General features: G+C 47.3%; 47 protein-coding genes (2 of these 47 cut by a window edge). 11 read left to right on the forward strand and 36 right to left on the reverse strand.

Features of this window, described 5'->3' with window-relative positions:
- The 6 genes from ABXR35_RS16775 to ABXR35_RS16800 form a co-directional block, all read right to left on the reverse strand.
- Positions 1-418: the beginning of a type II secretion system F family protein gene (locus ABXR35_RS16775; RefSeq protein WP_367063016.1), read on the reverse strand. It extends 524 nt beyond the left edge of the window; 418 of the gene's 942 nt are visible here — the first part of the coding sequence; the start codon lies at positions 416-418; the stop codon falls past the left edge of the window.
- A complete protein-coding gene (locus ABXR35_RS16780) occupies positions 408-1,754 on the reverse strand; it encodes a TadA family conjugal transfer-associated ATPase (protein ID WP_367063018.1) in 1,347 nt (448 codons plus the stop codon). Before ABXR35_RS16780 ends, ABXR35_RS16775 begins: the two co-directional genes overlap by 11 nt.
- Positions 1,720-2,937: a CpaE/TadZ family protein gene (locus ABXR35_RS16785; protein ID WP_367063019.1), complete on the reverse strand. Its 1,218-nt coding sequence runs from the start codon at positions 2,935-2,937 to the stop codon at positions 1,720-1,722. The genes ABXR35_RS16780 and ABXR35_RS16785 overlap by 35 nt, the downstream gene beginning before the upstream one ends.
- A gap of 36 nt (positions 2,938-2,973) precedes the next feature.
- Positions 2,974-3,795: a Flp pilus assembly protein CpaB gene (gene cpaB, locus ABXR35_RS16790; protein ID WP_367063021.1), complete on the reverse strand. Its 822-nt coding sequence runs from the start codon at positions 3,793-3,795 to the stop codon at positions 2,974-2,976.
- Positions 3,788-4,255: a prepilin peptidase gene (locus tag ABXR35_RS16795; RefSeq protein WP_367063023.1), complete on the reverse strand. Its 468-nt coding sequence runs from the start codon at positions 4,253-4,255 to the stop codon at positions 3,788-3,790. Before ABXR35_RS16795 ends, cpaB begins: the two co-directional genes overlap by 8 nt.
- Positions 4,256-4,934: 679 nt before the next feature.
- Entirely contained in the window at positions 4,935-5,921 is a 987-nt protein-coding gene (locus ABXR35_RS16800) for a DMT family transporter (RefSeq protein WP_367063503.1), read from the reverse strand.
- A gap of 282 nt (positions 5,922-6,203) precedes the next feature.
- On the opposite strand from ABXR35_RS16800, the gene ABXR35_RS16805 reads away from it, so the two are divergent.
- Both ABXR35_RS16805 and ABXR35_RS16810 read left to right on the forward strand, forming a co-directional pair.
- Positions 6,204-7,082, forward strand: a complete 879-nt coding sequence (locus ABXR35_RS16805) for a LysR family transcriptional regulator (protein ID WP_367063025.1) — start codon at positions 6,204-6,206, stop codon at positions 7,080-7,082.
- Positions 7,083-7,253: 171 nt separating this feature from the next.
- The gene (locus ABXR35_RS16810; protein ID WP_367063027.1) at positions 7,254-9,518 is read left to right on the forward strand and encodes a glycoside hydrolase family 88/105 protein; all 2,265 of its coding nucleotides are present in this window, start codon (positions 7,254-7,256) and stop codon (positions 9,516-9,518) included.
- A gap of 159 nt (positions 9,519-9,677) precedes the next feature.
- Here ABXR35_RS16810 and clpB read toward each other — a convergent pair whose 3' ends face one another.
- The 4 genes from clpB to ABXR35_RS16830 all read right to left on the reverse strand — a co-directional run bounded on the left by clpB (position 9,678) and on the right by ABXR35_RS16830 (position 15,331).
- Complete coding sequence (gene clpB, locus ABXR35_RS16815) at positions 9,678-12,317, reverse strand: ATP-dependent chaperone ClpB (protein WP_367063029.1); 2,640 nt, start codon at positions 12,315-12,317, stop codon at positions 9,678-9,680.
- 240 nt (positions 12,318-12,557) lie between these two features.
- The gene (locus tag ABXR35_RS16820; protein WP_436669384.1) at positions 12,558-13,523 is read right to left on the reverse strand and encodes a DnaJ C-terminal domain-containing protein; all 966 of its coding nucleotides are present in this window, start codon (positions 13,521-13,523) and stop codon (positions 12,558-12,560) included.
- Between the two features lie 274 nt (positions 13,524-13,797).
- Positions 13,798-14,247 (reverse strand): Hsp20/alpha crystallin family protein, encoded by a 450-nt coding sequence (locus ABXR35_RS16825; protein ID WP_367063031.1) that lies wholly within the window; start codon positions 14,245-14,247, stop codon positions 13,798-13,800.
- 193 nt (positions 14,248-14,440) lie between these two features.
- Positions 14,441-15,331, reverse strand: a complete 891-nt coding sequence (locus tag ABXR35_RS16830; protein WP_367063033.1) for a helix-turn-helix domain-containing protein — start codon at positions 15,329-15,331, stop codon at positions 14,441-14,443.
- Between the two features lie 118 nt (positions 15,332-15,449).
- Here ABXR35_RS16830 and ABXR35_RS16835 point away from each other — a divergent pair, with 118 nt between their 5' ends.
- A complete protein-coding gene (locus ABXR35_RS16835) occupies positions 15,450-16,361 on the forward strand; it encodes an EamA family transporter (RefSeq protein WP_367063035.1) in 912 nt (303 codons plus the stop codon).
- 101 nt (positions 16,362-16,462) lie between these two features.
- Here the strand turns inward: ABXR35_RS16835 and ABXR35_RS16840 are convergent, their stop codons facing one another.
- A complete protein-coding gene (locus ABXR35_RS16840) occupies positions 16,463-17,419 on the reverse strand; it encodes an acetylxylan esterase (protein ID WP_367063037.1) in 957 nt (318 codons plus the stop codon).
- A 92-nt stretch (positions 17,420-17,511) separates the two neighbouring features.
- Positions 17,512-17,727, reverse strand: coding sequence for a hypothetical protein (locus ABXR35_RS16845; protein ID WP_367063039.1), 216 nt, complete (start codon positions 17,725-17,727; stop codon positions 17,512-17,514).
- A 385-nt stretch (positions 17,728-18,112) separates the two neighbouring features.
- Here ABXR35_RS16845 and ABXR35_RS16850 point away from each other — a divergent pair, with 385 nt between their 5' ends.
- Positions 18,113-19,312 carry a DUF418 domain-containing protein gene (locus tag ABXR35_RS16850; protein WP_367063041.1) on the forward strand — a complete coding sequence of 400 codons (1,200 nt, stop codon included), beginning with the start codon at positions 18,113-18,115 and terminating at the stop codon, positions 19,310-19,312.
- 170 nt (positions 19,313-19,482) lie between these two features.
- Here the strand turns inward: ABXR35_RS16850 and ABXR35_RS16855 are convergent, their stop codons facing one another.
- Together ABXR35_RS16855 and ABXR35_RS16860 are read right to left on the reverse strand one after the other, a co-directional pair.
- Complete coding sequence (locus tag ABXR35_RS16855) at positions 19,483-19,929, reverse strand: GNAT family N-acetyltransferase (protein ID WP_367063043.1); 447 nt, start codon at positions 19,927-19,929, stop codon at positions 19,483-19,485.
- Positions 19,930-20,195: 266 nt separating this feature from the next.
- The gene (locus tag ABXR35_RS16860) at positions 20,196-21,011 is read right to left on the reverse strand and encodes a GNAT family N-acetyltransferase (RefSeq protein WP_367063045.1); all 816 of its coding nucleotides are present in this window, start codon (positions 21,009-21,011) and stop codon (positions 20,196-20,198) included.
- 310 nt (positions 21,012-21,321) lie between these two features.
- Between ABXR35_RS16860 and ABXR35_RS16865 the strand changes: the two genes are divergently transcribed.
- The 3 genes from ABXR35_RS16865 to ABXR35_RS16875 all read left to right on the forward strand — a co-directional run bounded on the left by ABXR35_RS16865 (position 21,322) and on the right by ABXR35_RS16875 (position 25,578).
- Positions 21,322-22,524 (forward strand): cytochrome P450, encoded by a 1,203-nt coding sequence (locus ABXR35_RS16865; protein WP_367063047.1) that lies wholly within the window; start codon positions 21,322-21,324, stop codon positions 22,522-22,524.
- A gap of 750 nt (positions 22,525-23,274) precedes the next feature.
- On the forward strand, positions 23,275-24,249 hold the full coding sequence (locus ABXR35_RS16870) for a nuclear transport factor 2 family protein (protein ID WP_367063049.1): 975 nt from the start codon (positions 23,275-23,277) through the stop codon (positions 24,247-24,249).
- Positions 24,250-24,618: 369 nt separating this feature from the next.
- On the forward strand, positions 24,619-25,578 hold the full coding sequence (locus tag ABXR35_RS16875) for an AEC family transporter (protein ID WP_367063051.1): 960 nt from the start codon (positions 24,619-24,621) through the stop codon (positions 25,576-25,578).
- Positions 25,579-25,869: 291 nt separating this feature from the next.
- On the opposite strand, the gene ABXR35_RS16880 is transcribed toward ABXR35_RS16875, so the two are convergent.
- Genes ABXR35_RS16880 through ABXR35_RS16890 form a run of 3 tightly spaced genes read right to left on the reverse strand, consistent with a single transcriptional unit; the run spans position 25,870 to position 27,335 of the window.
- Positions 25,870-26,490, reverse strand: coding sequence for an NUDIX hydrolase (locus ABXR35_RS16880; protein WP_367063053.1), 621 nt, complete (start codon positions 26,488-26,490; stop codon positions 25,870-25,872).
- A gap of 33 nt (positions 26,491-26,523) precedes the next feature.
- Positions 26,524-27,123: a histidine phosphatase family protein gene (locus ABXR35_RS16885; RefSeq protein ID WP_367063055.1), complete on the reverse strand. Its 600-nt coding sequence runs from the start codon at positions 27,121-27,123 to the stop codon at positions 26,524-26,526.
- 44 nt (positions 27,124-27,167) lie between these two features.
- On the reverse strand, positions 27,168-27,335 hold the full coding sequence (locus tag ABXR35_RS16890) for a hypothetical protein (RefSeq protein ID WP_367063057.1): 168 nt from the start codon (positions 27,333-27,335) through the stop codon (positions 27,168-27,170).
- A gap of 174 nt (positions 27,336-27,509) precedes the next feature.
- On the opposite strand from ABXR35_RS16890, the gene asd reads away from it, so the two are divergent.
- A complete protein-coding gene (gene asd / locus ABXR35_RS16895; protein WP_367063059.1) occupies positions 27,510-28,349 on the forward strand; it encodes an archaetidylserine decarboxylase in 840 nt (279 codons plus the stop codon).
- 502 nt (positions 28,350-28,851) lie between these two features.
- Here asd and ABXR35_RS16900 read toward each other — a convergent pair.
- Positions 28,852-29,637 (reverse strand): helix-turn-helix domain-containing protein, encoded by a 786-nt coding sequence (locus ABXR35_RS16900; protein ID WP_367063061.1) that lies wholly within the window; start codon positions 29,635-29,637, stop codon positions 28,852-28,854.
- 194 nt (positions 29,638-29,831) lie between these two features.
- The gene (locus ABXR35_RS16905) at positions 29,832-31,550 is read right to left on the reverse strand and encodes an aminotransferase-like domain-containing protein (RefSeq protein ID WP_367063063.1); all 1,719 of its coding nucleotides are present in this window, start codon (positions 31,548-31,550) and stop codon (positions 29,832-29,834) included.
- A gap of 333 nt (positions 31,551-31,883) precedes the next feature.
- Here ABXR35_RS16905 and ABXR35_RS16910 point away from each other — a divergent pair, with 333 nt between their 5' ends.
- From ABXR35_RS16910 to ABXR35_RS16920, 3 genes are all read left to right on the forward strand, one after another.
- Positions 31,884-32,516: a pyridoxamine 5'-phosphate oxidase family protein gene (locus tag ABXR35_RS16910; protein ID WP_367063065.1), complete on the forward strand. Its 633-nt coding sequence runs from the start codon at positions 31,884-31,886 to the stop codon at positions 32,514-32,516.
- 187 nt (positions 32,517-32,703) lie between these two features.
- Positions 32,704-34,002, forward strand: a complete 1,299-nt coding sequence (locus tag ABXR35_RS16915; protein ID WP_367063067.1) for an aminotransferase class I/II-fold pyridoxal phosphate-dependent enzyme — start codon at positions 32,704-32,706, stop codon at positions 34,000-34,002.
- Positions 34,003-34,365: 363 nt separating this feature from the next.
- A complete protein-coding gene (locus tag ABXR35_RS16920) occupies positions 34,366-37,350 on the forward strand; it encodes an S-layer homology domain-containing protein (RefSeq protein ID WP_367063069.1) in 2,985 nt (994 codons plus the stop codon).
- 213 nt (positions 37,351-37,563) lie between these two features.
- Here ABXR35_RS16920 and ABXR35_RS16925 read toward each other — a convergent pair whose 3' ends face one another.
- From ABXR35_RS16925 to ABXR35_RS17005, 17 genes are all read right to left on the reverse strand, one after another.
- Positions 37,564-38,268 (reverse strand): ABC transporter ATP-binding protein, encoded by a 705-nt coding sequence (locus tag ABXR35_RS16925; RefSeq protein WP_367063071.1) that lies wholly within the window; start codon positions 38,266-38,268, stop codon positions 37,564-37,566.
- The gene (locus ABXR35_RS16930) at positions 38,265-39,053 is read right to left on the reverse strand and encodes an ABC transporter ATP-binding protein (protein ID WP_367063073.1); all 789 of its coding nucleotides are present in this window, start codon (positions 39,051-39,053) and stop codon (positions 38,265-38,267) included. Before ABXR35_RS16930 ends, ABXR35_RS16925 begins: the two co-directional genes overlap by 4 nt.
- 102 nt (positions 39,054-39,155) lie before the next feature.
- Positions 39,156-39,428 carry a hypothetical protein gene (locus tag ABXR35_RS16935; RefSeq protein WP_367063075.1) on the reverse strand — a complete coding sequence of 91 codons (273 nt, stop codon included), beginning with the start codon at positions 39,426-39,428 and terminating at the stop codon, positions 39,156-39,158.
- Positions 39,364-40,662 (reverse strand): branched-chain amino acid ABC transporter permease, encoded by a 1,299-nt coding sequence (locus tag ABXR35_RS16940; RefSeq protein WP_367063077.1) that lies wholly within the window; start codon positions 40,660-40,662, stop codon positions 39,364-39,366. Before ABXR35_RS16940 ends, ABXR35_RS16935 begins: the two co-directional genes overlap by 65 nt.
- Positions 40,663-40,671: 9 nt before the next feature.
- Positions 40,672-41,658, reverse strand: a complete 987-nt coding sequence (locus ABXR35_RS16945) for a branched-chain amino acid ABC transporter permease (protein WP_367063079.1) — start codon at positions 41,656-41,658, stop codon at positions 40,672-40,674.
- Positions 41,659-41,748: 90 nt separating this feature from the next.
- Positions 41,749-42,954 carry a branched-chain amino acid ABC transporter substrate-binding protein gene (locus ABXR35_RS16950; protein WP_367063081.1) on the reverse strand — a complete coding sequence of 402 codons (1,206 nt, stop codon included), beginning with the start codon at positions 42,952-42,954 and terminating at the stop codon, positions 41,749-41,751.
- Between the two features lie 489 nt (positions 42,955-43,443).
- Positions 43,444-45,066, reverse strand: a complete 1,623-nt coding sequence (locus ABXR35_RS16955) for a response regulator transcription factor (RefSeq protein WP_367063083.1) — start codon at positions 45,064-45,066, stop codon at positions 43,444-43,446.
- Entirely contained in the window at positions 45,044-46,939 is a 1,896-nt protein-coding gene (locus ABXR35_RS16960; RefSeq protein ID WP_367063085.1) for a sensor histidine kinase, read from the reverse strand. Before ABXR35_RS16960 ends, ABXR35_RS16955 begins: the two co-directional genes overlap by 23 nt.
- Entirely contained in the window at positions 46,923-47,753 is an 831-nt protein-coding gene (locus ABXR35_RS16965) for a carbohydrate ABC transporter permease (protein ID WP_367063087.1), read from the reverse strand. Before ABXR35_RS16965 ends, ABXR35_RS16960 begins: the two co-directional genes overlap by 17 nt.
- 17 nt (positions 47,754-47,770) lie before the next feature.
- Entirely contained in the window at positions 47,771-48,646 is an 876-nt protein-coding gene (locus ABXR35_RS16970; RefSeq protein ID WP_367063089.1) for a carbohydrate ABC transporter permease, read from the reverse strand.
- A gap of 12 nt (positions 48,647-48,658) precedes the next feature.
- Complete coding sequence (locus ABXR35_RS16975) at positions 48,659-49,960, reverse strand: extracellular solute-binding protein (RefSeq protein ID WP_367063091.1); 1,302 nt, start codon at positions 49,958-49,960, stop codon at positions 48,659-48,661.
- Between the two features lie 702 nt (positions 49,961-50,662).
- Entirely contained in the window at positions 50,663-51,679 is a 1,017-nt protein-coding gene (locus ABXR35_RS16980; RefSeq protein WP_367063093.1) for a glycoside hydrolase family 130 protein, read from the reverse strand.
- Positions 51,680-52,120: 441 nt separating this feature from the next.
- Positions 52,121-53,257: an alanine dehydrogenase gene (gene ald, locus ABXR35_RS16985; protein ID WP_367063095.1), complete on the reverse strand. Its 1,137-nt coding sequence runs from the start codon at positions 53,255-53,257 to the stop codon at positions 52,121-52,123.
- A 364-nt stretch (positions 53,258-53,621) separates the two neighbouring features.
- On the reverse strand, positions 53,622-54,845 hold the full coding sequence (locus ABXR35_RS16990) for a PucR family transcriptional regulator (RefSeq protein ID WP_367063097.1): 1,224 nt from the start codon (positions 54,843-54,845) through the stop codon (positions 53,622-53,624).
- A gap of 165 nt (positions 54,846-55,010) precedes the next feature.
- A complete protein-coding gene (locus ABXR35_RS16995) occupies positions 55,011-56,273 on the reverse strand; it encodes an ABC transporter permease (RefSeq protein ID WP_367063099.1) in 1,263 nt (420 codons plus the stop codon).
- Positions 56,230-56,994, reverse strand: coding sequence for an ABC transporter ATP-binding protein (locus tag ABXR35_RS17000; protein ID WP_367063101.1), 765 nt, complete (start codon positions 56,992-56,994; stop codon positions 56,230-56,232). Before ABXR35_RS17000 ends, ABXR35_RS16995 begins: the two co-directional genes overlap by 44 nt.
- A gap of 11 nt (positions 56,995-57,005) precedes the next feature.
- Positions 57,006-57,671, reverse strand: partial view of a DEAD/DEAH box helicase gene (locus ABXR35_RS17005; RefSeq protein WP_367063103.1) — the final stretch only. It continues 783 nt past the right edge of the window; only the last 666 of its 1,449 coding nucleotides appear in the window; the start codon falls outside the window, past its right edge; it ends in the stop codon at positions 57,006-57,008.

The following is a 57,671-nucleotide window of genomic DNA, read 5'->3' on the forward strand; positions in this document are numbered from 1 at the left end:
CAATCTGGGCAGCAAATTTGCGCCGTCTGGATTTCAGCCATTGCGAAGATCCAATCGTAACTACAAAATAGGCAACGATCATATCCATCGGAAACCGCATCCCTAGTAGCACATTCAGCAAGTAGGTAATGACAAATAGCAATACACATTGAATTAGCACATAGTTAAAACCGGTAATGCTTAGATCGGCTCCGGTTAGCTTTTGCTCCCAATCTTTCCCGTAATCGGATCGATTGAATCTTCCCGCCCAACGAAGGTATATATTTTTTCGACTTTTCACTTCTTCTGTATGCAGTTCTGCAAGACGTTTATTCAGTAGTTTGCTTTTTCTGCGTACAGCAGATATTTCAAGTACCGCAAACGTAATTACCACTACAGTCAAAAACAGTAGAATCAAAAACCAGGTTTCAACTGTCATACCGAATCTCCTCCTCGGCAGGTTCAAAAAACGCTGCACCAAGGTCATAACCGAATGTAGTTAGCTTATCCGCACAACGTGGAACGTAGCCAGTTGTGACAAAGCTGCCTCGTATCCGTCCACTCGCTTCGGTTGAAATACGCTGAAAGCGGAAAATATCCTTGAGCTGAATGATCCCATTCTCACTAATCGCCTCGGCAATGGAGACAACTTTGCGTGTACCATCCGATAAACGCAGCGTCTGAACAACCAGCTGAATCGCAGACGAGATGAATGGTCGTACCACTTCGGCAGTCATGGAGGAATTGTTCATCAAGATCATCGCTTCCAAACGGGACATCGCATCCTGTGGACTATTGGCGTGGATCGTCGTTAATGATCCTTCATGACCCGTATTCATTGCTTGAAGCATATCCATCGCTTCGCCACCACGAACCTCACCGACGATGATGCGATCTGGTCGCATCCGCAAAGCATTTTTGACCAGTTGCCGAATCGTAATTTCACCAGCACCTTCCATATTGGCGGGACGCGCTTCCAGCGAAACGACATTTTTACGATTCAAGCGAAGCTCTGCCATATCCTCAATTGTAATGACACGTTCTCCAATCGGAATCGAAGCCGATACAACGTTCAGCAACGTCGTTTTACCACTACCTGTACCACCGGAGATAATAACGTTCATTTTGGCACCGACCATCGCTTCGATGAATTGCGACATTTTGGGAGTAAGCGTTTTGAATGACATAAGATGGTTGATGGTATACGGGTCTTTTTTAAATTTACGAATCGTGATGACAGGTCCATGCAGTGCAATTGGTGGAATAGCGGCATTGACACGACTGCCATCTTCCAAACGACCATCTACAAGCGGCGAGCTTTCATCAATACGGCGACCGATTGGCGCAACGATGCGATCAATAATATTGCGGATATGGTCGTCATTTTTGAAACTAATATCAGATAGCGTAATCTGACCTTTGCGCTCAATATAGATTTCATTTGGTCCGTTCACCATGATCTCGGTAATATCATCATCTTGTAACAATGGCTCCAACGGTCCAAAGCCAACAGAATCATCCAGTATCATATCCAGTAATCGAGTTTTGTCCATCTGGGTAATGATTACTTTTTCTTGATCCATCATCTCGGTAATCAGTTTCTCAATCGCCCGGCGTTTCTGATAATTGGGCAATTTAATTAACTGATCCAGATTGGTTTCTTTTAGCAAACGATTCTTGTAATGATTGAACAGATAATCGATATAATCCAGCGGTTTCTGTTCTTCGATTGCCTGTTCATCAAGCCTGCTGCTCAACTCTCGGAAGATCGACATGACGCTCTCCTCCTTCCTGTCCACTCAATGCAGCCTGCAATTGAATAAATTCTTTAACCAGCCCTTTTAGACTTTTCAGTTTCTCCTGACGTTCCATAATTAAAGGCATGCCTAGATTGGCACTCGTTTGCAATTTGCCTTTTACATCTTCTGTTATTGAACCAAGAACTGGCAAATTGATAATCTTCTCTACATCTTCTCGAGTGACATCAGAGCGACGACTGTATTTGTTAATAATCAAAGCAATCTGACTGGTATCGATCAAATGGTATCGATCCAAAATATTCAAAATACTTTTCAAACTGAGGATAGAGGACCGATCCAGATTCAATACGTAAACGAGTTGATCGGTCTGGCTGATGGCACTAATGGACACCTCATTCAACTCTCGCGGCAGATCAAGAATGATATAGTCAAAATTTTGCCGACAAACATTGAATAGCAACTCAATATCTTCTCCTGTAAAATTCTCCGCTTCCTGTGGATGTGCAGGAGACATAAGCAGATGAAGATTGGACGATTCCAGCTTGTATAATACGCTGCTAAGCTGGTTGAATGTTAATTCGTGCATGACCGATTTCAAATCGCCTAGATTGCGTTCGTATTCAATATCCAGATAATGCTGGATACCGCCAAATTGCAAGTTCAGATCAATTAGCAATACACGGGCATCTTTATTTTGCAAAGCCATCGCCTGCGCTGTATTGACACTGACTGTTGTCGTTCCTGCCCCACCTTTACTGCTATAGACCGAAATGATTTTACCGCCGCTTCTACCATGCTGCAGGAGGGGACGATGATCACTGCCGCGCAAAGCAATCTGTGAAGCCTTTTCCAGCATAGATTCCAGTTGTTCCAGTTCATCTGGAATGCGAAGCACATCCGTAACTCCGGCACGGTACATTTCACGAATACGTTCAAAATCCCCACTACGACTAAGGAAAATAACGGGCGCACCTGCATTTACTTTTTTCAATTGCATCACAATTGGCGTTAATTCGATCTGTTCTTCCGGTTCAGCAAATACTATAATTCGTGGCTCTTTCGGATGAATCTGCATATACGCTTCACGTGGTTTCTCAATCACTTCACCGAGCTGCATATTGTAAAAATGAATATTTTGAATGAGCTGCTGGGTCAGGCGCTCATTGCTTGAGATAATGGAAACTTTTACTGTAGACAAATGAGAACCCCCTCTGATGTTGAATATCTTGTTCTATTATTTGTTATTTTGCTGTTTGTCTGTAGTAGATTGACTAGATGTATTGTTGCTTTCTTTTTTCGACTCAGACTTCGCCTTTGCTGCTGAATCAGAATGATTGTTGGTAGTGGAAGTTGCTTTTTCACTAGCTTTATCGCTTTGATTGGATGAAGTATTGGTGGATGAGTTTTCATTTCCATCGCCTACATCCTTACTACTACCGCTTTTTAGCAAGCGTACTTCTTTCGCATAATTCAATGCCCAGATTACAGATTTGGAATCGCTAAGTTTGACAAGTACACCGATAGCTGTAATGTCACTCCCTGTTTTTTGTACACTATTTACAGTGACATCTTTAAGTAAAATTTTAGTTGTTCGTTTGTCTCCAGCCTGCCCTTTATCTCCTGCCTGCTGTGAATCGTAAGAGTACAGAATATCGACCTTATCGTATGCATCAATCTGTTCATCGAATACAGCCATTGGTGCTCTCATCATCACTTGACGATAATCACCTTTGACAAAGGTATTGTTTCGCAATACGGAAGTGGTAATGACAGAACCTTTGGTGATTGGCACAACCGATATTTTATTGGCAAGTTGCTGCTGATTGATAATCAATGAATCCATCATATATTTGCGTGGAATCTCTTGATCCGTCAGTAGTGAGGAATTGATGACTGTACCTGCTGGAATATCTTCAGCCGCTACCTGAACCGTAACAAATTCACCCAAGCTAGCTTTTGTTTCTCGCATATAGGTAGAAAACAAAATGACAGCTACAGCTCCGAGTACGATTGCCAGTAGCATAAATACAAATGCGCGTTTTTTGGATTCAAACATGAGCTTCGGCCACCTTCTGTAATAATGCTATAAGTAAAATTGTGCTCATTCCTATAAATGGTGCTAAAGGTAATTCTGCCGGAATTTTTAATTTGTCCGGAGCTACTCTCTTCAAAATAAGTAGCGGCCATGCCAGCAGTGCTGCCAGTGGAAAGGTAAACAGAAATGCCCAGATTCCTACTGACCATCCGAGGTATGCACCGATCATGGCAAACAACTTAATATCTCCACCACCAAGTTTTCCTTTGCTTATTATCGCTAACAACAAGGAAATACCCCCGAGACCGATTATTCCAGCAATAGGTTCCCACCATACCAGATCACCTCTCATCCAGTGCCATGACATAAAAATCAAAATTCCGGGTAATGTAATGATGTCTGGGATCATACGTTTTTTACAATCGGTAACGATACATATGATTAACAAAAGAAAAAAAACAATTTGAAAGGCATGATCCATCTCTGTCTCCCATGAAGTTGAAATTGTATTTCTGATTCCTGAATAAGTTTTACATGTTTTATTGTGTCCGAATTGTTACACGGGGTAAATAGAGCCATCTTCCCAGTATAAGGAAAATATAGATACTAACTTATAGTAAAATGCCGTTTTTGCTCTTTTTTTTACCAATAAAAGGTTACAAAGCTGTCTCTTTTGGGTAGGTTCAAGTAATTTCGACAAAAATATAGTTAGATTTCTATTTTGCTAAGTCTAAGGTTTGAATTCAGAAAGGTTCTAGGAACCTAGGAAAAATGAATTAATTTTATGCATTTTTATTATTTATTTTAAATAACGAAAATAATTTCATTATGCATGATATGAAATTATATACTTATAAAATTTGTAAAATTTGAGACAATAGGCTCTATTTTATTACACGAATATGTAAATGTATTCCTCTAATATGAAAATAAAGTATACCAACAACACAAAATCTACTACGTTTTGTGGTAATAGTGTGCAAACATAAATAAAAGGAAGTCTGCCTTATGCTCATCTAAGCAAAAAACAGACTTCCTTTTTATTACGCCTTGTATTCATTTATGATCAAACATACAACATCCATTCATCCTATCACGCACAATACTTCTCACCTACCACACCAAACCACTCAACTACATCAACCGTAGAGTGATCACGTTCACCCTTGCTTACACTCTGAACGTACACTCAGCACATCCGATGCTCGCGACTGACTCGCATCTTCCAAAATAGCCTTGGCTCGCTGCTTCCGGTTCACCAGTCCAATCCCAATCGCGATCAGTACTAAACCAGCGAACAGCGTCATCGTTACCATCTCGCCCAGCAGGAAAATACTAAATACATTCGCTAGCACTGGAATCGCGAACGTATACGATCCAACGGTACTCGCTTCCCCACTGTTCAGCAGCTTGAAGTACACGAGCCAGCCGCCAGCGATCACGAATACTGAGATGAACAGCAGAATGCCGGTAAACTGCGGTGTCCAGTGAATATCTTGCCAGTTCTCCGTACCGGCTCCCAGCGCCATCAATACAACGCCGCCAATAAGCAATTGCATCGTTAATGCCCATAATGAGTCGATGCGTGCGCTCTGTTTCTTCATATAAATGGTGCCGATTGCCCAGCACAGTGCCGAAGCAATCGCCATCATAATACCAAATGGCGACAATTCGCCCCCCAGACCGCCAGAGCTGATCACCGCTACACCAGCGAAGCCGCACAGCAGACCTATCGCTTTCATCATATACATACGCTCACCGAGCCACATCCATGAGAATAATCCCAACAATACCGGCTGTAAGAACACAATGGTCGAGAACAATCCGGCTGGCAAATAGCCGATACCAATCGTCTGCAATCCATAGTATCCGACAATATTAAAAATCGCCAGCACGGTGTATATGTGCCAATTGCGTTTCCATTGCAATGTCGAGCGATTGCGTAATGCCAGTGCCAGCAGTAGCACGCCGCCAATCAATGTACGCAGGCCAGAGAACAAGAGCGGCGGCACATCCGGTAGCGCCAGCTTGGTCAGCGGCCAGTTGATTCCCCAGATGGTAACGAGGAACAGTACGAGCAGTAGCGTTGTTTTAGGAGATAGCCCCTTGCTCTCTTGCTCTTGATTCGTTGCATTCAGCTTTTCCATTTTGCGTAATTCGCTACTCTGCCCGATCATCTGGCGCTTACGTTTTCCTTTCCATGACAAGCCAGTAGTCGTACCTCCATTGGACTGGCGTTGTATAGAATCTACTGAATGACCATGCCTAGAGGATGACGGATGATTGCCTGTATCTGTTGAATATTCGTTCATACCCTTTCTCTCCTATCCATATGTTCAAATGTACGTATCTCTTTCTATATTTATGTTAACTTTTTTGTTATGATAAATAAAATGAATCTTTTTCATGAAGGAGATAACGATTTTGTTATGACCATTACACAGATTATGATTTTTGTACGTGTAGCAGAAACGTTAAATTTTACACAGGCTGCACAGGAGCTGCATATGACACAGCCAGCAGTCAGTCATGCTATTGCCAGTATTGAAAATGAACTGGATGTACAGCTGCTGCTGCGTGACCGCAAAAAGGGCGTGCTGCTTACCGATGTCGGACAACGCGTTGTACGTGAATTCCGCTCGATTTTGCAAAGCATGAATCGGGTGGAGCAGCAGGTCGCTGCGGAAAAAGGTCTGGAAGTCGGTACGATCACGGTCGGCGCTTTTCCGTCGGCGTCGGCGTATTTTCTGCCACCGATTATCCACGAGATTCAGCAAAATTATCCCAAGCTCATCTTTGATCTGCATGAAGGCTCTACCAATGAAGTAAAGGAATGGGTGCATAGTCGCCGTTTGGATGCGGGCATTATTCTATTACCTGATCCGCTGGTCGATGCCATTCCGCTGCACTCTGACCATATGGTTCTGTTACTGCCAGACAACCATCCCCTGCAAAAGCAGCCGCAGATTACCATCCGGCATCTGCACGAGCAGGATATGATCCTATGCAAAGGTGGTCATGAGGTGGCGATTATGGAAGCATTTGACCAAGAGAAAAGCCAACTCAAAATCCGCTTTACCACTCACAATGTCAGTACGCTCGTGCATATGGTACGGCAAGGATTGGGCATCGGCATCGTATCCGATCTAGCACTGTCAATGTTCCCACATGAGCTGGTCGTCAAGCCCGTATATCCTGTTATTCAGCGGCAAATTGGTATTGCCGTACCTTCGCTAGAGCAAGCTTCACTGGCAACACGGCTGTTTATCAAGACGGCGCAGGAGTTGTTTGCAACCGAACCGGTATAACACCGGACGGATTGCATATTTTTTGTAAGCGTTAACAAAAATACATAGCATCTGTATGTTATGTCGTTTATACTGAAGATATATATACAACAGTTGAACAACAGTTTGGCAAAAGATGCTCTACGATGTGTTTTGTCTGTCATTTATCCGTGAAGGGGATGTCGATGCTGCATGACCACGTATTTTGATGAACCGCAGAGTATGTATTACCGTTTTGGAGAGGATCAGTCGCAGGTGCTAAAGGTGCTGGCGGAGCGATATATCGGTGCTAACGCACAGGCGGACTTTGTATATCGTGCCTTTCAGCGAGAGGGCATATTGCAAACGTCTGCTGGCTTGTATGATCTGAATCTGGGACAGCGATTCCCAGAGGCTCGTAAAGGGCAGTTGGTATATGCCGCTGGACTGGTCTGGGGTGATGAGGAACGTAATCTGGATGTGCTGCTGCGCTGCTATGGACCTGTGCGCTTTTTCTTTAACGGAGCGCTGCATTACCGTTCCAACGTTATGGAGGAGCTAGAGCCAGATGCTACGGTGAAGACGTCGATTGACATCAAGCCAGGCTGGAATACGCTGCTGTTGGAAATGAAATATACACCTGCTGGCTTTGGCTGCCAATTCGGATCGGATGAAGGCAAGGTACGAATTCTGAATGTGGTATCCCCTTTTGCGGAACGTGCAGGGCAGGCTGGCTGGGCGTACTCGGAACCGTTTCCCCCAGATCGCAACATACAACCGGAATCATTGGATCTGTTCGGTCAAGAGCAGGATAACGGTCTGCAATGGTTGCCGCGTCAGACGTGGAATGAGCAGGAGCAGACACTGCCTCCGCTAGAACGCATGTATGGTCGGACGGTGAATCAGAGTGTCTATGCGTGGACACGCATTCATCATACCGATCCGCAAAGTCATTCGGTTCGTCTGCACGGTCAAGCAAGCGGTCCCTTACACATCTGGCTACAACAGCAAGAAGCGGTGAAATTGGAACAGGCGGGAAGCTTCGATGTGACCGTTCCGATTCATTTTGGCTTGAACGATCTGCTGGTATGCAGTACCTGCAGCAATGCAGAAGCACCGTGGCAATTCACGATACATGTAGATGGCAAAGAACAGACCCTACAGCCAGAATTACCGTGGCGTATCCGCGGAACAGGTGAGGAAAATTGGTTGTATGCCGGACCGTTTGCTCATGGAGCGGAACCTGCACCGGAATGGATGAACCGGATGGATCGACTGTATGATTGCGATGGCAGCTCCGTTTCGCAGCATACATATTGGCGGCTGGATCGTCCGGGGACATGGATTCGACCATATTATGAAAATGCCATGCTCAGCAACAAATGGACGGTTGGACAGGTGACCAATTACGGACGCTGGGACTACCCGCTCGGTGTTACCATTTATGGATTGCTGCGAGCAGGGAACTACTTGAATCGTCCAGATATTGTCCGTTATGCTGCCGAGCATGTGCAATCCTGTACTGTAATGTACGAGTATTCGCTGTGGGATCGGGAGCAGTATGGCTTCCCTGCAATCAATCAGCAGCTCGTCATGCTGAAAATGCTGGATAATTGCGGCTCATTCGGCTCCGCGATGCTGCAAGCGTATGCTGCTTGCGAAGAGCCTACCTTTTTGCCTATTGCGGATCGGATTGCTGACTTTATGCTCACCCGATTGGAGCGGCAACCGGATGGTGCCTTTTACCGGAAATGTATTGGCGAATATGCTGCGAATACGATGTGGGCGGATGATCTGTATATGAGTACACCGTTTCTCGTTCGGTATGCCAAATTGACGGGTCGCACGGAAGCACTGGATGAGGCAGCACGCCAGTTTCTATTGTTCCGTAAATACCTGTATATGCCGGAGCAGCAGATCATGTCGCATGTGTATGATTTTAAATACAATCAGGCGACTCAGGTTCCATGGGGGCGCGGCAATGGCTGGACACTGTTCTCCTTGTCGGAAGTATTGGAAGCGTTACCAGAGCAGCATGCACAACGTGACGAATTGATCGCATTTTTCAATGATCTGTGTGCGGGGTATGCTGCATTGCAGGCAGATAGCGGACTATGGCATCAAGTACTAAACGAGCCAGATACGTATGAAGAAGCATCGTGTACAGCGATGTTTGCCTATGGCTTCGCACGCGGAGTTCGCTTTGGCTGGCTACGTGATCCGGGTATGTATACAGCCGCCGCTCAACAGGCATGGAATGGGCTGACCCGTTACGCCATCGACCGTCAAGGTAATGTGCATGGTGTATGCAGCGGCTCCCGATATGCCTTTACACCGGAATATTATGATCGTGATCTGCGTACGGTGACCAATGATAATCATGGCATTGGTATTATGATGCTGGCTGGAACAGAAGTCGCGCGGATGAAGCAGCATCTGGGACAGACGATTGGCGTATCGGATGGCATTTTGTCGTAGGGCTATTGTTCATTCTGGAAGCATCTGCAACAAATGACTTTGCATATCAAAAGCCGGATACAATGGCGGGTTTGTTTCCCGTTTGTATCCGGCTTTTCTTATCACATGTTCTCATTATAATAGATGCTGCTATTCTACGCTGTATGCAATGCTTCTATCTTATAGTGACGTGCCTACTGGATGCGCCGAAGACGCCGCAGCAATCTGTACACGCAATTGCCCATCCTGCACGGTCACATCTACTGTGGAACCCGGTAATGCTTCCCCAGCAATCAATGCACGGGCGACCTTCGTTTCCAATGCACGCTGGATAAACCGCTTCAACGGACGCGCACCGTATGCGGGGTCAAAGCCTTCGTCTGCAATCAGACTCGCTGCTTCCTCGCTAATCTGCAAGCCAATCTGACGATCATGCAGACGCTGACGCAGCCCTTCCGCCAGCTTGAGCACAATCTGACGAATCTCGCTGCGGTTCAGTGGCTTGAAGATCACAATATCATCCACCCGATTCAGAAACTCTGGTCGAAAATGACTATTCAACTCACGCAGTACCGTTTGCCGTACCGATTCAGGTATATCCCCGTCACGCTCCATCGCATTCAGCAGATGCACGGAGCCAATATTGGATGTCATGATCACAATCGTATTTTTAAAATCGACATTGCGTCCCTGCGAATCGGTCAATCGACCATCATCCAGTAATTGCAGCAGCAGGTTGAATACGTCAGGATGTGCCTTCTCCACTTCATCTAGCAAAATGACCGAATAGGGCTGACGGCGTACCGCTTCGGTCAATTGACCGCCTTCCTCATACCCAACATAGCCCGGAGGCGCGCCGACGAGACGGGAAACGCTATGCTTCTCCATATACTCAGACATATCGATACGGATCATATTCTCCTCACGATCAAACAGGGATGCAGCAATCGCTTTGGCAAGCTCGGTTTTGCCGACACCGGTTGGACCGAGAAACAGGAAGGAACCGATCGGACGATTCGGGTCCTTGATGCCAGCTCGCGAACGGATCACGGCATCGGCAACGAGTTGGACCGCTTCCTCTTGACCGACTACTCGCTCATGCAGCACCTCTTCCAAACGCAGCAGCTTCTCGCGCTCGCCCTCGACTAGACGACTAACAGGCACTCCTGTCCAGCGGGATACGATGTCGGCAATCTCTTCTTCAGTCACCGCCTCACGCAGCAATCGTCCTTCCTGCTCAGTTTGCGCCGCTTCTTCTGCCTGCTTCAATTGGCGCTCCAGATCAGGGATGATGCCGTAGCTCAGCTCGGCGGATTTGTTCAGATCGTATTCTTCCTGCGCCTTTTCTAGATCAAGCCGCGCCTGCTCCAATTGCTTTTTGATGATATTGATATGGTCGATTACTTCTTTTTCCTTATCCCAACGCGCCTTCATCTCTAGCTGCTTTTCCTTGAGATTCGCCAATTCACGCTGCAAATGCTCCAGACGGGATAGACTCAGCTCGTCGGTTTCTTTTTTCAAAGCGGCTTCCTCGATCTCCATCTTCATGATGCGGCGAGTGACTTCGTCCATCTCGGACGGCATCGAATCAATCTCAGTCCGAATCATCGCGCATGCCTCGTCGATCAGATCAATCGCTTTGTCCGGCAGAAAACGATCGGAAATATATCGGTCTGACAGCACGCCCGCCGCTACAATGGCGTTATCATGAATTTTGACTCCATGATGTACTTCAAATCGCTCCTTCAAGCCACGCAAAATGGAGATGGTATCCTCCACATTCGGCTCGCTCACAAGCACCTGCTGGAAACGACGCTCCAATGCAGGGTCTTTTTCAATATAGGTGCGGTATTCATCCAGCGTAGTGGCACCGATACAATGCAGCTCACCGCGCGCTAACATCGGCTTTAGCATATTGCCCGCATCCATCGCGCCCTCGGTTTTCCCTGCGCCGACAATCGTATGCAGTTCGTCGATAAACAGAATAATTTGCCCGTTACTCTGCTTGATCTCACGCAATACTGCTTGTAATCGTTCCTCAAATTCACCGCGATACTTCGCACCCGCGACGAGTGCGCTCATATCCAGCGAGAAGATCATTTTGTCCTTCAAGCCCTCCGGCACATCCTTGCGCACAATGCGATGCGCCAAGCCCTCCACGATTGCCGTCTTACCAACACCCGGTTCGCCGATCAATACAGGATTGTTTTTCGTTTTGCGCGATAGGATGCGAATGACACGACGGATCTCGTCATCACGACCAATCACTGGATCGACTTTACCCGCGCGTACATCGGCAACTAGATCGCGCCCATATTTTTCTAGCACTTCATAGGTAGCTTCTGGGTCCTTACTCGTAATACGCTGATGCCCACGAATGTCCGCGAGTGCTGAGAGTACAGCGTCGCGCTTCAATCCATGCTGGCGCAGCAGCTGGTACACATCCCGATTCCCTGCATCGTCCACTTCCAGTAGTGCCAGAAAGGCATGCTCTACCGCCACATACTCATCCTTCATCTCTACTGCTTCCTGCTCCGCTTGGTTCAATACAGCTAGCAGCCCTGCCGACGCATAACGGCTCACCGCTGATGATCCGCTAATGCTCGCTTTGCGGCGTAGCTGTTCATCGTTTTGCTGACTGATTACGTTAGGGGAGACATTCAGCTTATGCAGCAGCCGGGGGAGTAATCCCTCTTCTTGTTCCAGTAGCGCTTTGAGCAAATGGGCAGTGCCAATCTCCTGATGCCCCATACTAGTCGCTAGCGATTGCGCCATAGCTACCGCCTGCTGTAGCTTGTTGGTCAATTTGTTGTAGTCCATATCGATTCGCGTCCTTTCTGCTTACTCTGTATTCGTAGTCGTTTTGTTACGGTATAAAAAATCGAAAAAATGCTGTATGGTACATTCGGCAACATGTCCGATTCACACATACAGCAGGGAGATTGTTTGTATATAGCTACGTGATGATATAGCTAGGATATAAGGAAAACAGGTCGGTTATGCTCTGAATGCTCCATGTATGCAATCCAACACTGCTTCATCCCAAAGCATAACGTACTGTTAACGATTGCGCTTCATCTTTGCCCGGTAGCGGCTGGTACGGGATAATTCCTCGTATAGCTCGCGTTCACGTACACTCAGATCAGTCGGAACCACAATCTCAACACTGAGCATTAGATCGCCGTATCCGCTATCGTCGTCTTTTAGCCCTTTACCGGGAATGCGCAGCTTGCGCCCGGACTGGATACCGGCGGGAACCTTGACCCGTACACGCGATGTGTCCGGTAGCTGTACCTGCGCTTCTGAGCCTAAGACGGCTTCCCAAGGTGCAATTTGCAGAGTTGCAAGCAAGTGACTGCCATCCAGTTCAAAGGTGGAATGTGGGAGAATATGCAGCGTAATCAGCAGCTCAGTATCCGTTTGAATACCGTTCACGCCAGTTCCACGAACGCGAATGGTTCGGTCATTTTGAATACGTTCAGGGATTTTGACATGTATTTTGGAACCGCCGAGCTGTACCGGTAGTTGATCCCCACGGTATGCCTGCTCTAGCGTAATATTCATCGTGGCACGCGTTGTACGCTGCTGCGCACCGTTATTCCAGTATTCGCTGCCCAATCCGCTTGCCGCTTCACCAAATATATCGTAGCCATTCATCCGCTCACCGAAAAACATATCAAACAAATCCTCATCAACAAATCCTCGTCCAGCATTCGTCTGCTGCTCGCGCCATGCACCGGCACCACTGCCGCTACCTGTGGAACGCTGACCCGCTGAACTGCCAGCACCGCCTTCATAAGCACGACGCGCTGACTGGTACTTCAGCTTCTCGTCGTATTGTTGCCGACTCTTCTCATTGCCGATGACCTCATAGGCTTCAGTGATTTCCTTAAACTTGGATTCTGCCTGCTCATCCTTATTTACATCAGGATGCCATTGCTTGGCGAGTTTTTGATAGGCTTTTTTGACCTCCTGCTTGGAGGCGGTGGATGACACGCCGAGAATATCGTAGTAACTGCGGGACATATTCTCCCTCCTTTCCACAACGTTAACATACAGGTATAACGTAATAAACGGTGAAAAGGTGCATTATAGCCGTAAATATCTACAATGCACCTTTGCCCGATTCAGTCTGGATCGACTGATTATATGAAGTCTCCGGCTGTGCCGGTTGGTCATTATTATAATTTTGCTAAAACCCACGCGTAATTATGATCATTTTACCTACTTTTAAGCCATTTTGCCAGTTGCCTAAACAGTTGATGTTATACATAGGTTGATACAATACACAATCCGCTAATTATTCACCCGACTGAATTTCAATCGTTTTGCCCTGCGGACGCGGACGTTTTGGAATATGCAGCTTGAGCAATCCATCTTTTAGCGAGGCTTGAATCTGCTCTTCGGCAATATCCTGTACATGGAAACGACGTACATACTCACCATATCGACGCTCCATACGTACAACCTTGCCCTGCTCGTTCTCTTCGTTGTCCACCTGTTCATGACGTACAGCCTTAATTGTTAAATACGGTGCAGTATAGTCGATTTGAATATCTTCCTTTTGAAAACCAGGTAGCTCTGCTTCAACAAGATAAGCATCGTCCTGTTCACGAATATCGGTTTTGAAGGAAACGGTTGACGATTGGAACGGCGCCCAAAATTCATCCTGAAACACATCTTGGAAGGACTTCATCAGATGTCCAAATGCATCCTCACGACGTTTACCAAATGGAACCAGATCAAACATAAAGCATCCTCCTCTGTGAATATAATGAAAATGATGTGCAGTCAGAAAAGGCATGATGCTCATTTGACCTTCACTGACCTTACATCTTCATTATAGCTATGGGTTGTAGCACAGACAAAATGCGTATAGGTTCATTTACGATGATGAACGTTTATTTTCTATATTGTTTTGCATCCGTTTTTTGTTTTGCTCATTATTTGACCTTTTCTGACCTTTTTTTATAGCTTAGTGGAGTCATGTGCATCACACTGCGGAAACGCTCGATAAAATAACTTGTGCTGTTGAAGCCTACCTGATACGCCGCCTCTGTTACACTGCGTTCGCCCTGCAACAGCATTAGACTCTGCTGAATCCGATAATCCGCCACATAATTAAGCGGTGTTGTTTTTAAAAAGCGACGAAAATATCGGCAGCATTCCGAGCGGCTTAACGCTCCTGCCGTAGCAATCTCGTCCAGTGTCACTCTGTCAGCATAATGCAGATGAATCCATTCCAGCATCTGCTTCATACGCTGGCTTTTGACCATGTCTGCTGCATGGTATTCCGGCTGGAAGCCGTGGCTGATTAGGCTTTTCCAGATGGATGCTAGCTGTACCGCCAGTTCCATTTCAAAAAAGGCAGGTCGTTTCTGTAGCGATTGCCGGATCAAACGGATGGCTTGCGCAATATCATGCCCCCACGCCTGCTGAGGATCGATAAGCGTAAACGGCAAATTGGTTGCCTGAATATACGGCTGCACACAGCTTGCATATAATTCCTGTGTTGTTACAAACTGCGGAGCAACATCCAAGCAGATATAGGTACATTCATATCCCTGCACCGCTTCCGCCATATGCAGACATCCACTGTTGATAAACAATACCTCTCCTTCGCGTATATGCACCTGTTGATCCTGTACTTGAAATAATGCTTGCCCCTGCGTAATCAGCACAAACTGCAATTCATCATGCCAGTGCAAAGGAATATAGCCCTGCGCATGCTGACGAATATTCGTTTCATAGCAAGCAAGTGGCAATGTCGTCGTTCGATGCAGCGTCAACTCGCGCTGATTGCTTGTATCAATAGCAAAGCTGGTTGCACACATGTAACCTCACCTCAATCTGGTGTTATTTTTAGATGATATATCGGTATTTTTGCATCGTTCCTTTTATTATCCTAATCATATCATTGTATTTTATATGGAGAAATAAGGAGAAATGGGTATGGGATTATCATCTAGAAGTAAGGGATTATGGCTTGTAATTATCGGAGCGACTTGCTGGGGCATCGGCGGTACGGTTGCCAAAAAGCTGTTCGCTCAATTTGCCGTTGATGTCAATTGGCTCGTTAGTACGCGCTTGCTCGTAGCAGGTATCCTGCTGCTGGCGCTTCAATATATACTGAGCGGTCGTTCTGCCGTCTTCTCTGTTTGGACCAATAGATCCACAGCTAGACAGTTAATTCTATTCGGTTTGGCAGGTATGCTGGCTGTGCAATATACCTATATGGCATCAATTCAGCATGGTAATGCCGCAGTTGCAACTCTATTGCAATATTTATCGCCTGTAATGATCATTGTATACCTGCTGCTTCGTCGGCAAATGGCGTTCACTCCCCGTGATGGCATTATGGTATTCTTGGCACTGCTGGGCTGCTTCCTGCTGCTTACCAATGGTTCGCTAGCAGGTTTGACCGTACCAGCACCCGCGATCATCTGGGGCATATTGTCCAGTGTAGCTGCTGCTTTTTATACCTTATATGCTGCGTCGCTCGTCCGGCAGTACGATTCACTGACGATTGTAGGCTGGGCGATGGTGATTGGGGGCTGTGGCTTGAGCCTAATTCATCCGCCGTGGCAGACCGACTTTGCTCATATGTCATCGGTAATTTGGCTGTATATGGCATTTATTATCGTGTTCGGTACGATGATTGCCTTCTGGTTTTATGTAAAAAGTTTGCAATACTTACCTGCACGCGAAGTCAGTCTACTCGGCAGTCTGGAGCCGCTAGCAGCAGTGCTTACTACCGTGTTCTGGCTACATACACCCTTTGGATGGTTTCAATGGCTCGGTACTGCCTGCATTATCGGATTGATTTTGCTGCTGACCTTGAATCGTCAATCGACGGCAGCGTGATCATAACATGACAATATAGAAATACAAAAAACCGCGCAATCGATTCACGATTGCGCGGTTTGTATTACCTTATGCGTTGGAATTGAATACTCTACATCATATTATCCAAAATGCTGCTGCAGAAACTCCATCGTACGTCGCGTATGATGCGGTCCAACATAATGACCGTCAAACGGATACACTGCAATGTCCTTCGGTGCGCGGATACGATTATATGCTGCAAAGATCGTTTCCGGCAAACATACCATATCCTTCAGCCCACAGGATACAAGCAATGGAATCTTCACTCGGTCGCCCAGATTAAGCATATCGAAGTAGCTAAGCGTTTGCAGCACCTGACCAAGATGCTCTGGGTAACGACTGACAAACTGTGCCGCTTCCTTCAACGAGCTTTCCGAATTCAAAATGCCAAAATCCATATGACACATATTCGGAATATTAGCGACCGCAACTGCCGGAATATCACTTAGCGCCGCCGTAATCAGCGATAGTCCACCGCCTTGACTCGCGCCATACACGGCAATACGCGAAGCATCCACATCATGACGTGCGGCTGCCCATTCCACAGCTTTTAGCGCATCAATCGTAATTGCCAGATAATAAAACTGCTCCTTATCTAGAATCCCTTGTGTCAGCCAGCCTGTACTCATACCGAACTCCGATGGCATACGATTACCCGTCTCGCCACCTTGTCCGCGCACATCAATGGCAAATACGGCATAGCCCATTGCCGCCCACTGCGCATATTCCTCCGGGTATCCTTTACTGCCGGTGTACCCGTGATACATCACAATACACGGCAACGCTTCCTGCTCTTGACCAGCCGGACGGACAAACCAGCCCGACAATGGCGTATCGTCAAATCCTTCATATGTCACCTTGAATGCTTGTACCGCTTTCATCGGTGTCGGTTGTTCTTCCACATGATCATTCAGCGGCTTATCACGAAACTTCTCCAACGTCCGACTCCAAAATTCATCCAAATCGGCTGGCGCGGTCAACATTGGGGAATATTGTTCCAAATCACGTATTCTGCGTGCAATCGCATGGCTTATCATCAGGTCAGGACTCCTTTATCATCAATTCAAATGAAATGGCAGGTACGTCGTCTGGTTCATCTGCTGGCTGTCCTGTGTGATGAGCGCACCACCTATTTGTTCAGCTTGACGATCCAGCCGGTAATCATCCGAAAACAAAAACTAAAAATCGCCGACGGAATCAGCGCAATGACCAGCGTAAGCACTACACTACCAAAGCCTACGGTATCTGGGTTGTTGCGAAACTCCAGTACGACTAGCAAAATCGCCATAATGACATACCAGCCGATAAAATCGGACAGTCTAAAATTGGACTTGATCCAGTTCATGGTTCTCCCTCTTTACTCCAGAATAAGCCTGCACCACCGCAGCATGCCGGAGCGAAGGCTCAATATCCCCATGCTATCAATAAACGTGTTGGATGACAAGCCAGTATTGTAGGATAGACAACATTGTTGAATATAAGAAGGATTCTCTCCGCCATTGAGCACAGACTGGATGTAAATGGAAAATAAATGCAACGTAGCTCGCGTTTCTGTCGTAGTATCCCGTAGCTACACATAGCAGCCTTTTTTGTCATACTGAAGGTTCATCTACATAACGTCCGGCTAATTCTCCTTTCTATCTGAACGTAAGGAAGACAACCCTGTTCAAACTAGAAACAAAAATCACAGCTACATATCACCTACAACAACGATAAGATGGAGGTTTATCATGAACACATCTGGAACACGTTTACAGTTAGTGGATGCGATGCGCGGCTTTTCACTGCTCGGTATTATTATGGCGAATATGCTGATTTTTCAATATGGCAGTTGGGGACTAATGGATCTACAGGCTGTTTCTCTTACGACTCTGGATTATGTCGTTAATGGACTGTTGGAGGTATTTGTTGTCGGCAGCTTTATGCCGATTTTTGCGCTATTATTTGGCTTTGGCATTGTGAAAATGAAGGAGAGTTTGGAACGAAGACAATTGTCACCATATACGCATCTGAGCAGACGCTTTTTGCTGTTGATGCTAATTGGAATGGCGCACGCCTTTTTTATCTGGGAGGGCGATATTTTAACGTATTACGGGCTGTTTGGGTTTGGATTGCTGCTGTATCTTCGTTGTCGTCCAGCTACATTGCTAGTATGGACATCCATCGGATTTGGAGTATTGCTGCTTATGGGATTGGCGAGCGTACTAGTATCCGATTCCGGCAGCAGTATGGCAGAGGAACAGTACGCATTGAATATGCTGTCTGTGTATAGTCAGGGCAGTTATCTGGATATTCTGCTGCATCGTAATACCGTGACACCACTTGGATCGTCTCCGTTTAGCTTTTTGCTGATGTTTTTACTGATTGCTCTATCATCTATGCTGTATATTCCCCTGTTCTGGCTAGGAATGTATATGGCGAAAAAAGGTGTATTTGAGCAAGCGAGCACCAAACGCTTCTTTTATCTGCGCGGCATGCTAATTTTGCTCCCGCTTGGTTTGGCGATCAAAACACTACCATGGTTCATGCCGGTGCTGGAATGGGAAACGCTGGCGCTTTTGATTGGCGGTCCCGTACTCGCGCTGGGGTATGTGTTTGCTTTTGCGTGGTTATATGTCAAAGTGAGCGAACATCGCTGGATGAGTCACTTTGCCGCTGTAGGTAAGCTGTCGCTAAGCAACTATTTGCTACAAAGCATAATCGCTACCACCCTATTTTACGGCTACGGCTTCGGTTGGTTCGGGCAGCTTGGAGTGGCAGCAGGTGCTTGTGTAGCATTAGGGATCTATGCGCTGCAATGGCTGCTAAGCCCGTTGTATTTGCGCCACTACTCCTACGGTCCGGTGGAAAAGCTACTGCGTATGTGGACGAATCTATCCCGTAATGGTCAGCCAAAAGCTGCAACCAATGAAGTTCATCCCGCCTCATAACCATGCACGTTCTTATGGGTAGATTCTACTTACCCTTGTTCGTTGCAAATGATACCGACGGCTGGGTTGCTTATTGTACCAATATAATATGCAAAAAAGCTGCTTTTTCTTATCCCAGAAAAGCAGCTTTTTTGTCATCCCTATCATATTTAATTGCTCAATCTTCAAATTTACTGCAATGGCTTTACAAACCCTGTCGATCCTCCTGTATAACCCATATGACGATAAAAATCATGCGCACCTGTTCGCTCTTCGCGATTGCCGCTATTCAGCGTAATTGCCCGCGCACCCATCGTACCTGCCCAGCCCTCTGCTGCCTGAAGCAGAGCACGACCGATGCCACCACCACGAACCTTTTCATCTACTACCAACGCTCCAACACGGACATGCGTACCATCCCGTTCAAAACGCATCTGATGAATCAAGCCAATCATACCGACCACTTCGCCATCTGCTTCCGCGACATACGCCTGATAATCCTGATGCTCCTGCAATGCCGTAAACCGTCTGCGCAAATCGTCCTCCGACACCGGATAACCGAGTTGATCCATCAATATCGTCAATACCGGAATATCCTCCTGATGTGCTTCACGAATCACAAGCGTTTGCTGTTCCATAATGATGTACTCCTCTACAATATATTGGGTCAGGCGGATAGCTGCTATTTCATTCTCTTTTCAATGTGGGGGTGGCTTGCTTGTATTGCTCCATGTTGGGATAGCCTTCTGTAAGGCGCATAAGGATAGCGGGATTTATGCGTGTTGGCTAACCGATTGGTTTTCCCCATCACTTGTATGTATGGTATTGCAGCATCCTATATGGCAATATAGCACAACAATCATTCCCGTTTCTATGGCAGCAAAATAACGCTTTTATCAGATTGTTAGGTATTCTCTACTCTGTACCAATACCGATACGCATGCTGGAAGCCAAGCTGCTCATACAGTCTGCAAGCAGGTTTGTTATCCGCAACCACCTGCAAATACGCATATTGCGCCCCCATCTGCTTGCCCCAGTTGAGCAATTCATTCACAGCATAACGCGCCAGCCCCTGACGACGAAATGTCTCACCCGTCATCACATCATATATACCCACAAAATCCTCATCGCATACAGCAAGCGCACAAGCTGCGGGTTGGTCTTCTACATAAACGATGATTCCCCTATACGGACATTGACTGGCTTGCAGCAATTGCGGGATCATCTGCTGCGCTTGCTCCGACATTTCACCAATAACATCTGCCAGCTTGACCCATTCTGTTATTGAAGCAACATCCAGATCGGCATAGTGATGAGAAATAGTAAGTTGGTTAGCACCATCATATGGAAAATTTGGTATGCTCGCATGTTCAACAGAGTAGTCGGGTGTATTGCTATTCAGCGAAAGCCATTGCACAAGCGACAGATCGCGTTTGTCATAATGCTTTTGCTCCAATATCCGGTCAAATGATGCAGATGCTGTATCTTCGGTTAGTTTAAAAATCGTTGGCAGCTGCTTTGCACGATAATAGGCTTCACATTGCATAATGCTATTTGCCATATCTACAATACCCCCATCATAATCCAGTACACTGACTGAATTAGAGCGTTTGGTATAGCCTTGTGCCGTCCGAAGCGCCAGCCCTTGCAAAGTATAGGTATGCAGCGTCGCCCATGTGCGCAAACTGCTTTGCTCCAGTCTTCTATTGAAGTCATTCATACTCTGGTCCCCTTTCTACCTTTCAATATAAAATGAATGTCGCATAGAATAAATATTCATATTAATGAATAAAAATAATTATAAATATACTCAAATATCATACTCGTCGCAACCGTTTTGTTTCAGAACGAATATGCAAAGAACCCAACGCAAAGTTTGAAATAATCGTTGTAAAAGTTACAAAATTTGTATAAAGAAAGGTAAAAGGGTATAATAGAGACAGATTATATGTAAAAAAATATATATAAAATGATTATGTATGTACAAGGACATCGATTCGCCATTTCAACATCTTTGAAGGAGGATATGTATGAGTCAGACAAAAACCAAGTACGCCAACTATATCCCGATGCGAGAATTGAACACAACGGAGAACCAATTGTATCCATTTCATGCGTATAATGAATTAATGGAGCAAACCCCTGTCCGCTATGATGAGAATCGGAAATGCTGGGATGTATTCCGGTACGAAGATGTACAGTATGTACTCAAAAACCCAAAATTATTCTCATCTCAGCGCAATCGTAGCAATCAAAGCCTGTTGTATATGGACCCGCCGAAGCATAAACAGCTTCGCGATCTGGTCAATCAGGCATTTACACCGAAACGAATTGAGCAGCTAGCTCCGCATATCCAAAATATCGCGGACGATCTACTGGCTCCCCATCTGACAAAAGGTCATATCAATCTGGTTCATGAGCTGGCTACACCGTTACCTGTAATCGTCATTGCTGAACTAATTGGTGTACCTACAACAGATCGAGATGCCTTCAAGCACTGGTCCGATCTGCTTGTCAAAGGTGCGCGTGACGACAGCGAAGAAGCGTTTCAGGAATTGATGGACGAAAAAACACGTGCGCACGATGAACTAGAGCAGTATTTTGGCGAAATTGTTAATCAGCGTCGTGAGCACCTGAAAAACGATCTGATCTCTCTGCTCATTCAGGCAGATATTGAAGGAGAACAATTAAGCGATCTGGAAATTATCCGATTCTGCATCCTGCTGCTATCAGCTGGTAATGAAACGACGACCAATCTGATTACCAATGCGGTTCGTATTTTGTCTGAGCAACCTGAGCTGCAACAGCAATTGCGCGAGAATCCCGAATGGATTCCGATGGCTGTGGAAGAAACGCTGCGGTATTATCCACCAATCGTGGCAATTGGTCGGGTGGCGCATGAGGATGTAGAGCTGCAAGGTCAGCATATTCAGGCAGGACAGCAGGTCATCTCTTGGGTCGGTGCAGCCAACCGCGATGAACGCAAATTCTCACAGGCAGAAGCATTTATCCCCAATCGCAAACCGAATCAACATATGGGCTTTGGTTTTGGTATCCATTTTTGCCTCGGCGCTCCACTCGCCCGTTTAGAAGGTCGAGTCGTGTTACAAACCCTGCTGCGTCATATGGAACATATCCAGTTAGCAAATGATGCTCAGCTGAAGCCGATCCAGAGTGCTTTTGTGTTCGGTGTGCAGGAGTATCCAATCACATTTAACCCGCTCAATCCGTGAGCTGGTGAGCTGGTGAGCTGGTGAGCTGGTGAGCTGGTGAGCTGGTGAGCTGGTGAGCTGGTGAGCTGGTGAGCTGGTGAGCTGGTGAGCTGGTGAGCTGGTTAATTATGCTGCATGATAAGAAAGAATAAAGAATATTTTTGGTATAGGTTGATGGTATTGTGAAAAAGCCGTTTTGCTCTTTTGAGCAGAACGGCTTTTATTTATACGTATATCCTTTGGGGTAGGTCATAGATGGCAGCTAGTAATGCCGTTCTTGCTATGTATTTATATTACGATCGTTATTCTTAATCTACTCATTATCTCATATTCACTATTCACCATTCGTTCTTCGTTCTTCGTTCTTCGTTCTTCGTTCTTCGTTCTTAACTAGTCCCACATATATTTGCCGTTCACCCAGACTCTATACATCTCAATCTGCTTATTCCCGTAGCACTTCGAATTTTACTGATCTTACTCTTCATCACTATGAATATAACTATAAATTGGACGCAATACTATTTTAAAGATTTGATGAAAATGCAGGACTATTCGCTTATTTTTAGCCGAATATACTGATTTTTAGCCATTCTGCATTACACTCATCCTCACTTGTATCCTATTATCAAAGGGTAAACACTTGCTTACACATGCTTTCATCCAGTGCTTACAAGGTCCTTCTCGGTAAACTTGAAACATGTAATGTTACAGGTTACAATCAAGGCAATCCGGCAGCTTCAGCTGACCGATACTTTTGAAGGAGTGATCTGAATGCCAAGAAAAACATCTGTTTTGCTAAGTATGTCCCTCGCTTCTGTTCTGACCTTGAGTACCGTTGGTACTGCTGGAGCTGCTGCTGTAGATAGCACCAGTTGTCAGTCGGTAAACTCGGTATCTGTAAAAACCAAAACGGCTACTTCTACCGCTCCACAAACTCAACAGCAAAAAGCACAAAAACAATTAACACAAAATAAACAACTTGTTTTGAATATGTTTAAAACGATTTTTACTGAACATAAGCTTGATCAGGCTAGCCGCTATATTGCTACCGATTACATCCAGCATAACCCGCTCGCTGCCAATGGTCGCCAAGCCTTTGTCGACTTTTTCCAACCATTCGTTAAACAAAATCCAGATTACAACGTAGAGGTCAAACGCATCATTGCCCAAGGTGATCTGGTACTTGTACACAGTTTAGCAAAAACAACCAAATCCGATCGTGGCATGGCTGTTGTCGATATATTCCGCGTCAAAAACAATAAAGTCGTTGAGCATTGGGATGTCGGTCAATCCGTACCGGAAAAATCCGCCAATGACAATACTATGTTCCCGCTGGCAGGCACACCTGTACAAGTGAAAGCTACCAGCACCAAGCAGGTTGCCGCCAATGTGAAGCTGGTAACGACATTCTACAATGATTTTTTCAATAAAAGAGACATTCATGCTCTCACTAAATATGTAGCTGAGGATTACATCCAGCATAATCCTACTGTACCAACAGGACGCAAACCACTGGAATCCTTTATCCCGATATTGAAGCAAAACCCAGATAATCAGGCTAAAATTGTACGTGTCATTGCCGAAGGCGACATTGTAGCACTCCATGTTCATTCTACAGCCAACAAACAAGACCGCGGCTCTGCCGTCATCGATATTTTCCGCGTAGCCAACGGCAAAATTGTTGAACACTGGGATGTAGTTCAGCAGGTGCCAGAGCAGTCGGCGAATAATAATACGATGTTTTAAAACAAGCTTTTTCTGAGTTGAAATAGAATCTATTCGTTTTTATGATATCTAATTTGCCAACTAACCTGATTGTTGCAGGCATATGATTATGCCATGTAGAACAATCAGGTTTTTTCATCTCATTTATGCAAAAATGAATAAAAGAAACTATTATGTTCCAAGTCTTATGTTAGTTATAAGGTGAATGATACTTCAATACCGCTCATTATCCACTTGTTATAAATATAAACAATCAAAAAAATACAATTAATAGTTTAAACCTATAAATACATAGGATTCAAGTATTTGACCCTACAACTATTCAGGCGTAAAGTGAAAAACGTTCTAAGATATTCGATGAAATCCACCTCACCGGAAAGGATGTGCTTTATGCTCACTCAGTTGCTGTCTACGATGTATCAGGTATTTTTGCCGATTTCTCTGCCGGTGATCGGTGGTGTGCTATTACGGCGGTTTCGAGGGCTGGATACAAAGCCGCTCGCGACCTTGTCGCTCTATGTATTAACACCTTCGATCGTGTTCAACACTTTACTGCATGCGGATATTTCGCTGGGGGATGTAGGGCATACCATTAGTTTTTCGTTGCTCAGTCTCATCATTTTATGGCTCATCGCGATTGTATTGAGTCGAGCGCTTCATCTGAATGCACAGGAGCAAGCCGGATTAACTATGATTTCGACATTTACGAATTGTGTCAATTATGGGTTGCCGTTAGTGTTGCTGGCTTTTGGTCAATTGGGATTGGATAAAGCTTCGGTGTATGTGATCGGGCAGATGATTATTGTGAATACAGTTGGAGTGTTTTTCGCGGCTCGTTCTCACTTTTCGGTTCGTCATGCGGTGTATTCGGTCTTTCGGTTGCCTGCCATTTATGCAGCGATAATTGCGAGCGTCTTGCGAATGAATGGTGTATCCTTACCCACTGCATTAGATGAAGGATTTGCCATGCTGGCAGCGGCTTATTCGCCAGTAGCACTGGCAGTTCTGGGTGCACAAATGATGAATGTCGGCATCTCGAACGTCCCTGTCGGTAATGATTCCGCGCAACTTGCCGCAGCAGCTGCCCCAACCCGTCGTGCATTCTGGGCAGGTCTGAGCTTACGCATTGTAGCGGCTCCGTTATTATCGTGGTTACTGCTGTGGTTACTTGGCATTGACGGCATTTTGTTCAATGTACTGTTTATTTTGACCTCCATGCCAACAGCGGTGAATGCGGTCATTTTGGCAGAGCAGTTTGGTGCTGCGCCTCGTCTGGTGTCCAGATGTATTGTATGGACGACACTCAGCTCGATCATTGTGCTACCTGTATTGATTTATATTCTTCAATAAAAGATGATTCCATCACAAAAACAATAGGATACCGTACCATGATTAACATAGCGAAGCATCCTATTGTTTTTTACATCATATGATATTGCGATAGTCGTCTAGCCTTGATACAAACTATCGTTTGAATCATCTTGAACAGACGATCATGTTACTTTATGCAGACATTCTCCTACTCGCTCTACTACTTGCCGATTAGACTTTTCATCGCTTCTGATCTTGCTATATTCATAAATGATGCTACAAGGATTCATATAAAGCCACCCTCGTGCAAAATAACAACACAGCAATAGCTTAATCGCAAAATACAGGCAGATCGGGATGACGCAGATGTTCAAACAGCGTTCGGATCTGCTTTTCTGTATTACGTTCTACAGATAACGGTGGCAATTCATCTTCCGCAAAAAAGCCAACCTCCATCGTCTCCGTCGTATCAACGGCTGCTTCGCCTCCGGTAATCTCGCACAGAATGAACATTTTATACACATGCCAAGGTGATGGCGGGTGCTGGTGGAATTTTTTGTCGATCACGCCAAGCAGGCGCACGGCTCTTGCTTCATATCCAGATTCCTCAGCAATTTCCTTCACGACAATTTCCTTCGGTGACAATCCAATATCTGCCCAACCGCCCGGCAGTGCCCAGGCTCCATCGATTTTCTCGCGAATGAGCAAAATACGGTTATCCTGAAATACGACACCGCGCACATCCACTTTGGGCGTCGCGTATCCAGTCTCATTAGCAAACAATCCACGAATCTGCTCTTTGTCCACATCCGTGTACTGTTCCATAATCTCCAGACTCAGCTCACGCAATTGCTGGAAACGCTCGATATCATACACATCGCGCGAATATTCTAGCCCCGCTTGACTAATTGCCTGCAACTGCTTTGCCCATTCCAGCCACTTCGGCTCCACTGCTACCACCCTTTCCATATCCTCGCCCGACCGTCAATCCGCCGAGTTTGTTTCATATGGTAACAGATGGCGGGTACAATTGTACAATTCGCAATCCCATTGCTTTGGATCATCGCAATGAACAACAGTGATCGACATATTCTCAAGCGCATGCCATTTCGGCTCCTGCTGCAAAATCGCATTCAGCACATGGTTCAGCAGTACACCGTGGCTAACGATGAGAATACGTTCATTTGGATAGCGCTGCGCCAGCTCACTCAGACAGCTAATGCCGCGTGCTGCGCCCGATTCTGGTGTTTCCAGCCCAAGGTCTTGCTGCTTCCAATCCTCACCCCAGCGTTCAATGCGCTCCGCCTGAGTCGTTCCTTCGATCAATCCACCGTCCAGCTCACGCAAACGCGGATCACAGGAGATGTCCAGCTTGGCAGCTTCGGCAATCGCCTGTGCCGTCTGCTGTGCGCGAATCAGGTCGCTGGCATAGATGCGATCCCACTGTTCACCAGCGATACGCTCGCCAAGCAGACGCGCCTGCTGCCAACCATTTTCATTTAAAGGAATGTCTGAACTGCCTTGTGCACGGCCTTCTTTGTTCCAGATTGTACTTCCATGCCGGATCAAGCCGAACGTCGTCATAATGATGCCTCCATTCCCTGTCGTTTCTATTCATAGTCGCTGTATTATAAAGTGACTTTTGCATGTAAAAGGTATACAATAATCTTTTGGCACGCCTGTTTTGCATAAACAGGCGAATCTAGACCTTTCTCTATTTTATCATTTTTCCAACATGCAGTCTGCCATTTTGAGTGCTGATGTGCATCATGCACCTCTACTTCTTTTGCTACCATGCTGTAATAATTTCCTTCTGCAATTGATTTTGCGGTATATATATGTCAATATAACGACACCAAACGGGCGAACATGCAGGATCGTCTATTGTATCACCAAGAACATGATTCATGTTTCAGAAAAATAGGTTACTGTTTAGGTGTTCTTATTTTGGAAAGGGGTTCAATCCTATCATGGCCAATACCATGTTTCGTCTGTTCACCGAGTTATCCTCTCGCAAATGGGTATCCCGACTAACAGGCAGCTTTGCCCAATCGCGCGCCAGCCGCGCTATGATTCCGAAGTTTATTCAAATGTACGGAATTCCGGCTGAAGAAGCAGAAAAAAAGCTGGAAGATTATCATACACTGAACGAATTTTTCACCCGGCGTCTGCGTCCCGGTGCACGACCAGTGGATGCTGACTCCATGTCGCTGACCAGCCCAGTGGATGCGCTGATCACAGCAATGGGACCGCTGAATAATGAGTTGATTCCCAATGTCAAAGGACAGGATTACACGCTGGAAGAACTGTTAAATCATTCGCCGCGTATGGAATCGTATCGAGATGGTTATATGTTCGTGCTGTACCTTAGTCCGCGCGACTATCATCGCATTCATGCTCCTGTTACTGGCAAACAAACCGAACGCGAGCATATCGCAGGTAAGGTGTATCCCGTTAACGAGAAAAGTATGGTCAATATGCGTACTGTACTTAGCCGCAATGAGCGCCAAATCACGTATATGGCGCACCAATGTGGCGAAGTCGCTGTCGTGAAAGTGGGCGCGCTGAATGTGAGCAGTATCAAGTATGCCGATGAACAGCGCACGAGCTGGAACAAGGGCGAGGAGCTAGCTTATTTTGAATTCGGCTCCACGGTTGTGTTATTAATGCAAAAAGGTACCTTTACGCCAGATGAACGACTGACCGTAGGCAGTCGCGTCAAAATGGGCGAAAAGCTTGGGATGCTGGTGGATCTAGAAGCAACACGTCCTTACCAGCGGATCAAGGAATCCGAATTGCAAAAGCAGTAATCGAGCAGAACGTCATTCGTGGCGTCATACGACCGCCACGTAGTATCCATTGTGTAAACGACACATAAAGCCTGGACAGCATATACGCTGACCAGGCTTTTTTCGTGTTTCTGTATGCCGCCCTCCCGTAGGAGGCTGCACTCGGAAATGTGAGGCTATATATGGGAAATCGCTTGTATATCGTTAAGTATAAAACGTTCTCAGAACCAAGCCTCCGCTTCAGGGATACTGATCTCAAAGCGGCGCAGGCGGCTACGGAAACTTGTTCTACCGTTTCCTTGATTGCCGTTGTTCATACGTCCACGTCGTCTAAAACGCATCACTGTGCCCTCCTTTCCTGATGACTGTATGTGTAAGAAAGCTGTATGTGAGTGGAGTGCTGCATCTATACTGAGATGTAATATGATTTACACAGCCTTTACAAATCGATGGAACATGAGTTTTACTTACCCCTGCGTGTCAGCACTGAAACAAGCAGGCAACAAGGGTAAGCGCATGTGCATCAGCGAATTTCGGAAGGGCTTTTGCCAGTGTATTGCTTGAATTGGCGACTGAAAAAGAAAATATCACGATACCCTAGCGCATCTGCCACTTCGGTCACATTCATGCCGGTATATACCAACAGATGCTCAGCGCGTTCGATCCGCATACGAATGATGTACGATTGTACCGACACACCGATCAGTTCTTTGAATTTGATGGAAAAATAGCGTGGCGACAGCCCCGCACGCGCAGCTAGATCTTCTACGCGATGCGCCAGACTTGGATGCTGACGAATATAGTTTGCCACTTCCTGAATCGTTTCGTTCAACTGATTGCTGACCTTGCGCGGTACAGGCTTGCGCTGTTCCTCACGCAGCAGATGGATCATCAGCTGTTTCAGAATCAGACGCGCTTCCTCCTCCGCAGCAAATGCCTGCTCTAGCAGCAGACGTACATAACGAACAAGCATATATTCAAAATCAATCGTTTCTTCCAGCATGCGATATTGTACGGGTACTCGGCTCACTGGCTGATCTACGTCAAAGTGAATATACGTGAGCACCAGCGGCTTTTGCGGATTATGAGTGGCAGTCGTCTCGTCACCCGGACGGAACAGAAAACAGCTGCCTTTGCTGATCGCATACGGCTCTCCGTTCAGAATCAATTCTCCTTCTCCGCTCCATACGTAGAACAGATCATAGTTCGGCATCGGTTTTTCCCGCTTTGGCCAGCGCCACTCCGGTTCACAGAAGATTTTGGCAAAAGCCGGTTTTAATATGTAAGAAGATGGCGATAATTCCAGCATCCCTTTCCCCCCTTAATTCATGATTGTGTATTTATCAATAGCCGCAATACAGCCATATAAGCTTGTTCATTCTCGGCACAGCACTGATGATGCAAAAAAGTTGCTATGCGCTTATATTGCGCAAAAAGAAAGCATTCGTCAATGGTTTACACTGCATCGCTACCGGAAAAAGGCACTGTACAGCATGTACGATCCTACCATTGATTCTGCAACACCCGTTGCCATGCCAGCTGCAAACGCCGGATTCCTTCTTCAATCTGAAACTCATCCATCTGGGCAAAACTGAAGCAAACCGAAGGCGGTCCCGGCGTTAATCTTGAATCTGCCGCATCCCGCCACTGCACCTGCAACTCACTAGCTTCGCGCCGAAAGGATTCATATTGCTCTACCGATTGCGTCCATATGCCATACCGGTGCAATCCCGAATCGGTCGGCATCCAGTCAAACAGACCATGTAATGTATCGTCCATGTGCTGCTGCATTACATCAAACCGAGAGCGATACAGTCGAGTCATGCGACGCAGATGTCGCATATATTCGCCACGCATCATAAAGCGTGCCAGCGCACGCTGCTCCAATTGCGAGGACGGCAGTGGATCATACAGCTTTTTGGCTGCGATGAGCGCGGATGATAGACCGGGCGGCATGACCGCATAACCGATACGCAGACCAGAAAACATACTTTTTGAAAAGGAACCGACGTAGATGACCGACTCTGACGTATCCAGTGCCTTGAGCGGCTCAATTGGACGTCCGCCCCAGCGAAATTCGCTATCGTAATCATCCTCCACAATCCACGCCGAATGACGATCTGCCCATTGCAGCAGCTGCTGACGGCGTGCCAGCGGTAAAATAACGCCTGTCGGAAACTGGCGTCCCGGTGTAACAAATAATAGCTGTGATGCCCAATCCTGTGGGAGTATTCCATGCCGATCCAGCGGCGCAGGTATAATCTGACCGCCACTTGCTGTAATCGCACGAGCGATGCCATTGTAACAAGGGTCTTCCAGCACCACATGATCCTGCTCGTTGATGAGTAGCTGACACAGCAATACAATCACTTCCATCGAACCGCTACACAGCACAACCTGCTCTGGTCGTGCCTGAATCCCTCTTGTCCGTCCCAAATGGGTACAAATCGCCTCGCGTAGACGTTCATCTCCAGCAATGCCTGTGCTGCTAGCAAAATCGGGCGATTGCATATCCCGGCTTGCCGACGCGAGTGCCGTTTTCCATGCCGATAACGAGCTACCAGACAATAAAATATCGGGCGGTGCAAACGAAATGGGCGACAAATCGCCTTCTTGCTTAAATGAAGAGGAAGCTGCATTAGCTAGGGAATGCTGGGTGTTGATATTTTTATCTTGAACATGATTATCGAGATCCAGCACACGTTGTCCCCAGCGTGATAGTTGCGGACGCATGGATGATGCTGATTCTGCTGACTGGATGTGGTCGGCAAGAGAATGATGATGGGCTAACGAATCGGTTGCAGGTAATGTGGGTACAGCTGATAAGTCCGCTGAGACAGAGGTGATAGCATACGGCTTGTGTGGAAATGCCTGTGTGTCGATACGTTGCTGTGATTCGTATTCGTTGGACCGATAGTTGGCCGATTGATCCGTAGACTTGTCATTGATAGGAAGCTTCGGCAACTCTGCGAGTTGAGCAGCGACGTACGTGCCGCGTCCAACAGCAGATTCCACATACCCTTCTGCCAGCAGTAGATCATACGCTTCCGCCGCACTCCCACGCGAAATACCGTATAGCTCCGCCAGCTTACGCGTAGAAGGCAAGCGACTGCCGCGTGCAAGCGTTCCATTCAATATCGCTTCTCGCAGCGCATGATACAATGCCAAATATTTATGCCCATGTCGCTCCAATTGACGCTGATAGGAAATCATAATCTCCATCGTCTCATCCTCCTTTCCACTCCATTCTCTAACAACTGTCACTGTCACTGTCACTGTCACTGTCACTGTCACTGTCACTGTCACTGTCACTGTCACTGTCACTGTCACTGTCACTGTCACTGTCACTGTCACAAATGATGATGGGGAACCTATGTAATACTTGTCTACTTGCCTATTCGCACTTTAACTCACTAAAATTGGACTACTCGTTTTCTAGGTTATTGGATCTTTTCACCTGTCACTTTTTAGCATAATCTCAAACTACATAGTTGGTCAACCAGTGGCATGACGAGGAACTTCCGTGAAGCCCGCAGACAGAAGGAGAGAATACACATGCGTAGAAAAGACTTTTCGATAGAGGAACAGCAGGAGATCGAAGAATTTTTGGAAGAGGTTAGCTTTGGGTTTCTGGGAATTCCGAGCGAGGATGGATGGCCACGAGTAGTGCCGCTGAACTTTGCGTATGGCAATGGTGTCTTTTATGTGCATGGTAGCCGCGTAGGTGAAAAGATGAAGTTGCTACAGCATGATAATCGGGTCAGCTTCTCAGCGGCACATGAATATACGCTGATCCCTTCCTATTTTACAGATGCAGATATGGCGTGTCCGGCAACGTCTTTTTTTAAAAGTGTAACGGTACGAGGACATGCCGAAATCATAACCGATCTGGACGAGAAGGCGGAAGGATTGAGCATTTTCATGCGTAAATTGCAGCCAGAAGGCGGCTATGATCCTATCACCACCGACGATCCTCGGTATATTCCACGTCTAAAAGGTGTCGCACTTATCAAGATCGTTCCGCAGGAGTGGAGTGCCAAATTCAAATTCGGACAAAATATTAAAGGTGACGAACGTCAGCAATTGATCAACGGTTTGCAGCAGCGCGGTTCTACGGGTGATCTAGCAACGCTGGACATGATGAAAAAGTACTGCCCTGCTCACCGCTCCTCATCAGAACAGGCATAACATTCCACCACCAACACATATTCACATCCTTTTCACATCTCGTAGCGCAAAATTCACCGTCTGCACCGTGACACCTTTGCACCGTCAGTGCTATACTATGAGACAGCGAAATCAGGCGGAAGCTCCTGAACACTTTGTACACTCTTCGCCTGGTTAATATTTAAGCAGACCCGGAAGGATGAAAAAGATGAACCCATTGGCAGGACAATTGAATGACAACTTGAAAGAGGACAGTCCGTATATTTATGATATGCTGTCCGCGCTCGGCAAAGAGCTGTATTTTCCGAAGGAGGGCATATTGAGCCAATCGGCGGAAGCGTCGAGCAAGGCGAAGAAATACAATGCTACCATCGGAATTGCAACGGAAAACGGCAAGCCGATGCATCTGAAGGTCATTCAGGACTCCTTATCCGCTTTTCAGCCAAAAGATCTGTACCCGTATGCTCCGCCAGCTGGTAAACCGGAATTGCGCACCGCATGGCGCGAGAAAATGATCAAGGACAATCCGTCTCTTGCCGACAAAACATTCGGTAATCCGGTGGCAACCAATGCACTGACCCACGGCTTGAGCATTGTTGCTGATCTGTTCGCCGACGTGGGCGATGCCATCATTTATCCAGACAAAAACTGGGAAAATTACGAGTTGACCTTTGGCGTACGTCGTGGTTCAGAGATCGTCAATTATCCACTGTTTACCGAAGATATGAAATTTAACAGCGACGGACTACGCGAAGCACTGCTCTCGCAAAAAGACAAAGGCAAAGCGATTGTCATCCTGAATTTCCCGAACAATCCGACGGGTTATACGCCGGATGTGGAAGACGGTCATCGCATCGTAGCAGCGATTAACGAGGCGGCACTGGCAGGGATTAATGTAGTTGTTGTAACAGACGATGCGTACTTCGGATTGTTCTTTGAAGATTCGATGCATGAATCGCTGTTCGGCGCACTGACCGGTTTGCATCCGCGCGTGTTGCCGATCAAGATCGACGGCGCAACCAAAGAAGAGTACGTATGGGGCTTCCGCGTCGGATTCATCACATATGGCGCGCAAAGCAGTGTGGCGCTGAATGTATTGGAGCAAAAAACACTGGGTATTATCCGTTCCACAATTTCCAGTGGTGCGCACCCTTCACAAACGTTCGTGCTGCAAGCATTGCAATCGCCGGAGTTTGATGCGCAAAAAGAAGAAAAGTTCCGCATCATGAAAGGTCGCGCCAACAAGGTCAAAGATTTGCTCGATAGCGGCAAATACGGCGATGTGTGGGAATACTATCCGTTTAACTCTGGATACTTTATGTGTCTCAAGCTAAAAGATGTGTCCGCTGAGGATGTACGCCAGCGCCTGCTGAGTGAGTACGAGATCGGTACGATTGCATTGGGCGAGTATGATCTGCGCGTGGCATTTTCCTGTATCGAGGAGAGCTATCTGGAAGATCTGTATGATCTGATTTACCAAGCGGTTCTGGATGTAAAGCAGGGGTAAGACAATAACAAGCGATACACCCAAAAGAATAAGATACAACATTCATCAAGTCTGCGGGATATGCTGAGTAATCGGTATGAGCTCCGCAGGCTTTTTTTATGATAAAAACGTGCGAGCCTAACGTTTGCGGGGTTGATATTAGGTTGATGACTGGCGAATGGAAATGAGGTTCATCATGCAACATCCATCCCTTTCCATTGCAGGAAAAATCCATTTCCAAATCCGTTTTGTTATAGTATTATGAATCCATATACCTACATACCTATTTCCTATAATAATAGATAAAAAATAGCAATTATAGGCGGAAAGTTGTGGATTATATACACGTCAACTTATATCCATTCAATTGGGGGAACAAGCAGAATGACTAAAAAGAAAGTACAACCGTGGGCTGTGCTGTTATTAAGCACATTTCTTGTGCTGCCTATGACAGGCTTCACTGGTATGTCGACGGCTCACGCAGCAACAGATACACAGAATCACTGGGCAAAGCAAGTATTGAACGATTGGCAAACCAAAGGATATATTAGCGGTTTTGAAGATGGTAGTCTAAAGCCCGATCAAAGTGTCACCCGATCACAGCTTGCTGCTTTGATCAACAAAGCATACGGCTTCACACAGGCTACTTCCATTCACTATACCGATGTGCAATCATCCGATTGGTACTACAATGATGTAGCCATTGCCAAAGCAGAAGGTTATATGGAAGGATACAAAGATTCCACCTTCCACCCCAATCAACAAGTCAGTCGGCAGGAACTCGCAGTCATTCTAACCACGCTGAAGAAGCTAAAATCATCCAATTCAGCGAATACACTGACAGATACCGTCAACAGCCCCTCTTGGAGTAAAGGCTCCATCGGCGCCGTCATCGACAGCGGTCTCATGAAAGGCGACGAAAAAGGCTTCCGTCCCAAAGATACAACGACCCGCGCCGAAGCCGTTACCGTATTGGATCGTTCCATGCAGGCAGCGACTTCAGCCGCAACCGTATACAATACAGCAGGTGTCTATGGTCCAGCCAGCGGACAGCAATCTTTAGCTGGCAATGTACAGTTGAATGCCGCAGGCAGTACCTTGCGCAATACGATCATTGAAGGCGATCTGCTGCTCGGTGAAGGGATTGGCGAAGGCGATCTGTTGCTGGATCATGTTACGGTTAAAGGTACGACAACGATCAATGGCGGTGGCAGTCACAGCATTCATTTGAAGGATTCTACATTTGCGAACGTGATCGTGAATAAGAAAAGTGGCAATGTACGCCTCGTCACTGCCGGATCAACGACCATTCAGCAGCTACTGCTGCAATCTGGAGCTACATTGGAAGAAGAAACATCGACAGCTTCTGGCTTCAGCAATGTGATTTTGTCTTCGTTTATCCCATCTGGCTCGACGGTAAGCATGAAAGGGCATTTTGATGCGGTCGATGTCGCTTCCTCTGGTGTGAGTATTCAACTGGAGAGCGGTAGCGTGGAGCAATTGGCAGTATCCGCTAATGCAGCCAACAATCGCATTAATCTGCCGACTGCTGCCTCGATCGGTACACTCAGTTTGAATGCACCAACGACCGTAAACGGGAATGGAACGATCAATCAGGCATATATCCGTTCTGCTGGTGTCGCTATCACACCAAGAGTTGGACAAACAACCCTAAGTAGTGGTATTACTGCAAAAGTACAAGGCGATACATTAGGTGCTCCACAAGCAACAACGAATATTAGAAAAGACGATGACAAGGACAAAACCAGTCCACCATCTGCACCGGAAGTAACAGAGCCGCAAACCTACAATTTGGATATGATCAACGGACAAGCGACTTTACCAGCAGAATTAGCTTATGCTGGATTGAATATGAGCGATATGAAAATAACCGTCACGCTGGATGGCAAACCATACTCGCCTTTGCTGTTGACCTCATTGCACTACGATAGCGCCAGTCATTCGCTACGTTTTGCACCGTTTACCGTGAAAGAAGTCAATTACGGCAAAATCGTACAAATGACGGTAGAACCATCCGGTCCATCCTCATTACTGAAAGCTTCGCTCAAAGGCAGCTTCCGCATCAATGGTGCGGTTGGACGGATTGCCGATCTGCAAGGTAACGGGGTAACGGACATGTTGATTTCTTTCCGCCGCGGCATGGATGTACGTACTGGTCCCATCGTAACGACGACCGAAAGCGGACGTGACGGCGAGTATCGATTGGATCTGCCTCCCGGCGTCTACACTGCCGAATTGCAAAAAGACGGCTACCTTATTACGTACGTTACCGTTTCTGTTCTGGCAGAACAATATACTGAAACGGATGCGGTTGCCATTCCGAACGCGGAGCAGGATCAGATTCGCATCGTACTGACTTGGGGCGAATTTCCGCAGGATGAGGATGCTCATCTGATCGGTCCAGCCGGAGATGGATACGGTTTCCATATCTCTCCGACAGATGATCACAACTATATCTATAACAATGAAGTGTATGCTCAACTGGAACAAGACCAGCAAGAATCATATGGACCGGAAACAATAACGATTCGCAAACGTACAGATGGAGAATATCTCTTCTATGTGACGAACTATAGTGCTATGAATTCATCCAGTGCAGCTACTCTGAGCCGTTCGTCTGCAAGAGTAGAGGTATATGTCGGAGATGCCAGCGCACCGATGAAAACCTATGATATTCCGAACACTGGCGGTGACGAAATGGTATGGCGCGTCTTTGATCTGGAAGTCAAAGACGGTAAACTGCAATTTTGGGATTATAATAGTCTGTTTGATATTGTCCCTTATTCGCCATACATGCCAGTTCAGGACAGAACGCAGCTGAATGATTGGAAACAACAAATGAATGATGAAGCAGATTTGCTGCCTGCAAGCCTGACTTTGCCATACGATACAACCCCACAGCAAGCGGTTGAATTGATTACAAATGGCAGCGACTCAAATGTCGAGCGCACCATAACTTCTATCAAGCCGGTTCAAACGTCTACCACAGCAAATTCAAGTACCGTGACCACAGATACGTATCTCGGTCTGTCCGATTACAAAAATAATGTACAGTTACTGCAATACAATGGCAGTACGGATGCGCAACAATACGATGTAACGGTACAATTTAACATCCAGAGTCTAGAAACGAGCCGAGTCGTGCGTATTACCGTTCCGACAGTAGACACATGGCTGAGTGAAGCCGCGGCTGAAGCACAAACGCTGATTAATCGTTATGCCCCTGAAGAAGATACAGCGCAATTACAAGCTGCTCTTACCCGTCAACAAGCATTGGCTAACGATGCAACCGTGCCTGATAAGATTGCAACGTTGAAGCAATTGAATACAGAATTGAGTAATTGGTAAAAAGCATAGCGGAGTATCGAGACAAGCAGAACAACAAAACAGAACCATAACAAAATAGAATCATGTATAAAAAAGCCAGCCCCTTTTATCAGGACTGGCTTTTTTATGCATGATTAGAAGGTGAGAGATGATCTTGCACATCCTATAGCATCGGATCACATCAATCTTTACGATCCATCACTACGAATCGTTTATCGTTTATAAACTGCTTATCTACGCCAAATATGCCTCTTTCACCTGATCATTTTTCAGCAGCTCGCTAGCCACATCCTGCAAGGTAATCTCGCCCGTCTGGATGACATATCCGCGGTGTGCAATCTGTAGCGCTTGATACGCATTCTGCTCCACCAACAAAATCGTCATGCCCGTTTGGTTTAGCTCCTGAATAATCTCAAAAATCTGATCCACAATGACCGGCGCCAGTCCCATTGACGGTTCATCCAGCAGTAGGATTTTCGGTCCCATCATCAGACCTCGGGCAATCGCCAGCATCTGCTGCTCACCGCCACTCATCGTACCGCCCACCTGATGGTACCGTTCCTTCAATCTAGGAAAATAGGCAAATGCCTTTTCGATGCGCTCTTTGATTACGCTTTTGCTTTTAACCGAGAACGCGCCCATTTCCAAATTTTCTTTGACCGTCAAACGTGGGAAAATACGTCGCCCTTCCGGCACATGGGCGATACCGCCCTGCGCAGTCAAATGCGGTGGTTGGGCGGTGATGTTTTTGCCGTTAAACCAGATTTCGCCTTTCATCTTCACCTGACCGCAGATCGATTTGAGCGTAGTCGATTTGCCTGCTCCGTTAGAGCCGATCAGGGTCACAATCTCGCCCTCGCTCACTTCAATATCGATACCGCGCAGCGCTTGAATGGCGCCGTAATATGCTTCGACCTGTTTTAGTTGCAGCAGACTCATTCCGCCACCACTCCTTCCTCCACCGCGCTTTTACCGAGATATGCCTCGATCACTTTCGGATTGGCACGAATATCCTCTGGTCCGCCCTCGGCGATCTTCACCCCATGATCCAGCACCAGAATATGATGAGACAGCTCCATTACAAGCTTCATATCGTGCTCGATCAGAATAATAGAAATGTTCAGTTCACTCTGGATGCGCCGAATGAGTCCAGTCAGGTCGGCAGTTTCGCGCGGGTTCATACCGGCAGCAGGCTCATCGAGCAGCAGCACCTTCGGCTTGGCTGCCAGCGCACGGGCGATCTCCAAGCGTCGCTGTGCACCATATGACAGACTGCTTGCTTCAGCATTGTACCATTCCGCCAGCCCAACATATTCCAGCAATCGATATGCCTCTTGCTGTGAATGATGCTCCTCGTGCCGAACACGTGGCAGATTGAGCAGCGTACCGACAACACCTGTTTTCAGATGAATATGCATACCGACCTGCACATTTTCCAGTACGGTCATGCTGCCAAACAGCCGAATATTTTGAAAGGTGCGGGCGATGCCTTTGCCAGTAATGCGATCTGGCTTCACATTGACAATCGATTCGCCATCCAGCTGAATACTACCGCCATCTGGCACATAAATACCGGTAATCATATTGAAAAAGGTCGTCTTGCCCGCACCGTTTGGTCCGATGACCGCGGAAATCTGACCGCGCGGAAATTCAAAATCCACGCCGCCCACCGCAGTCAGTCCACCGAATGTCTTGGTCAATCGGCTCACTTTCAGGATGCTCATCCTACCAACCTCCTTTTTGTATATTTGTACAGATTCAATCGTATGACAATAGCTATCGCTATGTTCATGTCTGCTCTGTCGATGGCTATTCCATGTGTAGATTTAATGATCGTGTCGATCCTCCGAGATTGGTATAGGCACGATCGTCGCAGGCGTGTAGCGCGCCACAATGGAGCTAGTCAGATGACTATATCCACTTTTCCAGAAGGAAGTACGCTGTTTGGACACATCCTGTTCTATCTGACTATCGTTAGCCGTATGGCGTGTTACTACGGTTGTACGTCCACTATTCCGCGCTAATGTATCCTCTTCATTTCGAGCTAACTTCGGTGCGAATGGCAGCAGCAGGGGTTTTAGGGTTTGGATGATGGTCACCGGTAACAACCTCCTTCGGAATTTTGCGATTTTTGGCAGCGATCAGACCGTTAGGACGGAAGATGGCAACCAGAATCAGGATCATGCCGAAAATAAACCGTTGCATTTTGGATGGAGATAACGCCGTTGGTACATTGATTACGCCTTGCATGGACAACTGATTGAGCCAGTTGGTCACTTCGGTCAGCACCTGCAAATTCAGGATTGTGACGAGGCTGGCACCGAGGATAACGCCCGGCACACTACCCATACCGCCAAGCACAACCATAACGAGAATCGTCGTCGATTCAATCAACGTAAAGCTGGTCGGATCGATAAAGGTTTGCTTCGCTGCGAACACAACGCCCATCATACCGGAAAAGGAAGCCCCAATCGCGAAGGCGATCAGCTTGGTGCGGATCAGCGGAATCCCCATCGATTGAGCGGCGATTTCATTTTCCCGTACCGCTTTCCATGAGCGTCCTAACCGTGAATGCTCCAATCGGCGTACTGCGAAGATGACGATAAGCAAAATAGCAATCACGATAAAGTAAAACTGATGTGGAAAGGTAAAGTCAAAGCCGAACAAATCCGGCGGTTGAATCGAGGACAAGCCCATCGCCCCGTTGGTGATGTTGACCGGCTTTTCCAGATTGTTAAAGATAATACGGATAATCTCCCCAAAGCCGAGCGTAACGATTGCCAGATAATCGCCCTTAACCCGAAGCACTGGCAAACCGAGTAGAATCCCGAAGATGCCTGCCATAAAGCCGCCGAGCAAAATGAAGATCCAGAACGTACCGCCTGATAGCGGGAACAGCTCACCAGAGATAAAATTGTTCGCCTGATCGGTAGCAAAGATACCGTACGTATATGCCCCAACTGCGAAGAAGGCGATAAAGCCCATATCCAGCAGACCGGCAAAGCCGACCACAATATTCAGTCCCAGTGCCATCGCGACATAGATGCCACATTGGGTTGCGACTTCCATATACGATTCATACGACGGTCCACCGGACGTCGCAAATGGAATGACCACAACCAGCAGCACTAGAGCGATGATCCATTTGATCCCATTGGTAAAGGAGGTGTAATACAGCAACAGCAGCGATGCCAACATTAACAGAAAGGCGGTGACTGAACGATCCATCAGATAGACCGCCCCCGCCGTCACGAGGGTAAAGGCGATCAGGATCAAGCCCTGTGCCAGCTTGCTGCCGCGCAGCGATGAGCGTACATTTGCCAGTTTTCCCATATGCTTCACCTACACTTTCTCTTTGACGGCTTTGCCAAACAAGCCTTCCGGTTTGAAGATCAGTACGACGATCAGAATCGCAAAGGCGAATACATCCTTGTATTCTGCGCCGAAGTTGCCGCCAGTCATGATGCCTAGGTTGGCGGAAGCAAACATCTCCAGCACCCCGATTACGACACCACCAAACATGGCACCACGGATATTGCCGATACCGCCTAATACCGCAGCGGTAAACGCTTTGAGACCGAGGATAAAGCCGATATACGGATCAATTGTGCCGTATTGCTGAGCGAACAGAACGCCTGTCGAACCGCCCAATGCCGAACCGATAAAGAAGGTTAGCAAAATGACTTTGTTCACGTTGATCGACATCAGTGAAGCCGTCTCACGATCCTGCGCTACCGCACGCATCGCGCCGCCCCATTTGGAACGATTGACGAAAATGTCCAGCCCAATCATCAATACAATCGCTACGATAAAAATAAAGATCGTATTCGTCTTCACTGTGGCATTGCCGAATGCAGCCGACAACGACGAGAAGCCGAGTGTAAAGCGTCCTTCAAACAGCTGCGGTACACTGACGATATAATTGCCCGTTTTCAGCTCGGCGATAAAACGCACCACATCCTGTAGCACAAACGATACACCGAATGCCGAGATGAGCGAGATCAGCTTGGGTGCTTTGCGCAGTGGACGATACGCCACCCGTTCAATGCCCACACCGAGCGCGCCCGTTACCATCATCGCAATAAACAGAATCAGTACATACGATAACCACGGCGGCATACCACTCGACAAGCCCATCGCCTGAAATCCGAACAGAACAGCGGTACCGACAAACGCTCCGGTCATAAAAATCTCTCCGTGCGCAAAGTTGATCAATTCCAGAATGCCATACACCATCGTGTATCCGAGTGCTACGACCGCATAAATCGCGCCCAATGCCAGACCGTCGATGAGCACCTGGGGCAATGTTTGTAAGATAGTTGCGAACATGAACGTACCCCTTTCGTAAGGAATAAAACAAGAGCCAAAAGGTATGCCGTCAACCTGCACATACCTTTTGGCCGCATGCTAACTTCCGTATTATTGGCTCACCTCGGAAACCAGTTCACCCGGATACGAGTCGCCTTTGAATTCGTAAATGTAGACTTTGGCAAAGGAGTTATCACCCTTGTCATCAAAAGAAACCTCGGTTGCAATCCCTTTGAAATCCTTAGTTGCACGTACTGCATCACGAACCGCTTCGCGTGTTGGCATCTCGCCTTTGCTGCTTTCGACCGTTTTCTTGATCGCATCCAGCATGATTGTCATGGAATCGTACGCATAAGCGGAGTAGCCTTCCGGCGCTTTACCAAATGCTTTTTGGTAGCGTCCTGCCCAGTCAGCCCCGCCTTCCATTTTGGCAATTTCACCAGCTACGGAGCTGTACAGTGCACCTTTGACATCGGCACCTGCCACTTCCACCAGACCGGAGGAATCAAGTGCATCGCCGCCCATAATCGGTGCAGTAATACCTTTGTCGCGTGCCTGCTTGATGATCAGACCGCCTTCGGCATACAGACCGCCGAAGAAGATAAAGTCTGGATTTTGCGTCGCCGCAATGTTAAGTACGCCGTTGAAATCTTTTTCGCCGACTGTAATGCCTTCGTAACCGACGATCGTTGCACCTAGCTCTTGTGCTTTATCGCGGAATGCTTCGGCAAGACCTTGACCGTAAGCTGTTTTATCCTGAATAACAAAGATCTTTTTCGCGCCGACCGTGTTGACAGCATAGTTGGCGGCTGCCGGACCTTGGAAGTCATCACGCGCTACGACGCGGTTAGCGACTTTCAGCTTGCGATCCGTAAACTCGGTTGCCGTACTGGCTGGCGAGATCATTGGAATATTGTATTTCTCGTACACAACGGAAGATGGAATGGATACACCGGAGTTCAGGTGGCCGATTACGCCCAGTACCGATTGATCTGCACCGATTTGCTCGGCATTGGCAACGCCTTTTTTCGGATCGCCTTGATCATCGTAAGGAACGAGTTCGAGGGAATAGCCTAGTTTGGTGAATTCTTCTTTATGATCTTCAAGCGACATCTGTGCGCCGAGACGAATTGCTTCGCCCTGAATCGAGCTACCGCCCGACAATGGCGATTGGGTGGCAATTTTGATTACTTTGCCTCCACTGCTCTCTCCCCCGGATGCACCGGTTGTTGTTCCTGTACTGCCGCTATTACCGCAACCTGCGAGTAGACCGGTAATCAATGTTGCTACCACCAAACCATTCCATTTCCACTTCATACTTTGTAATCCCCCTCTTTAATGTAAGTTTTTATAACATATAAAGATATAATAACTTGACTAAAGTATACATAGACCACATGTATAGAGCAATCAAAAGTTTTAATCCAATACTTCATATATTGGAACATATTATGAATTAATATTTCAAAATTCCGAATAATATGCTGGATAAACGTCTTTATGTTTCGTTTTCTACACCTTTTCTATACATTCGATAAATAAATATGCATTTTAGAGTGATTTCATTCATAGCGCATTGTAGGTTTATGTAGTTTTACGTAGGTTCTCGTTTAGAATTTTCAGCCCTCTCAATGTTAACTTATATAACATTATGTCATCAATATTTTTTATCATATCGTTATTTTTTATTTATCAGTAGCGATTTAGAAAAGACTCATCGGAAAAAGCCACCTGTATCGCATACAAGGTTATCTTTTTCCGATGAGTCTTTGGTTGAGGATCTGTATATCATCATATCTAGTTGCATTAGGAACAATGATTCCGTGTCACGCTCAATGTCCGGTATTCTTTGGGCGTCATGCCTGTTACCTGTTTAAAAATAGAGACAAAATATTTGTATTCCCGATAACCGACTTGATCCGCGATTTCGAAGATTTTGTATGGCGTCGTAGATAGTAGCTTTTTCGCTTCCTGTATCCGTAGTTCATTCATATATTCGGTAAAGCTCTGACCGGTGCCTTGTTTGAAAATATAACTGAAATAGCCGGGCGTAATTTTGAGCCATGCAGCGACCTCAGATGCTTTCAGATCGGTGTCGTATTGTTGGCGAATCATCGTTTTGGCTTTTTCGATACTCCAGTAATGACGATCCAATCCCTGTCGTCCCAGCTGCTCGAGCAATTGCCGCCACTCCTTGCCCACCTGTGCCTGTAGGGCAGCAGTAGAGTTGTAAGCAGGCAGCGCTAGCCGAATGATCGGCTCTGACGCCCCCTCCTGCAAGCCGCTGTTACGCAGACGCTGACGGAGCAAAATAGTTACTTCCTCGCACGTTTGCACCATATCGCTCAGCAAATACCGATGATGATCATATTCGGCAAACAGCTGCGCAATCAGCTGTAGCAGCAACTCATGATCCTGCTGAAATAATGCACCGGTCAAACGGCGGCAATAGTCCGCGGTGTCTATAATCGGCAGCTCTTGCTCCATGCTCACAGCCTGAGAAGCATCTGCACCTATAATGAGCCGCTGTTCATCTCGTACCGATTGATATAGCAGCCGTATCGCTTCCTGACAATGCAGCGATGTAGCAGCAAGTTCGTCATAGGTTGTCGATAGCCCGCCCTGCAATGGTTGCTCTGACGAATGATCCTCTATGATCTGCGTAATGATTGATTGAAGCGGGGGATGTACGGGATGCGTCGAATTTCTTTTTTCCTGATCTACAATGAGGGTTACCAGCAGATTGTGATGCTCAAAGCAGGACACACTGCGATACCCTGCTGCTTGTAATGTGTTATCCAGCTGATGCTGCCATCGCTGCTGAATCTCGGCATATTGCTGCGGCGGATGACCGGCATGGCGCTCCTGATAATGCTCCAACCATGTTGCCAGTACAGTAAACGATTGCCCTTGCAGCCATACTGGTTCAGGCAGCGGATCATTCGCAATATGCCGTGCTTGACGCAGCAACCATGCCGCTGCTTCGACTTCCAGCTTCTCCTCCTGTACAGTCTGACGCTGTTGCCATTGCTGAACTACGCCACCCACAACGCTAATCAACTCGTCAATCTCTACCGGCTTGAGCAAATAATCCTGTACGCCCAGCTTCATCGCCCGCCGCGCATAATCAAATTCCTCATGTCCACTAATCATAATGACATGCACCTGCGGAAAATGGGCTTTCAGCTGTTCTGCCAGCTTTAGCCCATCCATGCCCTCCATGCAAATATCCGTTAGCACCAAATCAACGCCATATTCCGCCACTAGTTCCAGCGCCTCGTATCCATCATACGCCTCGCCGACCACTTCCACTCCTAGTTCACACCAGTCAATCGTATGACGCAAGCCCTGACAAATGACTGGCTCATCGTCTACAATCAGCATCCGAATACGATCTTGGTTGTCTCTAGCTTCCGTATTCTGTTGCATTGTATTCACCGCCCATTCTGTTCGTTGACTCTCCCGGCAGTACGATGCGCAGCCATGTACCCTCCTGCGATGAAGAGATCACTTTCAATCCGTACGGCGTTCCGAAAAAGATGGATAATCGATCGTGAATATTGCAAAGCGCTCCGCGCCGCTGCTGCTCATCGCCGTGACCGTCTAGCAACTGCTGTACCTCTGCCAGCCGCCCCGGTGTCATTCCTTTGCCATTGTCGATCACATCAATATGGATCTCAGCTTCTGCTCGGTAGCAGCGAACAGCAATTTGATTGACATTTTGCCGACGATTTAGCCCGTGCTTGATCACATTCTCCACCAATGGCTGAATGGTTGCCTTTAACATCAGCTGCTGCTCTAGCCCTGCTTCGGTATACAGACTATATTGCAGCCGTCCGCCCAGTCGATGCTGCTGCAAGTAGAGATACGATCGTACCAGCTCTAGCTCCTGCTCCAAGGTGGAACGATAGCTTTTGCTGGTCATGCCATTACGGAAAAAGCGCGATAACATCTCAATCAGCTGACTGGAACGCTCTGCCTTTTCCAAGCGTGCCGTCCAGCGGATCATATCCAGCGTATTGTAGAGAAAGTGCGGGTCGACCTGCTCCTGCAATAGCTTGAGTTCCGATTCGCGCTGGCGCAGCTCCAATCGGTATTTGTAATCAATCAGCTCGCGGATCGTAATGACCATTTCGTTAAACTTACGTCCCAGCTCGGCAATTTCGTCGCGCGAGCGAATAACGACACTGGCATGAAAGTCACCGCGGCTCACTCGATTCGTTTCCCTTTTCAATTCCAGAATCGGACGGATAATTGTAAAATGAAATCCGATCAGCGCGCTCAGACTGAGCAGCAGAATTGCACCCAAAATAAGCGTCATCATCCATTTGATCCCCTGAAAGCCTTCATTCACCTTAGATTGGGGAATCAGCGCTACAATATGCCAGCCCGTCGCCGTATCAATCGTACGGGAAAAGGACAGATAATCCTGTTTACCGAGTACTGGAAAGGTCACCTGATCATCTACACCGGCAGTTAATATATCTACAAACGCCGGATCAGCAGTGAATCGCTCCGGCAAAGGCTGACCTGCGCTTAGAACCGTATGCCCTTGATCATTGACGAGCCACACCGATCCGCCATCCTTGAAAATACCATTATCCAGCAGTTTGACCATACTGGCTTCGTCCATTCGTACAATCAGCCGCCCTAGCGGACGCGTAATCTCATCGTATGAGTTAATGATGCGAAATAGCGAGATCAACTGCGTTTCCCCCGCCCAATCGCTATGCAGTGGATACCCCGTACTCCACACGATACCGCCGCGACGCGCTTCCGCCTGTCGAATCCACGATTGCTCGCTGCCGCTAAATGGCTCGCCCATCAGAATGTTATTGCCATTATATCCGTTGATAACAATCGAACGAATATAGCTTTTTGAGATCAATTGAAAGGTGAGAAAGCCCTCGATATTGCGCTTACGATTTTCCAATTGAGCAGGTGTCAACACAGGATATGGCTGCAAAAAGGCACGCATATCTGGATTTAGAATCATATAGTCGGCAATATCCTCCACCATCTTCGTCTGCTCGGCAAGCTGACTGGTGACTGTATCCAGATTACGCCGAGTCGAGCTAATAAACTGATCCTGCAATGCTTCATTAAATTGATGCTGTACAATCACACCTACACCGAACGTTGGCAAAATAATAAACAGCAGGAAAATGCCCAGCGCCTTGCGCTTTAGCCCAAAATTGCGAAATCCGCCATATCGGTTCATTGCGACGCCTCCCTGCTGTTCCTGCTGTTCCTGCTGTTCCTGCTGTTCAATGATTGTGTATAGTTTAGCCTTTGACTGCACCTGCTGTCATCCCAGTAACCAGTTGTTTTTGCAGCAACAGATAGAAAATGATGATCGGAATGAGTGCAATAGTCAATGCTGCCATTTGCAAGGTGAAGCTTGCCGTCTCAATCCCGACGAAGTTGGCAAGACCGAGCGGCAGCGTCTTCAGCTCCGACGATGTAATCAGCACCAGCGCAAACAAATACTCATTCCAATTATAAATAAAGTTCAAAATAATAACCGTGACAAGCGCCGGTCGCGTAATCGGCAATACAATATGCCAAAATATCCGAAAAATCCCGCAGCCATCCACAATCCCTGCCTCTTCCAGCTCCTTCGGCAGATTTTTCATAAAGCCTTCCAATATCGCAATCGTCAGCGACAAATGAAATGCAATATACGGCAAAATAAGCGACCAGTACGTATCGATCAAATGCAGCTTCTGCATAATCAAAAAGATCGGAATCAAAGTCGCATGAATCGGCACTAGCAGACCGAGCAAGAACAATCCATAGAGCGGTCCACGCAGCCGAAAGCGAAAGCGCGCCAGAAAGAACGACGCCAACGCACCCAGCAGCACGGTAATGATCATCGCCGCAAACGTTACGATGATACTATTCAGAAAATACGTATCCATATGCGCCACATCCCATGCCTGCGCATAATTATCCCATTGCAGGCGTTTTGGAAATGAGAACGGGTTCATGGCATGCTCCTGCTCCGTTTTGAAGGAGCCGACCACCATCCAGAACAGCGGCACAATGTTCATAATGGCAAATAAACTGAGAAATACATAAATCACGATTTTAAAACCGGGCGATGTCCGCACCATCTACTACTCCCCCTTTCTCAAGCATCCTTCTCCCGCAGTACTCGATTGATAATCGTAATCACGATAAGGCTAAATAGCAGAATCAATACGGATACCGCACTGCCATACCCAAATCGCATACTCATAAAGGCGCTGTTGTACATATATACCGTCATCACTTCACTCGCATGTGCTGGTCCCCCGCCCGTCAAAATCTGGATCAGATCGAAGACACGGAACGAGTTACTGATGCTATAAATAACACAGACCATAATTGTGCTGCGAATCATCGGAATCGTAATTCGCCATGTACGCCGCCAGCCGATGGCGCCGTCCAGCTCGGCGGCTTCATTTACTTCTTCTGGTATATTTTGCAGCGCCGCCAAAAAGATGATCATATACAATCCGCAATTTTGCCAAATATAAGCGATACTGACTGACAGCATCGTCAGCGCTGGATTGCCGAGCCAGTTTTGCTGCCATGACTCCAATCCGATCAAGCCAAGTAGACTATTGAGCGTACCGTATTCGGTGTTGTAGATCATACCCCAGATAAGCGATACCATAACCGAGGAGATCACGACCGGCATAAAGCCAATCGTCCGAAAAAAGCTAGAACCTTTCAGTCCACGATTAAGCGCTAAGGCGAGCAGCAAGCCAAGCGGCAGCTGACCGATCAGACCGGTGATCATGATGATAATGTTATTTTTGACCGACAGCCAGAAGACGGCATCCTGAAAAATCTCTTTGAAATTATCTAATCCGATATAGCTCATGGAGCCAATACCGTCCCAATTCATCAATGAATAATATATGGACAGACCAATCGGAACGATCGCCACGCCGACATAAATGATCAGCGCAGGCAGCAGACCGAGCATCATCGCCAGCCGTGTTCCTTTGAGTGTGTGCATGGCGAAGCCCCCTTACTTCATGTTGTCGTATGCCGCCTGCGTTTCCTGTGCTACCTGCTCCGGTGTACCCTGACCAAGTGTGAGCGCCTGTAGCCCATTTTGCACCACGTCCGTGACCTGTAATGGGACAACGCCATCGAATACCGGTGCCGTTCCATTGCTGGTCAGTTTGATCATTTCCTTCATATAAGGACTGGCATCGTCGGGAATATCGACATTGGCAGGAACGAGAATGCCTTCACTTACCAGCTGGGTATACAGCTCTTTGGATAGGAAGAATTTCATAAACTCCTGTGCTGCTGCCTTTTGCTGCTCATCTAGATCATTTTTGAGTGCGATGCCGTATTGCGCAACGCCTGCGCTCACTGCTGGATCGCCTGTACCGCCTTCATCCTTCATACTCGGAAACAATGCGATACCAAACTGGTCGCCCTGCTCATTCGTCATGCGAACGCGTCCATCCACAGTAGATGAGGACATATGCATCGCAGCTTTCCCTTGAATCAGATAATCCTGCGCCTGCACGGAATCCATATTGTTGGCATCGGTATTAAACGCGCCCATATTGCTCAGGTCAGCAATGACACCAATGGCTTTGACATAGTTAGGATCAGTAAAGGTCGCTTTCTTCTCTAATACTTGATTCAGAAAGTCGCTACCAGTAAAACGGTCGCCGATGATCGATAGATAGGTGGATTGCAGCGGCCATTTTCCTTTATTGCCCAGTGCCATCGGGGTAATGCCCGCAGCTTTTAACTTTTTCACAGCATCGGTAAACTGGGCATAGGTTTTCGGAAACTCAGAGTAGCCCACATCTGCCAGCATTTTTTTGTTGTAGTAAATGATGTCGACAAAGGTTTGCTTGGTGGGAATCGCATATTGATGACCATTCTGGTTAAAGCCAGCCAGAGCATCCTCACGTAGCAGCGATTTCCAATTGTCCATTTGATCGTCAATCGGCATCAACAGATTGCCGGTAACGAGCGGTTGCAAATCGACACCGGGCCAAACGACATTAATATCCGCTAGATTGTTGGCGGCGGCTAGTGTGCGCAGCTTGGTTTTGTACTGCTCGGCTGGCACTTCATCCTGCTTAATTTCGATATTCGGATGCTGCTTTTCAAATTCGGCGATGCGCGCTTTGTATACCTGATTATCCACATTGGGTGATGTCCACGGGTGCATGATTTTCAGAGTTACTTTATCACCGCTACCACCCTCGCTAGAGCCGCCGCCACAGGCCGTGGTCAGGAGGATAAGCGCAACCAATGTACCCAGTACCCAAATTTTGCTTCCGGTCCAATATCGTTTCATACTAACCCCTACTTTCGATTGAAATGATTGGAACTGCTGCCGAGTAGGATGATGGATGATGGTAGGCAAGCAGGTATTTTATCTTCACATGTGATATTACGTATTATAAAGAAACGAGGAGAAACACTATATCCTATAAAACTACGATTATATCCTAGATTATTGGAGTACGTAGTTTGAATTGGGATGATTAGGGAATGTAAGTTGACATGAAATGTTTTTTATTTTCTGAAAAGGAAGGGTTCTTGTTATGATACTGGGCACCACTTCGGAAAGGAATAAGGGAACGAACTCCGGTGGAGCCGCGGGAATCTTTTGGAATAGGAAGGAATGAAGATTCCCGCGGCTCCAAGGTCGTTCTTTTCCCTTATTTCCTTTCCTTCGTTCCGTGCAGTTTGCATCATAAATAGAAACCGTCTCTTTTAGAAATGGGTGGTAGGAGTATAGAGACAGAATTATTTTGAACGATTTGGAGGTTGATTGAGTAATGCATATGAAAATATTTCTATTTGATTTACTAGATTGTGTTTAGCAATTTGTTTTCTTTCATCTGTTCAAATCGCAAGTTTGATTTTTTTGATCATTATTCTTGCTTCTTTTACTTCTCAAATAGGGAAGGGTATGAGGTGAGTTGAAACAGGGGATTGGTTTGGTATGTGAAGAAGGAAGTGCTGGTGGGCACTTCCTTTTTGGGGGAGTTGGTTAGGAGTTGGGGTCTAGGATGTGGGTGATGAGGTCGGTTAGGGGGACGGTTGCTAGAGCGATGGCGGTGTCGGTTACGCCGTAGTAGATGTAGAGCAGGTCGTCTTTGACAATGTTGCCAGTTGGGAAGATGACGTTAGGGATTTGGAAGCCGAATTTCTCGTAGTAGGTTTCGGGTTCCATGATGAATTGGTGGGTGCGGGCGATGATGATTTCGGGATTGTCTAGGTCAAGCAGCATGGCGCCGACGCGGTATACAATCTGGTCGTCGACTCCGTGGTAGAGAACTAGCCAGCCTTGTTCAGTACGGATCGGTGGTGTAGAGCCACCGATTTTGCGGGATTCCCAGTCCATGTTTTGTGCTTTGGCAAGCAGCTTGGGTTCGTCCCAGTGGATGAGATCGTCCGAATAGGTGATCCACATTGCTGCTTTGTCAGTGCCATATTCAGGACCTATGTATTCTTCGGGACGGCGCAGCAGGACGTATTTGCCGTTAATTTTCTCAGGAAAAAGAATATTGTCACGGTCGTTGATCTCAAGTGGCGTCGTATTGGATACATGTTCCCAGTGGATCAGATCCGTCGAGGATGCAATACCAGAGCGGGTGAGCCAGTGTCCGGGTTCTTCCCCCCAGCCGTCGGGATATTGCGGAATGGAGCGCTCGGGAATACCAGCGCCAGTCGGATAGTAATTCATCGCACATGGGCGCAGTGCATAATTCAGGTAAAAGGTATCGTCGATCTTGACGATGCGTGGGTCCTGTACGCTACCATATGGAAAGCCAAGCTCATCCGGCGTCAACACTGGTTGATCCACGACATGGGTAAAATGTACGCCGTCTTCGCTTTCCAGCAAACCTAGATAGTTTTTACACGGAGTTAGTGAACCGGCAGTACGTTCGATCATATAAAACTTGTCATTGTCCACGATAACGGCGGGATTGAATACAGTCACTTTGCGCCACTCGTATTCACCGGGTACGACGATCGGATTGGCTTCATGTCTTGTAATTTTCATTCATAGCCTCCTGCGATATGGGATAAGGGGTTGTATGATACTTTAGATAATATAACATTATAATGTTTTGAGCAGTAAGAAAATATCCTGCAAAATCAAAAAAGATCATACGAAATTACAATAGGCTGAAATGAAACGAGTGCTTTTCATACATAGTGATCTGTTTTGGCTATATTACAAGATGGTTTGACTTGAAATTCCTATATACAAAGCACAACATATGAAGAGTACGAAATGAACATGTGATATGAAAGTAAGATATGGCAAGCGAGAGACTTGAGTACACGTCTGCCTCACTTCCACCAATCAAAAGAAACAAAACAATCCCCTCATCGTTCCAAGCCTTGGCTATCATCGCCGAAAGCTACAAGGAATGATGAAGGGATACTGTTTTATATTGGTATATCAACTCATACCAGTTAGTGCCGGATCAAAAAGGGCTTAACTCATCGCAGCAAAGGTTTTTTCCAACGCTTGCTCAATTGCTACATGCTCGTAACCAAGATCACGCGCAACTGCCTCATACGTCATGGAACCAGCAGCGGTATTGACGCCTAGCTTGAGCGCAGCATTTTTTTCCAGTGCAGCACGCAAACCGAGATTGGCAATTAGCGATACATATGGCATCGTAACATTGGTCAGCGCGAGTGTCGAAGTTTTCGGTACTGCTCCCGGCATGTTAGCGACGGCATAGTGAACGACGCCATGCTTTTCATAGGTTGGGTCATTGTGGGTGGTGATCCGATCTACCGTTTCCACGATCCCCCCCTGATCAATGGCTACGTCAACGATAACGGAGTGAGCTTCCATCTGCTTGACCATGTCCTCGCTCACAAGCTTCGGCGCTTTCGCACCCGGAATGAGCACGGCACCGATGACCAGATCAGATGCTTTTACCGCTTCCGCGATATTGTATGGATTGGACATTAGCGTCTGTACCGATGAACCGAAAATCTCTTCTAACTGACGCAAACGATCTGCACTCAGGTCGATAATGGTCACATCTGCACCCATACCAACAGCTACTCTGGCTGCATTGGTACCAACTACACCGCCACCGATCACCGTTACTTTGCCTTTTTTCACACCCGGTACACCACTCAGCAAAATGCCTTTCCCGCCATGTGGACGCTCCAAAAATTGTGCACCGATCTGTACTGCCATCCGTCCAGCAACCTCACTCATCGGAGTCAGCAGCGGAAGCGTCCGATTCACTTCTACCGTTTCATACGCGATGCCGATCACCTTTTTGTCCAGTAACGCAGCAGCCAGCTCTGGAGCCGCCGCCAGATGAAGATATGTGAACAGAATGAGTCCCTCGCGGAAATAACCGTATTCCGATGGCAGCGGTTCTTTGACCTTGAGAATCATATCGGCGGTTGCCCATACATCCGCCGCTTGATTCAGCAGTGTCGCGCCAGTAGCCGCATATGCCTCATCGCTAAATCCACTGCCTACTCCTGCTCCGCTCTCTACATATACGTGATGCCCTGCGCCAGTTAACGTCGCTACACCTGCAGGCGTAATTGCCACACGGTTTTCGTTATTTTTAATTTCCTTCGGGACTCCAATATTCATGTCCATTCCTCCTTAAAATGTGTTGCTGTATCGAACGTTTCTGAACCATACACTCATTATAGGATAGCTAAAATATCATGTAATCGTCTGTTTCCCCAAATTTGATGGATTACACTTGTTTAAAAACACAAAAAGCCTCCAATAATGTCATTTAAATTGACATGAAAGGAGGCTTAATAAATCATTTTGCAACGTAGGTTAGGATATACTGGTCAGTTTACATGGCATTATAGTTATCTTTTACCCGCTGATGGCAGGTTCGTATCAATTCGTAATCATTTGGAATGGGAACATAGGCTTTATTGCTTCCAAGCATCTCTACACTTTCGCAGGATGTATGCCCTTTTATAGTATCGATACACATTTACGTGGAATGCTCGCCGTCAAACCAGAGCAGCTTCAATTCCAAATATAGCGTCACCTTTTCCGCCATGCTATTCAGGTTAATCCCGCTCACCTCGGCAATGCGGCGCAGACGATAATTGAGCGTATTGCTATGCACATGCAAAATTGCTGCCGCCTGCTTGCTGTCGCTATCCTGATCTAGAAACACCGCGAGCGTTTGCAGCAGATTGCTATTATGCTCCTGATCATAGGCAGCCAGACGATCTAGCGGTCCCCATGATATTGGGAATTGCCGTGACTCACGATAGATCGCTGGCAAATACCGATAAAAGCCCGCATCTGGATAGTACGTAATCGCCTGCGTTTCTGGCAAATGCTGATGCAGCACGATCAGCTCCTTTGCCTGTTCATAGCTGCGCTGAATATGCAGTGCCGAGCTAACCTGTTCTCCTGCAGCGAGCCAACCAAATTCAGTTACAGGCAGCCATTGCTGTATCCGCGCTGCCATAGAACGAATGCGCGTAGACAGATCAGAAGGCTGCTGACCAGCATGACAGCCGCATAATATAATCAATCGATTGTTTTCTTCCATATAGAGAGGAATACGCACCGCATATTCAGAAGCCGCTTGTTGAATACGCTCGATGCACGTATGCAGCTTGCCCGCTTCTTGTTGCTCCAAAATCAGCACATAATGATACGGCAGCAGCTCAATACCGTGACTGCGCGCCTGCTCTGCTGCTTCTTGTTCGGATTGAAAACGACCATTGAGCAGACGACGCAGCAGATCGATCTTCTGTTGACGTTGCTGCTGCTGCATCATTTTGGAAGCGGCAATGACAGCCCCCCGACGAAACTGCTCCAATTGCTGATCACTGTAGGAACCGTCATGCTCCAAGAGCCAGATATAGCCAATTACTTCATCATAATGACGAACCGAGATTGCCATCCGACGACTCAAGCCTACATCACTTAACTGCCGAATATGCTGCGGTTCAGCGCTATCCTGCAATTGCTGCATCGCCCCAGATTCATACAACGCTCGCTGGACATGCTCCGGCACACGGCGACCGATAATCGTCGCGATGCGCGCGGGGTCCGTATTTGGATCGTGCATGCTATAGGCAAGCAGCCGATGCGCTTCATCCTCAATCGTTACGGGACTGCCCATCACTTCGCTGATCATCTCTGCCAGCGTTTGCAGGCTGTCCACTTCCTGCTCATTTATTTTTTTCATCTCCATCGGTGCTCACCACCTGTCTGCCGGTTGTTGATCATTTTGTAGGATGCTACCTCTTGTCTGTCGCTGGATGGAACGACAGCAAGCCGGGCTTATGAAGCACCGGCGCTGTAATTATACTTATCTATTCTTACACGTATTACCGTTGGCAATATTGTAGCTTATTCTTTACCCCAACTCATCGTCAGCAGCCAGATCGCGCAGCCATTTGCGATTAAGCGAGGCGCGCTGCATCCATACGACCAACAGACCAGCTGCCAGTGTCCACGCCATACGCAGCGGATCACCGGTAAACAAAAACGGAATCCACATCAGCACTGCAATCACTACTTGAGCATGTGTGATCAAACGTACTGTTTCCAGCCGCTGCGCCGTTACTGGCAGCGGATAAATGGACAGCCACAGCGTATCAGTATGCTGTTTGCGCAGCATCGTCATCTGAACACCAGACAACAGGATAAACAGCAGATACACCGCTACCCCAAACCACGACATCCGTGTCAGCAGCACCAGCACAATGCCAATCATAACAAAGCGCGCTAGAGTCGGCAGTAGTTCACTGCGCACAAAGGTTTTAATCAACAGAAAGCGGAATGCCTGCTCCTGATTCCATGGTACTCTGCGACCGATAAAGGAGAGCCAACGGCGGTGATTGATTTTGCGATCACCGGTCGGTACATCCACAAACCAGCCCAGCATACGCATCACACCTGCGGCATGATTTTTCTCAGCGGCGATCAGTCGTTCCCACGGTACAGCCGCTTTACCGGGCAGACGCAGTACGAGCCAATAGACGATAACGCCTACAATGACAACCACACCCGCAGTAGTCAGTGGCAACCACAGCCATGCCGCTAGCACCGCCGTCATATACACATACCGCAGCAGTCGGAACCATACGCGCGCGGTTTGTCCGTTCATGCGTAGCTCTTGCCAGCTACCATAATTGCTGGCGATTTTGAGCAGCAGCAGTACAGCGAATAATAGCAGCAGCGGCTTGGCATCATCAGCAGCCCGCACATAAAAAGGCCAAGCCACCAGCGCAATCAGCGCCAGCCAGATGTATTTGCCGATCACACTGCTGCGCCATGCCGGAGCAAAATAGTCCCGCATCCGCGTTTCCAGCGGCAGCATAAAGATCACATCTGCTGGTCGCATATACGTGCGTACCGTTCCGTATACAGTCAACGGTGTCAGCAGCACCAGCATAATCCAGTATACTGGCAAGCCTGCCGGAATGTGCTGTACAAAGGTCGTATACCAAGCGGCAAAGGCAATGAGCAGAAAGAAGGTCACAACCGCCACACCGCTCTGGACAATATACTGCGTATACGGCAAAATCTGACCCCAGAACTCGCCACGCCGCTTTTGCCGCAGCTCTGCCAGATTAATCATTGCTAACCGTCCACGTCGAGTCCTGCACCAGATCATAGAAAATCTGCTCCAGCGGTACGCCCTGCTGACCCGTCTGCTCACGAATCTGCTCCAATGTACCTTGTACAATCACCCGACCCTTATGCAGCACAATGAATCGGTCGCAATAATTCTCAATCGTAGACAAAATATGCGAGCTGAGCAAAATTGACGAGCCGCCCTGCTTCGTTTCCACCATAAAATCAAGCAGAGAACGAATACCAAGCGGGTCCAGCCCAAGAAACGGCTCATCAATAATATACAGCGGCGGTGCTGCCACGAAGGCGCACATGATCATCACCTTCTGCTTCATGCCCTTTGACAAGTGCATCGACAGACTGTCTTCTTTTTCACCCATATTAAATAACGAGATCAGGCGCGCTGCCCGCTGTTCATAATCGCTCTGACTGACTCCGTAGGCGCGTGCGGTGAATTCCAGATGCTCACGCACCGTCATTTCCTCATACAGCTGCGGAGCCTCCGGTACAAATGCCAGCGAGGAACGATACTGCTGCGCATCGCCCTGTAGCGTTGTTCCGTGAATCTGCACTTCGCCACCTTGCGGTGTCATCAAACCGAGAATATGCTTCATCGTTGTGCTCTTGCCTGCACCGTTCAAGCCGATCAGACCGATCATCTCGCCGCGACCAACGCTGAAACTAATATCGTGCAGGACAGGCTTGCCAAGACTGTAGCCGCCAGTCAGACGGTCTACTTGAAGTACAGGTACCTGTTCCATGAATCATAACCTCACTTTTCCTCAGAAGCGCCGTTGCGTTTGGCTTTCAGCCATTTTGGCGCTCCTTTGCTTTTTTGATCGGCTTTACGCACTTTGGCTTTGCCGTCACGTTTGGTTGGTGTCGCCTTGCCAGAAGCTGGACGACGGGATGGAGCTTCCGCCGATGTGCGCTCCTGATTGCCGAAGCCGTCCGACTGACCTTGACTGCTGCTAGATGCAGTCGCGTTGCCGTTGCCAGTTGCTGCCGGATTGCTACTGCTTGTATCGTTGCCAGCTGGTTTGTCGTTACGAACGACCGGCTTTTTGCTGCGCGGCTTGGCTGGGGAAGCGGTGCGTGCTTCGCCACTCTCTAGAACAAGCTCCTTCAACGAAATATGCAGCGTATCGTTGAATTTACGCATAATGAAGCGCTCGCGCTCAGTAATGATCGAAGCGGATACGCCCTTTTTGCCCATACGACCGGTACGTCCGCTACGGTGTACATAGAATTCCGCGTCAAATGCCGGGTCTAGACTCACAACCAGATTCAGGTCTTCAATATCCAGTCCGCGTGCAGCCACATCGGTTGCGACTAGCACCTGTACTTTGCCAGAGCGGAACTGCGCTAGCACGGTACTACGAGTAACTTTGTCAGCATCTCCATAAATGGCGCGCGCTTTGAAGCCCATATATTCCAG

Source organism: Paenibacillus sp. JQZ6Y-1 (assembly GCF_040719145.1).
In the GTDB taxonomy this organism is placed as follows: Bacteria; Bacillota; Bacilli; order Paenibacillales; family Paenibacillaceae; genus Saccharibacillus; species Saccharibacillus kandeliae.

What these genes read in the sequence shown, in the direction of transcription:
- ABXR35_RS16820 (WP_436669384.1), bottom strand. Translation starts at nt 13,523, where the DNA reads ATGTCCCGCAGTTACTACGATATTCTCGGCGTGTCATCCACCGCCTCC.
- ABXR35_RS16840 (WP_367063037.1), bottom strand. Translation starts at nt 17,419, where the DNA reads ATGATAAGCCATGCGATTGCACGCAGAATACGTGATTTGGAACAATAT.
- ABXR35_RS16825 (WP_367063031.1), bottom strand. Translation starts at nt 14,247, where the DNA reads ATGTTTGATCTGGTTCCATTTGGTAAACGTCGTGAGGATGCATTTGGA.
- ABXR35_RS16800 (WP_367063503.1), bottom strand. Translation starts at nt 5,921, where the DNA reads ATGGAAAAGCTGAATGCAACGAATCAAGAGCAAGAGAGCAAGGGGCTA.
- ABXR35_RS16810 (WP_367063027.1), top strand. Translation starts at nt 7,254, where the DNA reads ATGACCACGTATTTTGATGAACCGCAGAGTATGTATTACCGTTTTGGA.
- ABXR35_RS16875 (WP_367063051.1), top strand. Translation starts at nt 24,619, where the DNA reads ATGCTCACTCAGTTGCTGTCTACGATGTATCAGGTATTTTTGCCGATT.
- ABXR35_RS16860 (WP_367063045.1), bottom strand. Translation starts at nt 21,011, where the DNA reads ATGAATGACTTCAATAGAAGACTGGAGCAAAGCAGTTTGCGCACATGG.
- ABXR35_RS16900 (WP_367063061.1), bottom strand. Translation starts at nt 29,637, where the DNA reads ATGCTGGAATTATCGCCATCTTCTTACATATTAAAACCGGCTTTTGCC.
- ABXR35_RS16980 (WP_367063093.1), bottom strand. Translation starts at nt 51,679, where the DNA reads ATGAAAATTACAAGACATGAAGCCAATCCGATCGTCGTACCCGGTGAA.
- ABXR35_RS16975 (WP_367063091.1), bottom strand. Translation starts at nt 49,960, where the DNA reads ATGAAACGATATTGGACCGGAAGCAAAATTTGGGTACTGGGTACATTG.
- ABXR35_RS17000 (WP_367063101.1), bottom strand. Translation starts at nt 56,994, where the DNA reads ATGGAACAGGTACCTGTACTTCAAGTAGACCGTCTGACTGGCGGCTAC.
- ABXR35_RS16910 (WP_367063065.1), top strand. Translation starts at nt 31,884, where the DNA reads ATGCGTAGAAAAGACTTTTCGATAGAGGAACAGCAGGAGATCGAAGAA.
- ABXR35_RS16780 (WP_367063018.1), bottom strand. Translation starts at nt 1,754, where the DNA reads ATGTCGATCTTCCGAGAGTTGAGCAGCAGGCTTGATGAACAGGCAATC.
- ABXR35_RS16925 (WP_367063071.1), bottom strand. Translation starts at nt 38,268, where the DNA reads ATGAGTCTGCTGCAACTAAAACAGGTCGAAGCATATTACGGCGCCATT.
- ABXR35_RS16845 (WP_367063039.1), bottom strand. Translation starts at nt 17,727, where the DNA reads ATGAACTGGATCAAGTCCAATTTTAGACTGTCCGATTTTATCGGCTGG.
- ABXR35_RS16940 (WP_367063077.1), bottom strand. Translation starts at nt 40,662, where the DNA reads ATGGGAAAACTGGCAAATGTACGCTCATCGCTGCGCGGCAGCAAGCTG.
- cpaB (WP_367063021.1), bottom strand. Translation starts at nt 3,795, where the DNA reads ATGTTTGAATCCAAAAAACGCGCATTTGTATTTATGCTACTGGCAATC.
- ABXR35_RS16970 (WP_367063089.1), bottom strand. Translation starts at nt 48,646, where the DNA reads ATGCACACACTCAAAGGAACACGGCTGGCGATGATGCTCGGTCTGCTG.
- ABXR35_RS16920 (WP_367063069.1), top strand. Translation starts at nt 34,366, where the DNA reads ATGACTAAAAAGAAAGTACAACCGTGGGCTGTGCTGTTATTAAGCACA.
- ABXR35_RS16835 (WP_367063035.1), top strand. Translation starts at nt 15,450, where the DNA reads ATGGGATTATCATCTAGAAGTAAGGGATTATGGCTTGTAATTATCGGA.
- ABXR35_RS16990 (WP_367063097.1), bottom strand. Translation starts at nt 54,845, where the DNA reads ATGGAGATGAAAAAAATAAATGAGCAGGAAGTGGACAGCCTGCAAACG.
- asd (WP_367063059.1), top strand. Translation starts at nt 27,510, where the DNA reads ATGGCCAATACCATGTTTCGTCTGTTCACCGAGTTATCCTCTCGCAAA.
- ABXR35_RS16905 (WP_367063063.1), bottom strand. Translation starts at nt 31,550, where the DNA reads ATGGAGATTATGATTTCCTATCAGCGTCAATTGGAGCGACATGGGCAT.
- ABXR35_RS16955 (WP_367063083.1), bottom strand. Translation starts at nt 45,066, where the DNA reads ATGCAACAGAATACGGAAGCTAGAGACAACCAAGATCGTATTCGGATG.
- ABXR35_RS16850 (WP_367063041.1), top strand. Translation starts at nt 18,113, where the DNA reads ATGAACACATCTGGAACACGTTTACAGTTAGTGGATGCGATGCGCGGC.
- ABXR35_RS16945 (WP_367063079.1), bottom strand. Translation starts at nt 41,658, where the DNA reads ATGTTCGCAACTATCTTACAAACATTGCCCCAGGTGCTCATCGACGGT.
- ald (WP_367063095.1), bottom strand. Translation starts at nt 53,257, where the DNA reads ATGAATATTGGAGTCCCGAAGGAAATTAAAAATAACGAAAACCGTGTG.
- ABXR35_RS16865 (WP_367063047.1), top strand. Translation starts at nt 21,322, where the DNA reads ATGAGTCAGACAAAAACCAAGTACGCCAACTATATCCCGATGCGAGAA.
- ABXR35_RS16855 (WP_367063043.1), bottom strand. Translation starts at nt 19,929, where the DNA reads ATGGAACAGCAAACGCTTGTGATTCGTGAAGCACATCAGGAGGATATT.
- ABXR35_RS16950 (WP_367063081.1), bottom strand. Translation starts at nt 42,954, where the DNA reads ATGAAGTGGAAATGGAATGGTTTGGTGGTAGCAACATTGATTACCGGT.
- ABXR35_RS16870 (WP_367063049.1), top strand. Translation starts at nt 23,275, where the DNA reads ATGCCAAGAAAAACATCTGTTTTGCTAAGTATGTCCCTCGCTTCTGTT.
- ABXR35_RS16965 (WP_367063087.1), bottom strand. Translation starts at nt 47,753, where the DNA reads ATGGTGCGGACATCGCCCGGTTTTAAAATCGTGATTTATGTATTTCTC.
- ABXR35_RS16830 (WP_367063033.1), bottom strand. Translation starts at nt 15,331, where the DNA reads ATGTGTGCAACCAGCTTTGCTATTGATACAAGCAATCAGCGCGAGTTG.
- ABXR35_RS16890 (WP_367063057.1), bottom strand. Translation starts at nt 27,335, where the DNA reads ATGGTAGCAAAAGAAGTAGAGGTGCATGATGCACATCAGCACTCAAAA.
- ABXR35_RS16930 (WP_367063073.1), bottom strand. Translation starts at nt 39,053, where the DNA reads ATGAGCATCCTGAAAGTGAGCCGATTGACCAAGACATTCGGTGGACTG.
- ABXR35_RS16805 (WP_367063025.1), top strand. Translation starts at nt 6,204, where the DNA reads ATGACCATTACACAGATTATGATTTTTGTACGTGTAGCAGAAACGTTA.
- ABXR35_RS16915 (WP_367063067.1), top strand. Translation starts at nt 32,704, where the DNA reads ATGAACCCATTGGCAGGACAATTGAATGACAACTTGAAAGAGGACAGT.
- ABXR35_RS16995 (WP_367063099.1), bottom strand. Translation starts at nt 56,273, where the DNA reads ATGATCTGGTGCAGGACTCGACGTGGACGGTTAGCAATGATTAATCTG.
- ABXR35_RS16885 (WP_367063055.1), bottom strand. Translation starts at nt 27,123, where the DNA reads ATGACGACGTTCGGCTTGATCCGGCATGGAAGTACAATCTGGAACAAA.
- clpB (WP_367063029.1), bottom strand. Translation starts at nt 12,317, where the DNA reads ATGGACTACAACAAATTGACCAACAAGCTACAGCAGGCGGTAGCTATG.
- ABXR35_RS16795 (WP_367063023.1), bottom strand. Translation starts at nt 4,255, where the DNA reads ATGGATCATGCCTTTCAAATTGTTTTTTTTCTTTTGTTAATCATATGT.